Consider the following 56,499-nt stretch of genomic DNA (forward strand, 5'->3'; position numbering starts at 1 on the left):
ACGCGGCCGGCTGCGGCCCCGGCGTCGGCGAGCCCGGCAAGGTCGAACAGGGTACGGACGTGGTCCCGGTAAGCCGCGACCATGGGCGCGAACTTCTCTTCCCGGTAGTAAGACTCATCCGGCAGCCCCAAACCGCCCTGGCCGGTGTAGAGCAGGATGCGGTCCGGGTTGCCCGCGTCCGGTGCCGGGTAGATGGAAAACAGTCCGGAGACGTCGGCGCGGAACAGCCGCCCGGCCAGCTCGACCAGTTCGGCAGCGGAACCGGTGGCGAATACCTCGGCCAGCCGGGACCGGATCGGCTCGGCGCCCTTGGCTTCCACCGCGGCTTTGTCCATGAAGCTGTTGTACAGGTCGCCGATTTTGCGCTCGATGCCGGTCGCCGCCTCACCGCGGCCGGCGGCCTCGAGGATGATCTCCTGGACCGCCAACTCGGAAGCGTCGCGCAGTGCCGTGAAGGTACCCTCGAGCGGCCTGTCATCAGGGATGGCGGTGGTCTTCAGCCAGCCGCCGTTGAAGTGCCGGTACAGGTCATCCTGCGGTCGGACGGCGTCGTCGATGGTGGACTGGTCGATCCCGGAAAGCGGCACTGCTGCTCCTTCGAAGGTGCGCTGTATCCGGCCTGGCACCGGTACAGCGTCTGCATGGTGGACGTTGTCAGAGGTATGGCTCCTTCATCTTACGCACCCGTGTTACTGTGAAAATGTGCGCGCAGAACTGCTTCTTCTTAGCTGCCGCGGCGAGGCCTCAGACGCGATCTAGCGCATGGCCAACCCTCGCTGCGGAGTTTGTGTTGCCCGGCCACCCTTTCACCAAGAACCACAGAAAAGGCCCCGATAAGTAATGCGAAACGCACAGCAGCCCTCAGGAATGCCGGTCCACCGCTACGTCCCGTTCCAGGACCTGATCACGGTTGAACTGCCCGACCGCACCTGGCCGGACAAGGTCATCACCAAGGCCCCGCGCTGGTGCGCCGTGGACCTGCGCGACGGCAACCAGGCCCTGATCGATCCGATGAGCCCGGCGCGCAAGATGAAAATGTTCGACCTGCTGGTCCGCATGGGCTACAAGGAAATCGAAGTCGGCTTCCCCTCGGCCTCGCAGACGGACTTCGACTTCGTCCGCCAGCTGGTCGAGGGCAACCACATTCCCGACGACGTCACGATCCAGGTCCTGACCCAGGCCCGGGAACACCTGATCGAGCGGACCTATGAGTCTCTGGTAGGCGCCAAACAGGCGATCGTGCACCTCTACAACTCGACGTCGGTGCTGCAGCGACGCGTCGTGTTCAACCAGGACGAGGACGGCATCCTGGACATCGCCCTGCAGGGTGCCCGGTTGTGCAAAAAGTACGAGGAAACCCTCCAGGACACCCACATCACCTACGAGTACTCGCCGGAGTCCTTCACCGGCACCGAACTGGCCTACGCCGTGCGGGTCTGCAACGCCGTCGCCGATGTCTTTGAAGCCTCCGCGGACCGCCAGGTGATCGTCAACCTGCCGGCCACCGTCGAGATGGCCACTCCCAACGTGTACGCCGATTCCATCGAATGGATGAGCCGGCCACCTGCACCCCCGTGAAGGCATCATCCTCTCGTTGCACCCGCACAACGACCGCGGCACCGGTGTCGCCGCCGCCGAGCTGGGCTACCTGGCCGGCGCCGACCGGATCGAAGGCTGCCTGTTCGGCAACGGCGAACGCACCGGCAACGTGGACCTGGTGACCCTGGGCCTGAACATGTTTGTTCAGGGCGTGGACCCGATGATCGACTTCTCCGACATCGACGACGTGCGCCGCACGGTCGAGTACTGCAACCAGCTGCCGGTCGCGGAGCGGTCGCCGTACGGCGGGGACCTGGTCTTCACGGCCTTCTCCGGTTCGCACCAGGACGCCATCAAGAAGGGCCTGGAAGCCCTGGAAAAGGACGCCGCCGCTGCTGGCAAGGACGTCGCCGACTACGAATGGCAGGTCCCGTACCTGCCGGTGGACCCCAAGGACCTCGGCCGCAGCTACGAAGCCGTGATCAGGGTCAACTCGCAGTCCGGCAAGGGCGGCGTGGCCTACCTGCTCAAGAACGAGCACAACCTGGACCTGCCGCGCCGTGCGCAGATCGAATTCTCCGGCGTCATCCAGCGCCGCACCGACACGGTGGGCGGTGAAGTCAGCGGCGACCAGCTGTGGCAGCAGTTCCAGGACGAATACCTGCCTTCCCCCGCGGCGGAGGGCCAGTGGGGCCGGTACGCGCTGGGCGCCGTCAGCACCGAGTCCGACGAGGACGGCACCATGACGCTGACTGCCGCCCTGAAGGTGGACGGCAAGCAGCTGCGCCGCACCGGGACCGGAAACGGTCCGATCGCGGCCCTGCTGACCATCCTGGGGGAGGACGGCGTCGACGTCCGGGTGCTGGACTACAGCGAGCACGCCCTGTCCGAGGGCGGCAACGCCCAGGCCGCGGCCTACGTCGAATGTGCCGTGGGAGAGCGGGTGCTGTGGGGCGTGGGCATCGACGCCAACACCTCCATGGCCTCGCTCAAGGCCGTCATCTCCGCCGTCAACCGCGCCATCCGCGACGCCCGCGCGTAGGTGCAGGCGACACCACGTCCTCTTCAGCGCTGCGCCGCCGGGCACCCCGGCGGCGCAGCGCTGTTCCCGGCGGTTGCTCTCCAGGAACCGGCCGGGGCAATGGCAAACTTCCCCGGCACTGAGTGCGAAGATTAACTGTGGCCCAACCATCCTCCTTTGCTGCGCGCGCCTACCGCGACGACGCCGTGGTCCTGCGCACCCACAAGCTTGGCGAGGCCGACCGGATCATTACCCTGCTGACCAAACACCACGGCCAGGTCCGGGCCGTCGCCAAGGGCGTCCGCCGCACCAGCAGCCGCTTCGGTGCACGGCTTGAGCCGTTCATGGTCGCGGACCTCCAGCTCATCTCCGGACGTACCCTCGACGTCGTCACCCAGGCCGTCGCCAAGGGCGCGTACGGCTCCAGCATCGCCGCCGACTACGGCCGCTACACTGTCGCCGCCGCGATGACTGAGACAGCGGAGAAGCTCACCGACGTCGACGGCGAAGCCGGCACCGCGCAGTACAACCTGCTCGTCGGGGCACTGGCTTCGCTCAGCCGGGGCGACCACGCGCCGGAGCTCATCCTGGATTCCTATCTGCTCCGGGCTCTGTCCACCGGCGGCTGGGCGCCCAGCTTCACCGACTGCGCCCGCTGCGGCGCGGCGGGCCCGCACACCGCGTTCTCTGCGCCGTTGGGTGGCATGGTCTGCCGGGAATGCCGGCCGCCCGGGTCGCCCGCGCCCGCCGCGGAGACGGTGCTGCTGCTCGGTGCCCTGCTGACCGGCAACTGGGGCGCGGCCGACGCTTCCGCGCCGCTGCACCGCCGGGAAGCGGCCGGCTTGGTGGCAAGCTACCTGCAGTGGCACCTGGAACGGGTCCTGAAATCCCTCAAACATGTGGAGCGAACGTAACTGTGGCACTTGGTAACAGGGCATTGGGTAAGAAGAATGCGGTCCGTCAGCGCAGCGCCCCCGTGGCGGCGCCGTACCCGCACCCCTCCGGAGCGGTGCCGCCGGCCCTCCCGGCCGAATTTATTCCGCGGCACGTCGCCATCGTGATGGACGGCAACGGGCGCTGGGCCAACCAGCGCGGGCTGCCCCGGATCGAGGGCCACAAGGCCGGAGAACCGGCGCTGCTGGACGTCGTCGCCGGGGCCATCGAACTTGGCATCGAGTACGTCAGCGTTTATGCGTTTTCCACCGAGAATTGGCGGCGATCACCCGAGGAAGTGCGCTTCCTGATGGGTTTTAACAAGGATGTGCTGCGACGCCAGCGGAACCAGCTGGATGAGTGGGGCGTGCGGATCCGCTGGTCCGGGCGCCGGCCGCGGCTCTGGGGCTCGGTGATCCGGGAACTTGAGGACGCGGAGGAGTACACGAGAGGCAACAGCACCTGCACGTTGAACATGTGTGTTAATTACGGCGGCCGCGCGGAGATCGCCGACGCCGTGACCGCCATCGCCGAGGAGGTGGCGGCGGGCCGGCTCAAGCCCGGTGCGATCACCGAACGGACGATTCAAAAGTACCTGGACGAACCCGACCTGCCCGACGTCGACCTGTTCCTGCGTAGCTCCGGTGAACAGCGGCTCTCCAACTTCCTGCTGTGGCAGTCCGCGTACGCCGAATTCGTTTTCCTCGACACTCTCTGGCCCGACGTCGACCGCCGGACGCTGTGGGACGCCGTCGAAATCTACGCCCAGCGGGACCGCCGCTACGGCGGCGCAGTCGATGCGGCCGCTGCGGCCGCTGAGCCCGGTGCGCCCGCACCGGCCTGACCTGCTTCGGAACCCGACTAACCGGCCCGGGGACCGGCCCCGGTACCGGGCTGGGAACCCGCCTGCCGCCCCGACCCCTCGCCGGGGTACAGGGTGAGCCAAAGCAATAAATCGTCGTAGGCTTCCTCCCGCACCGCCTGGCGGGAGAGGAAGACGTCGTGGAGCGCCCCAGGGTAGCGGAACACGGCGGCCCGGCGGCCCAGGCCGAGCGCCCGCCGCGCCGTTTCATCAACGTCGATCACGGCGTCGAGATCCATCAGCTCCTCGGACCACTCGGCCTGGATCCGGGTGCGGCCGGACAGCATCACCAGCACCGGCGAGGCGATGTTAAGCCGCCGCTGCACGGCCGCGTGGCCAGCGAGGACCGCCTTTGTCCATCCCGGCCGGATCGGAAATGACGCCCGGGGCCGCCACTGCGGGTTCAAATCCCACTCGCCGTGGGCCGTGCCGCTGACACTGTCCCAGTAGCCGGGCATGCTGGGCAGCAGCAACGGCCGCCGCGGGTCGGCGCGTGCCAGCGGTTCAACCAGCTGCATGGCCACGTGGCGGATCAGGCTGCTGCCCTGCAGCTCCAGCCACGGCGCATTGAGGACCAAGGTGCTAATGGCGCCGGGGTTCCGGTCCGCCCACAGTGCCGCGACGAGGCCGCCAAAGGAGTGCGCGAGCAGGTGCACCGTCGGGATTTCCGGACTGGCCGTCCGCTCCGCGACGTCGGCCCGGACGGCGGCAAGCGCTGCTGCGAGGTCCTCGTCATAGTCCGCGAGATCGGTGGTGTAGCCGGGAGTCTGCCAGCTCCGCAGGCTCCGCCCGAACTTCCTCAGGTCCAGGGCGTAGAAATGGAACCCGCCGGCGACGAGGCGGCCAGCCAGTTCCGCCTGCAGGAAGTAGTCGGCCCAGCCGTGCAGGTACAGCACCACTTTCCCCGGCGCCGGTACGTTCGCGCCGGCATGGCGGACCAGGGTGGCGACGACCGGTCCTTCATCGTCGGGCAGCAGTGGCAGCTCCAGGGACTCAAAGCTGCCGCCCAGGACATCGGGCTGCCATCCCCGCGCCGCGGAACCGGTCACGCGGTGCCGCCGGCGTCCGGCACGTACGCCCGGATCCACCGGGCCATCCGCGCATAGGCGTCGGCCCGGACCCGCGGCGCGGAGAGGAAGACGTCGTGCAACGCGCCGTCGATGCGTTCGAGCGTGACGGAACGGCCCAGGCTCAGGGCGCGCAGCGCAATAGTGTTCACGTCCAGCACCGCGTCCGTGCGCCGCATGGATTCCTTCCAGAACATGCCGTTGGCGCTTGCTCCGGAGATCAGCACCAGGATGGGCACGTCGATGTTGAGTCCCCGGGCCACCCGGGACTGGCCGGCAAGCACGGCGCTGAGCCAGCCGGCCCGCACCGGAAAGGCGCGCGGCGGCCGGTAGCTGTCATCCAGCACCCACTCGCCCTCCGCCGCGCTGCTGATGCTGCGCCAGTAAAAGGCGCGCTCGGGCAGCCGGATCACGGACTCGGGACGGAAACGTGCCAGCGGTTCCACCATGGTCCTGGCGGCCCGGCGGACGGCAGGACTGCCATGCATCTCAAGCCAGGGGCTGTCGAGGACCAGCTGGGCGGCGCCGCCGGGATGCCGGCTGGCCCACAGCGCTGCGATCAGGCCGCCGGTGGAATGTCCCATCAGGGTCACCGGCGGAGCGGGCGCGTCCTTCGGGCCGAGCGATCCGATGATGCCGATCGCGGCCGTAATCTCGGCGTCGTAATCGGCGAGATCGGCCACGTAGCCGCCGTGCGTGCCGGGCCGCAGGCTCCGGCCGTGGTTGTGCATGTCAAGGGCGAAAAACCCGAAGCCCTGGCCGGTCCAGAACTCCGCGAGCTCCTCGTTGAAGAAGTAGTCGCTCCAGCCGTGCAGGAACAGCACCGCACGCCGCGGGGCCGGACCGGCCCCGGCCGACGGCAGGTGCCGGATCAGGGTGGCGGTGCGTTCGACGCCGTCCCGGCCGGCGGCCTGGAAGGTGCAGGCCGCGAAGTCGTCGCCCAGGATGTCCGTCTGCCATTGCATCTGCATCACAGACCCCGCTAGATGGCTGCCGCGGCGGCGCGGCCCGCGGAACGGCCGGAGAACAGGCACCCGCCCAGGAAGGTTCCTTCCAGGGCGCGGTAGCCGTGGATGCCGCCGCCGCCGAACCCGGCGGCCTCACCGGCGGCGTACAGCCCGGCTACCGGACTTCCCGCGCTGTCCAGAACCCGGGACTGCAGGTCGGTCCGGATCCCGCCCAGGCTCTTGCGGGTGAGGACGGAGAGCCGAACGGCCAGCAGCGGCCCGTGCCGGGGGTCCAGCATGGCGTGCGGGGGAGCCATCCGCATGATCTTGTCGGTGGTGAAACGGCGGGCGGCCCGGATCGCTGCGAGCTGCGGGTCCTTGCCCAGGCCGCTGGCGAACTGACGGTCCCGGGAGCGGACCAGCCGGTCCAGCTCCGCGGCATCGATGAGCGGTGAACCTGTGAGCTGGTTCATCCTGGCGGCAAGTTCGCGAGGGCTGCCGGCCTGCAGGAAGTCGACGCCCCGGTCCAGGAAGCGTTGCAGCGGGCTGTCACCGGAGGGTTTGAGCCGGGAGGCGAGCAGGCGGATGTCCTTGCCGGTCAGGTCGGGGTTCTGTTCTGAGCCCGAGAGCGCGAACTCTTTGAGCGCGATGGTTTTGTTCAGCACGAACCAGGAGTGGGAGTGCCCGGTGCCCAGGATGTGCCGCAGTGCGCCGAGCGAGTCGAAGCCCGGGAATAACGGCGCGGGGAGCATCCGGCCGGTGGCGTCGAGCCATAGCGCGGAGGGTCCGGGCAGGATCCGGATGCCGTGCCGGGGCCAGACGGGGGAGTGGTTGTGGATGCCTTCCGGGTAGTGCCACATCCGGTCCGCGTTGACCAGGTGGCCGCCGGCGCGGTCCACTGCGGCCAGGAATTCGCCGTCCACCGAGGCCGGCACCCCGCTGAGCATCGATTCCGGGGCGCTCCCGCCGGGCCACTGCCGCCGGACCGCCTCGTGGTTGCCGCCGATACCGCCGCTGGTCACGATGACGGTACCTGCCGTCGCCTCAAACGCCGCGGTAACGTTCCGGGAGGACCGTTCCCCGCGCGCGGCACCGCTGGGTTCCAGCACTTCGCCGTGCACCCCGCTAAGCCGGCCCGCCGTCGTCGTTAGTTCCGTGGCCCGGTGCCGGAAGTAAAACTTCACCCTCCCGGCGGCCTCGCCCTCGCGGAGTTTGGCGAGGAACGGCGCGACGAGAGCCGGGCCGGTGCCCCAGACGACGTGGAAGCGCGGCGCGGTGTTGCCGTGCCCGTCCGGGCCGTAGCCGCCGCGTTCGGCCCACTGCACGAGCGGAAACAGTTTCACGCCCAGGGAAGTCAGCCAGGCGCGTTTCTCACCCGCGGCGAAGTCCACATACGCCTCCGCCCACTGGCGGGGCAAGGCATCCTCTGGGCGGTCGAACGCGGCGGAGGAGAGCCAGTCGGCGAGGGCCAGTTCGGCGCTGTCCCGGACGCCGAGCCGGCGCTGCTCCGGGGTGTTGACCAGGAAGAGGCCGCCGAAGGACCAGTGGGCCTGGCCGCCGGCTGACGCGTGCGGCTCCTGGTCCAGGACCGCCACCGTCCGGCCGGCCGCATAGGCTTCTGCCGCGGCCACCAGCCCGGCGAGTCCTGCGCCGACCACGACGACATCAGCTTCGATCCGTGGTCCGGTTGCCGCCGCCGGGGCGCTGCTGTGAACTGCATCCTCGCTGGTCATGGCTTCATGCTAGCGCCCGGCGGCGAGTGCTCCGGCGAGTGCTGCGGCGAGGGATCCGGGTTCATGGACTGGAGGTGTTTTGGTTTGCGCGGCCGGAACCGGAAAACTAGGGGCATGCGCGTATATCCCACCTTCTTCCGGCTCGCCTTCTCGTGGATGGACGCCGAACGTGCCCACCGGATCGGCTTCCTGGGGATCCGGCTGGCCCACCGCTCCGGCGCCGGCCGGGTGCTGCAGCGGTTGACCGGCCCGGCCGCGTCGCTGCGGACCGAGGCGTTCGGGCTGACCTTCCCCTCGCCGTTCGGGCTCGCCGCCGGGTTCGACAAGGAGGGCCACGGCATCGAGGCGCTCACCGACCTGGGCTTCGGCCACATCGAGGTCGGCACCATCACCGGCCAGGCCCAGCCCGGCAACCCCGCGCCGCGGCTCTTCCGCCTCATCGAGGACCGTGCGGTGATCAACCGGATGGGTTTCAACAACGACGGCGCCGCGGCCGTCGCGCCGCGGCTCCGCGCCGCCCGAGCCTCGCTGCAGCGCCGGTTCCCCGGCGTCCGCCCGGTGATCGGCGTCAACATCGGCAAGAGCAAGGTGGTGGAACTCGAAGACGCCGTGGCGGACTACCTGGTGAGCGCCCGCAGCCTGGCCCCGGCCGCCGACTACCTGGTGGTCAACGTCAGTTCGCCGAACACCCCCGGGCTGCGCCTGCTGCAGGACGTCCAGACGCTGCGCCCGCTGCTGACCGCAGTGGGGGAGGCTGCGGACGCAGCGGCCGGGCGACACGTCCCGCTGCTGGTCAAAATCGCCCCGGACCTCAGCGACGAGGACATCGACGACGTCGCCCGGCTCGCCCTAGACCTGAAGCTGGACGGCATCATTGCCACCAACACCACGATCGGCCGCACCGGGCTGCGCTCCAGCCCGGACCAGGTAGCGGCGTGCGGAGCCGGCGGCCTGTCCGGCGCGCCGCTGCGGACGCGGTCGCTGGAAGTGCTGACCAGGCTCAAGGCGGCGACCGGCGGGGCATTGACCCTGGTCTCGGTCGGCGGGATCGAGTCCGGCCAGGACGTGCGGGAACGGCTGGAGGCCGGGGCCACCCTGGTGCAGGGCTACACCGCGTTCCTTTATGAGGGGCCGTTCTGGGCGGCGCGTATCAACCGCGAGCTGGCCAAACGCCCGCCCCGCCGCTAGCGCGCCAGGCAAAAAAGAACCCCCGGCAGTCGAGACTGCCGGGGGTTTGCGCGTGAAACTACGCGGTGGAACTGTGGGGGGCTAGGCCGGGAACTCGCCGCGCTTGACCTGGGGCTTGGGCAGGCGGAGGCGGCGGAACTGCAGGGAGCGCATGGAGCCGTACCAGACGGTACCCCGCTCCACCTCGCCGAACTTCTCCGCAAGACGCTTCTTGAGCTTCCGGGACAGGATGAAGACGTCCACGAACACGGCCAGGAACATCACCCAGAAACCGCCGAGGACGTAAATCATCTGTTCGCTGCTCGCCGGCACCAGCAGGGAGATGACCACAAAGACGAGGGCGCCGAACATCAGGTATTCACCAAGGCTGAAGCGGGCATCCACATAGTCGCGGGCGAAGCGCTTCTGCAGTCCCTTGTCCCGCAGCGGCAGGAACTTCTCATCCCCGGTGTCCATGGCCTGGCGCATCTTCAGGCGCTGATCCGCGACCGCCGTGCGCTCGGCTGCCTTGGAAGCCTTCCGGTCCTCCGGAACCAGCGGCCGCTTCCGGGCAGCCACCTGCGCGCTCCGCTTGGGCGTCGGGGCGCCCTTGCCGACGGCGGCGTTCCGGGCTGCCGTCTCGGCTACCTGCTGGTCAACGATGTCCTGCGCCGAGGGCGCTTCCTTTTTACGTCCAAACACCCCTACAGAATACCCTGCGGGGGCGGCCGGAACGCCCAGCCCGCGCCCGCCAGGCCACGCCGGCCCACGGCAGCGTGCCGCTGGCGTGGGCTGTTTGTGGTGATCCGGGACACGGGTAGTGTTTTGGCCATGACTTCATCACCCGCGGGGATCCCGCAGCCCTCAGCCGGCGGTACGAACCCCATTGACACTGCCGCCCTCCGCCAGGCCGTCACCGAAGCCTTCGACGCCACAGTCGAACAGTTAAAGGAACTGGTGGCCATCCCGGGCATCGCCTGGCCCAGCTTCGACCCGGCTCCGCTGAACGCCAGCGCCGAGGCCGTCGCCGGTCTGGTCCGCGCCAGCGGGTTCGAGGATGTCCGGATCCTGCGCTGCGACAAGGAAGACGGCACCGCCGGCGGGCCCGCCGTCGTCGCGCGCCGTCCTGCGGCGGCCGGTAAGCCGACCATCCTGCTGTACGCCCACCACGACGTCCAGCCCACCGGCGACCTCTCGCTGTGGGAGACCGAACCCTTCACCGCCGTTGAACGCGACGGCCGGCTGTACGGCCGGGGCGCCGCGGACGACAAGGCAGGCATCCTCGCCCACGTCGCGGCCTACACCGCTGTGAGCCGCGTTCTTGGGGATGACCTTGGCCTGGGCGTCACCTTCTTCTTCGAGGGCGAGGAGGAAGCGGGATCACCGACGTTCCGCGCCTTCCTGGAAGCCCACCAGGAGCTGCTGCGCTCCGACGTGATCGTCGTCGCCGACTCGTCCAACTGGAAGGTCGGCATCCCCGCCCTCACCACCAGCCTGCGCGGCCTGGTGGACGGCACCATCGAGGTCAAGGTCCTCGACCACGCCGTGCACTCGGGCATGTTCGGCGGCCCCGTCCTCGACGCCCCGACGCTGCTGTCGCGCCTGATCGCCACGCTGCACGACGACGAGGGCAGCGTGGCGGTCGAAGGGCTCGTCAGCCGCGACGACGCCACCGTCGACCTGACCGAGGAGGAGTACCGGGCCGACGCGTCCGTGCTCGACGGCGTTCGGCTCGCCGGCACGGGAAGCATCGCTTCGCGGATGTGGACCAAGCCGGCGCTCTCGATAATCGGCTTCGACGCACCCGCCGTCGACGTCGCTTCCAACACCCTGCTCCCGCGCGCCCGGGCCAAATTCAGTCTCCGGCTCGCCCCGGGCCAGGACCCGGCCGAGGCCATGGAAGCAGTCCGCCGGCACGTCGAACGCCACGCGCCCTTTGGCGCCCAGGTGGTGTTCACCCCGGGGGAGAGCGGCAACGCTTTCAGCACCGACACCAGTTCCGCGGCGGCGCGGACGATGATGTGGGCGCTTGGCGAGGCCTGGGGCGTGCCGGCAGTGGAGACCGGCATCGGCGGATCGATTCCCTTCATAGCCGACCTGACGGAGCTGTACCCGGACGTGCAGATCCTGGTCACCGGGGTGGAGGACCCCGACTCCCGGGCCCACAGTGCCAACGAGTCCCTGCACCTGGCTGACTTCCGCAACGCGATCATCGCCGAGGCGCTCCTGCTGGCCCGGCTGAACGCCGAGGGCCTGGCCTGACCGGAAGGCGCCGGCGCGGGGGAGCCGGCAACGGGAGCGCGGCGCCGCGTCGCGGGGAACATCCGGCGGATGCCGGCGGTTACCCAAGGAGTTAGAGCTACACGGCTGCTCGACGTAGCATGTAGCTATAGCCCGTACCGTATAAGTAGGGGCGGGTGCCGCGCAGGCGGTGCCGCCACCACCGTCGTAAGAAGGTAGGCCATGAGCACTACAACCAACGAAAACAGCGCCGACACCACCGTCCAGACGGACCAGGAGCTGGCCAGCCACGAGGTTCAGCTGACCGATGTCGCCGCCGGCAAAGTCCGCAGCCTGCTGGAACAGGAAGGCCGCACGGACCTCCGCCTCCGCGTTGCGGTGCAGCCGGGCGGTTGCTCCGGTCTGATCTACCAGCTGTACTTCGACGAGCGGCTGCTCGAAGGCGACGCCGTCCGGGACTACGACGGTGTTGAGGTCGTCGTCGACAAGATGAGCGTGCCGTACCTCAGCGGAGCAAGCATCGACTTCGAAGACACGATCTCGAAGCAGGGTTTCACCATCGACAACCCCAACGCCGGCGGCTCCTGCGCTTGCGGAGACTCCTTCCACTAAGGTCTAAGGCCGGGCATTTTGCCCGGCCTTAGTGCCGTCCGGGGCAGGGCTGACCGGACCCGTTAAATTGGCCACGGGCCACGGCGCGGACATGTGGGCGAAAACTCCCGGGGAGCGGTAAGCTCTACACCGAGTAGTAAAACTTTTAGTGTGCCCGGACCGCCAGCGGCGGCCGGGTGGCAGCAACAAGTAGGAAGGCCCGTCTGTGAGTTCGCAGAACCAAACCGGCAGCCGACGCAAACAGATCACTACGATCACCGGCTTGGCACTAGCCGGCGCGTTGGCTTTGACTGGATGTTCACCAGAGGTGCAGAAAGGGTGGATGCCGACGGAACGCGGCACCACCAACCACACCGACCGCATCATGGACCTCTGGGTCAACTCATGGATTGCCGCGCTGGCTGTCGGCATCATTACCTGGGGTCTGATGATCTGGTGCATCGTCGCCTACCGGCGTCGCAAGAACACCAAGGGGTTCCCGGCGCAGACCAGCTACAACCTGCCGCTTGAGGTCTTTTACCTCGCGATCCCGCTGTTCATGGTCCTGGTGTTCTTCTACTTCACCGACAACGACCAGCAGGCGATCGACAACCGCAGCCAGCCGGCCGACGTCGTCGTTGACGTCCGCGGCAAGCAGTGGGCCTGGGACTTCAACTACAAGCAGGGTGACGTGATCAGCGCCGACGTCCACGAAGCCGGCGTGCAGGCGCACCTCACCGGCAACAGCGTGGACAAGGAAAAGCTGCCCACGCTCTACCTGCCGGTCAACAAGTCGGTTGACCTCGAGCTGAACGCCCGCGACGTCATCCACTCCTTCTGGGTTCCCGCCTTCCTGCAGAAGCGCGACATGATCCCGGGCAAGACCAACTACATCAGGTTCACCCCCACCAAAGAGGGCACCTACGACGGCAAGTGCGCCGAATTCTGCGGCGAGTACCACTCCGAAATGCTGTTCCGCGTCAAGGTTGTCTCCGAGTCTGACTTCAAGGCTCACATGGACCAGCTGCGCCAGAGCGGCAACACCGGACTGCTCGGCGAAGAGTACGACCGCCTCCCGGCCAAGACCGAGAACAAGTAAGGGGAGCGCGAAGTGGCAACGACCTACTCTCAGCCCTCCGGGATCCTTGAGGCTCCCGTAGTACCAAAATCCAAGGGACGCATCGTCGTCAACTGGATCACCTCCACCGACCACAAGACCATCGGGTACATGTACCTGATCGCGTCCTTCGTGTTCTTCTGCTTCGGCGGCGTCATGGCGCTGCTGATCCGCGCCGAGCTGTTCGAGCCCGGCATGCAGATCCTGCAGACCAAAGAGCAGTACAACCAGCTCTTCACCATGCACGGCACCGTCATGCTGCTGATGTTCGCGACGCCGCTCTTCGCCGGCTTCGCCAACGTCATCATGCCGCTGCAGATCGGTGCCCCCGACGTCGCCTTCCCGCGGTTGAACGCGCTGGCCTTCTGGTTCTTCCTGTTCGGCTCCACGATCGCCGTCTCCGGCTTCATCACCCCGCAGGGCGCCGCCTCGTTCGGCTGGTTCGCTTACGCGCCGCTGTCCAACACGACCTTCACCCCCGGCGTCGGTGGTGACCTCTGGGTCTTCGGCCTGGCGCTTTCCGGCTTCGGCACCATCCTCGGCGCGGTCAACTTCATCACCACCGTTATCTGCATGCGCGCCCCGGGCATGACGATGTGGCGCATGCCGATCTTCACCTGGAACATCCTGGTCACCGCCATCCTGGTGCTCATGGCGTTCCCGCCGCTGGCTGCCGCCCTGTTCGCTCTCGGAGCGGACCGCAAGTTCGGCGCCCACATCTTCGACCCGGAAAACGGCGGAGCCGTCCTCTGGCAGCACCTGTTCTGGTTCTTCGGCCACCCCGAGGTGTACATCATCGCGCTGCCGTTCTTCGGCATCGTCTCCGAAATCTTCCCGGTCTTCAGCCGCAAGCCGATCTTCGGTTACAAGGGCCTGGTCTACGCAACGATCTCCATCGCCGCGTTGTCGGTGACTGTGTGGGCCCACCACATGTACGTCACCGGCTCGGTCCTGCTGCCGTTCTTCTCCTTCATGACGATGCTGATCGCCGTACCCACCGGCGTGAAGTTCTTCAACTGGATCGGCACCATGTGGCGGGGGTCGCTTACCTTTGAGACCCCCATGCTGTGGAGCATCGGCTTCCTGGCAACCTTCCTCTTCGGCGGCCTGACCGGCATCATTCTGGCCTCGCCCCCGCTGGACTTCCATGTTTCGGACACCTACTTCGTGGTGGCGCACTTCCACTACGTGGTGTTTGGCACCGTCGTGTTCGCCATGTTCGCGGGCTTCTACTTCTGGTGGCCGAAGTTCACCGGCAAGATGCTCAACGAACGCCTCGGCAAGATCCACTTCTGGATGCTCTTCCTGGGCTTCCACGGCACCTTCCTGATCCAGCACTGGCTCGGCGTCCTGGGTATGCCGCGCCGCTACGCGGACTACATGCCGGAGGACAACTTCACCTGGATGAACCAGTTCTCCACCTACGCGTCCTTCCTCCTGGGCGCTTCGCTGATCCCGTTCTTCTGGAACGTCTACATCACCTGGCGCAGCAACCAGAAGGTTCTGGTCGACGACCCGTGGGGCTTCGGCGCCTCGCTGGAATGGGCCACCTCGTGCCCGCCGCCGCGGCACAACTTCACGTCGCTGCCGCGGATCCGGTCCGAGCGTCCCGCCCTGGACCTGCACCACCCGGAGCTCTCCCAGCGTGAGACCATCGACTCCCCGGCGCCGGCAGCTGCGGCGCTTGGCAACGCCGACCAGAAGGACACCGCACAGTGAAGATCGAATCACGCATTTTTGGACTCGGAGTATTCTTCTTCGTCCCCGTCTCCGTGATTTACGGGTTCCTCACCGGCTGGTCCGAGTGGGTCGGCATCCTCGGCGTTCTGCTGCTCGGGGGCCTGGCCGGCATGATCGGCGCGTACCTCGGGTTCACCGGCAAGCGTGTAGGTCTGCGCCCCGAGGACCGTACCGATGCTGAGATCCACGAAGGTGCCGGCGAGCAGGGCCACTTCAGCCCCTGGAGCTGGTGGCCGCTGGTTCTGGGCCTGGCCTGCGCCGGAGGCTTCCTCGGCCTCGCCGTGGGCTTCTGGATCACGTTCATCGCCGGCGGCCTGGCCATCGTGGCGCTGATCGGCTGGGTTTACGAATACAGCCGCGGTGACCACGCGCACTAGCGCCGGTTCCTGACGACGACGGCGGGCCCCACCGAAAAGGTGGGGCCCGCCGTCGTTCTGCTGCTTAACTGCCCTGCGACTCCAGCAGGGCACAAAGCTCCCCGAGGGCCCGTTCCGCGTCCCCGGCGCTGGTGCCCGGCGGGAGCCGGTCTGTGCGGACCTCAAGCCGGACTTCGCAGCCGCAGCCGAAGTCCGCACTCATCACCTCAAGCAGCGACCGGGCGTCCACAGCCGGTCCGCCGTCCTTGCTGATGGTGACCGGAAGACCGGTGTCCGTCACGGCGCGGACGAAGACCGCGGCCGGACGGGCGTGCAGTCCGATGGAGGCCTGGACGACGGCCGTTCGTGCTGGCAAAGGTGGCTCCTCTGGGTGGTGGCTGTTTCGTTTCAGCCTAGCCGGGGGAGCGGCCGCGATCGAAACCGTGGTTGGTCTAGACCTGTCGGGAAGGTGACCTACGCTTAAGGCATGCACGTTTCCAACAGGGGCCTTCGTGGGTTCTAACGCCGCGACGATGGCCGGCGAGATTGACCGGCACAGCGGGGTCCCCATCTACGTCCAGCTGCGGGAGATTCTCCGCGCCCACATCACCAGCTCCTGCCCGCCCGGTTCAGCGTTGCCGTCGGAGCGGGACCTCTCCGAGCGCTTTGGCCTGGCCCGGATGACGGTGCGCCAGGCCATCGACGCCTTGGTCGGCGAAGAGGTGATCGAACGGGTCGTTGGACTGGGCACCTTCGTCCGCAAACCGAAACTGGACCTGCAGGTCAAACTCACCTCCTACAGCGAGGAGATGCAGCGCCGTGGCATGGTCCCGGCGGCCAAGGTGCTCAGCTTCGAGCAAATCAACGCCAGCGCGTTCCTGGCCCGGGAGCTGCAGCTCGAGGAAGGCACGCCGCTGGTGCGGTTCCGGCGGCTCCTGCTCGCCGACAACGAGCCCATGAGCGTTGACGAGAACTTCATTCCCGCGCACCGCGCCCCGGGACTGCTCGACGGGGAGCCTCCGACGTCGCTCTACAACGTCCTGAGCGAGCGGTACGGCCTCGTGATGGAGTGGGGCGAGGACATGATTGAGGCGACGGCTGCGTCACCGTCCACGGCCCGCCTGCTCAATGTTGAGGTGGGGTCCCCGCTGTTAAAGATCCAGCGGCATGCGTTTGTGGCCAGGGCGATGGTCGACTACTCGGTTTCCTACTACCGAGCCGACCGGTACAAGCTCTGGGTGCCCCTGCAGCGGCCCGGCGTCCGTCCCACCCGGAACTACGCCACTGGCTACCGCCCGTGACCGCCTGGGGCTGAGCCGCAGCCTGTCTAGGTGGCCGCCAGGCAAGCAGCAGTTCGGTCTAGGTAGTAGGTCGGGCTAGGCAGTAATCCCGGAAACGCTCCGGCGGGCCGCCGGGCGTGCTGCCGGGCGGGACCCCGCGTTTGGGGGAGAGTACAGAAAAGGCCCGGTCCAAAGGGACCGGGCCTTTTCTGCTCACTGGAGCCGGAGGCTAGTGGCTGAGCGTTTTCTGCCCTGCCGCTGCTTCAACCGCCTCGTGCTCGCCGTGGTGGCTGTGGGCCGCCGCGAGCTCGGCCGGGGTCGCCGGGGCGACGCGGTCCTCGAAGAACCAGCGGGAAAGGCGCGCACGGCGCTTTTCCTTGCGGTCCACGACACCGCGGAGGTTCGGCTGTGCTGGCAGCGGCGTCGGGGATTCGAAGCCCACCAGCTTGTAACGCTTGTACTCGTCCAGCGGGGCGTGAACCTCGATGAACTCACCGTGCGGCAGGCGCACAATACGGCCGGTCTCGCGGCCGTGGAGGGCAATCTCGCGGTCCTTGCGCTGCAGGGCGAGTGCGACGCGCTTAGTGACGATGAACGCGATGACCGGGCCAATAAAGAACAGGGCCCGGAGCCAGTACGTGACGTCATTGAGGGACACGTGGAAGTGCGTGGCGATGAGGTCGGAACCTGCCGCCGCCCACATGACGCAGTACCAGACAAACCCTGCCATGCCGATCGCGGTGCGCGTCGGTGCGTTGCGGGGCCGGTCCAGGACGTGGTGCTCGCGGTCGTCCTTCGTGATCCAGCGTTCAATCCACGGGTAGGCGAACATCACGGTGAACAGGATGCCTGCGGGGACCAGGGCCGGCAGCAGCACGTTGAAGGTGAAGACATGTCCGAACCAGACCTGCTCCACGTGCCAGTTGCCCAGGGTGCCGGGCATCAGGCGCAGCGCGCCGTCGACAAAGCCGATGTACCAGTCAGGCTGGGTGCCGGCCGAGACGGGGGAGGGGTCGTACGGCCCGTAGTTCCAGATCGGGTTGATGGTGAAGAAACCGGCCATCAGCGCGATGACACCGAACACGATGAAGAAGAAGCCGCCGGCCTTAGCCGCGTAGACCGGGCCGAGCGGGTAGCCGACGACGTTGCCGTCATTGCGTCCCGGGCCGGGGTACTGGGTGTGCTTGTGCACGACCACCATGAACAGGTGGATGGCGATCATCAGCAGGATGAGCGCCGGAACCAGCAGGATGTGAAGCATGTACAGCCGGCCGATAATGGCGGTGCCGGGGAACTCCCCGCCGAACAGGAAGAACGAGATGTAGGTGCCGATCACCGGGATGGACTTGATCACGCCGTCGATAATGCGCAGGCCGTTGCCGGAGAGCAGGTCATCGGGGAGCGAGTAGCCGGTGAAGCCGGCGGCCATGGCCAGGATGAGCAGCACGCTGCCCACCACCCAGTTCATTTCGCGTGGCTTGCGGAACGCGCCGGTGAAGAACACGCGGAGCATGTGCACGGCGATCGAGGCGACGAAGAGCAGCGCCGACCAGTGGTGCACCTGGCGCATAAAGAGCCCGCCGCGGACGTCGAAGGAGATGTTCAGCGACGAGTTATACGCCACCGACATTTCGACGTTCTTGAGCGGCAGGTACGAACCCGCGTAGTGGGTTTCCGCCATGGACGGGTCGAAGAAGAACGTGAGGAAGGTGCCCGAGAGCAGCAGGATCACGAAGGAGTACAGCGCCACTTCACCGAACATGAAGGACCAGTGGTCGGGGAAGACCTTCCGGCCGAATTCACGCAGGATCCCTGATCCGCCGACGCGCTGGTCAACGAAATCGGTAATGCGGCCGCCCTTGGTCTTGGCGACAAAGGTGGGGGTGTCAGCTGTTGATGTTGCGCTCATGCTCAGCACGCTCCCAGTAGCTAGGTCCAACAGGTTCTTTGAAGTCGCTCGTGGCGTAGAGGTAACCCTCGTCGTCCACGGCGATGGGCAGCTGCGGGAGCGGCCGGCTGGCCGGGCCAAAGATAACCTTGCATTCCTGGGTCAGGTCGAAGGTTGACTGGTGGCACGGGCAGAGCAGGTGGTGGGTCTGCTGCTCGTACAGGGCAACAGGGCAACCAACGTGGGTGCAGATCTTGGAGTAGGCAACGATGCCGTTGTAGCTCCAGTCCTCACGGCCCGGGGAGGGCTTGAGGGATTCCGGGTTCAGGCGCATGAGCAGAACAACGGCCTTGGCCTTTTCGTTCAGCTTGCCTTCCTCCAGCTCGTTGAGGCCTTCCGGAATAACGTGGAAGGCCGACCCGGTGGTGACGTCCGAAGCCTTGATGGGGGTGCCATCAGGGTCACGGGTGAGGCGCTTGGTCTTGCCGTCGACCGGGGCCCACATCGTGTGTGCCAGCGCCTTGTCCGGGCGGGGTCCCAGGTCACCGAAAATGGCCAGGGCCGGGAGCGGCGCCAGAGCGACAGCGCCGAGCAGGCTGTTGCGGATCAGCGGGCGGCGCTTGATGCCGGTCTCCTCGACGATGTCGTCGACGATGCGGACAGCGGCCCGGCGGTCTTCCTCGGTGCGGATCGCGTGGCGTTCCTCCGACACTTCGTGGTCGGGCATAAGGGCCTTGGCCCAGTGCACGATGCCGGTACCGATGCCGAGCATGGCGAAGGCGGTGCCGATGCCGAGCAGCATGTTCTGCAGCCGGATCGTCGAGATCGCGGAGTCATGGCCAAGATCGATGGCGAAGTACGCCACCAGGAATATCAGGGTGCCAACGACAGAGACGCCGAACAGAAGGGCCACCTGCCGTTCCGCTCGCTTTGCGGCCCTCGGGTCCGTGTCGGCCAGGCGCAAACGATGCGGGGGAATTCCAGGATCCTGGAACTTCTCCACCTCATTCTGACCAGCCGTAGCTACGGTGCCCGAGTGGTTCGGACTGCCGTCACTATGGTTGCCCATAATTCGCCTCATCCTTCTCTCGTCTCGACCTGTGTCGAGTTAGTTTTTCAATTCAAACTGCTGACGGATCAGCAGAAAATTCTTACAGGTGCCGCGGGGGCGCCTAGGACGTCCGCGAAGTCAGCCAGATGGTGAAGGCGATGATGACGCCCAGTCCAGCGATCCAGACAAACAGGCCTTCGGAAACCGGGCCGAGGGCACCGAGGTCGTTGCCGCCCGGGGAGCCGTTGCTTTCGATCGTCTTCAGGAAGGTGATGATGTCGCGCTTGCCCTCGGGGGAAACGTTGGCGTCGGAGAAGACCGGCATGTTCTGCGGACCGGTGACCATGGCTTCGTAGATGTGCTTGCCCGAAACGTCGGCGAGAGCCGGTGCGAACTTGCCCCGGGTCAGTGCGCCGCCGGCGGCAGCAGCGTTGTGGCACATGGCGCAGTTGGTGCGGAACAGCTCGCCGCCCTTTGCGGCGTCGCCCTTCTCGTCGAGCACACCTGCTTCGGGAATGGACGGGCCGGGGCCGAGCGAGGCAACGTATGCCGACAGCTGGTGGGTCTGCTCATCGTTGAACTGGACGGGCTTCTTGTATGCCTGCGGGCCGTTCGCCTGCATGGGCATGCGGCCGGTGCCAACCTGGAAGTCAACAGCGGCAGCGCCGACGCCCACGAGGGACGGTCCGGACGCCGATCCGCTGGCACCCATGCCGTGGCAGGTGGCGCAGTTGGCGGCGAACAACTTGCCGCCTTCTTCTGCGTCGCTTGCGCTGAAGCTCGTGGTGTCGGCCTTGGCCTGGTTGACGGTGGTGGCGACGGCGTACAGCCCACCAGTGATGAGGAGGCCCATCAGCAACAGTGCAACTGCTGCCAGTGGGTGACGTCGCTTCTGCGAGAGTGCCTTCACGTGGTGGTTCCTTTATTCGATCCTGCGTTGGCTCGGAGAGCCGCTTCTTGGAATTCTATCCCTTGTAGAAACAGAGACAAGTGGGGCTACTTGAGGACGTAGATGACCAGGAAGAGGCCGATCCACACCACGTCCACGAAGTGCCAGTAGTACGAAGTGACAATCGCGGAGGTTGCTTCAAAGTGTCCGAACTTCTTCGCTGCGAAGGAGCGTCCGATGATGAGCAGGAAGGCAACCAGGCCGCCGATGACATGCAGGCCGTGGAACCCGGTGGTCATGTAGAAGGCCGACCCGTAGGCGTTGGAGGAAAGCGAGACGTGCTCGGAGACGAGCATGGCGTACTCGGTCGCCTGGCCGGCCACGAAGAACGCACCCATGATGAATGTGAGTGTGAACCACTCGTTCATTCCCCAGCGGGTGATGCTCAGGGGACCGCCAAGCCGGCGCGGCTGGAGCCGTTCGGCGGCGAAGACGCCCATCTGGCAAGTAAAGGAACTGGCCACGAGGACGATCGTGTTAACGAGCGCAAAGGGGAAGTTGAGCTTGGCTGTCTCTTCGGCCCACATCTGTCCGGAAGTCGAACGGAGCGTGAAGTACATGGCAAAGAGACCGGCGAAGAACATCAACTCACTGGACAGCCAGACGACGGTTCCAACGGAAACCATATTCGGGCGATTCAGCGTCGGGTGCGCCGGGGTACTGGGGGCATGGGTCGCAGATGTCACATAGACATTATGTCTGCAAAAGTCGGTCCTGCCCAACGCAAACCGCCTTTTAGGAGGACTTTTTCTACAAAGACGCGAAATCGCGCGGAAAAGTTCCCGGGCCCCTTCGCATTGGGCATTGCAGCCACCGGCTCGATAGCATCGGATCGTGACTTCTCAGGCATCCTTCCCGGCGGCAGGCAAGACCTGGCCGCGCCTTATTGGCGCTCTCATCGCCGGCGTTGACCTCAGCTCCGCCGACACCGGGTGGGCGATGGCTTCGATTATGTCCGGTGAAGCCACCCCGGCACAGGTGGCCGGCTTCCTCGTGGCGCTGCGCGCCAAGGGGGAAACGGTTGCCGAGCTCACGGGTCTGGTCGAAGCGATGATCAACTCCGCCAACCCGCTCGAGATCGCCGGGGAGAAGCTGGACATCGTCGGTACCGGCGGGGACCAGCTCAACACCGTGAACATCTCCACCATGGCCGCGCTTGTTTCCGCCGGCGCCGGCGCGAAGGTCGTCAAGCACGGCGGCCGGGCTGCGTCATCGACGTCGGGCTCGGCCGATGTCCTGGAGGCCCTCGGTGTGCGGCTGGACCTGCCGATTCCGCGCGTCGCCCGCAATGCCGAAGAAGCCGGCATCACGTTCTGCTTTGCCCAGGTCTTTCACCCCTCGATGCGGTACGCCGCCGTGGCGCGCCGCGAACTTGGCGTCCCCACCGCGTTTAACTTCCTGGGTCCGATGACGAACCCCGCCCATGTGCAGGCATCTGCCGTCGGCGTGGCGAATGAACGCATGGCGCCGCTGGTTGCCGGCGTACTCGCCCAACGCGGCAGCCGGGGCCTGGTCTTCCGAGGAAACGACGGGCTCGATGAACTCACCACCACGGGCCCCTCCCGGATTTGGGAGATCCGCGGCGGGCAGGTGACGGAGGAAACCTTCGACCCGCGCGAGCTGGGCATCCGGCAGGCCACGGTGGCTGAGCTGCGTGGAGGCGACGCCGCGGCCAACGCCGCCGTCGTGCGTTCGGTGCTGGCCGGAGAGCCAAGTCCCGCCCGTGACGCCGCGCTGCTCAACGCCGCCGCCGGCCTGGTTTCCTTTGACCTTGACGCAACGGGCCCGTTGACGGAGCGGATGGCGGCCGCCATGAAGCGGGCGGAAGAATCCGTCGGATCCGGTGCTGCTGCTGCGGTCTTGGACCGCTGGGTCGCGCTGTCTCGCGACTAGGATTCCGTTACTGCTCGAAGCCCAGCGCGAAGGCCGCATCGAGGTCGTGCTGGGAGTAAGCCCGGAACGCGATGTGGGTGGTGGTGTGCACCACGGCGGGGACCTTGGAAAGCTTGTCCGCGATGACGTCAGCGAGATCCTCGTGCTTGGCCACGCGTGCGATGGCGATGAGGTCCCACTCTCCGGTCACGGAGTAAACCTCGCTGATGCCGGGGATCGCGGAGATTTTTTCTGCCGTTTCCGGGATGGCCGAAGCGTCTGTCTTGATCAGGACGAAAGCGGTGATCACGTGGGGACCTTTCGGATCTGTTGCGCCGTTGCCGGCACCCTGTTCGGCCCTGGAAGGGATGGTGCCGTCTGCTTGCAAGCCTAGTGCATCAGGCACGGCGGCGGCGGGTGCGCAGCCGCTGCACTGCCAGGGCGAGGAGGCGCCAGCCGAGGAGGAAAGCCCCGACGGCAAGCAGGGCAACAATCACGAACGGCAGGACGACAACCTGCCCGGTGAAAGCGCGCAGCAGCATGCCGAGCGCCACTGTTCCAATCCAGACCGCGACGCCGGCCGGCCACAAAGCAAGCGGGCCACGCCATAGCCGCAGGGCGAGCCAGGAGACGGCGGCGCCGGCCAAGAACGGCCACGCAGTGGACAGCACCCCGGTGATGATGTCGCCGCGCTGGTGGGCATCCCGGCCGATCGCGGCAAAGAGCAGGATCAGCCCCGTATCGGCGGCGGCCGCCAGGATGACTGTTTGCGGCGCCGACGTGCGGGGCGTTGCGGTGGCGGTGATAGGCATGAATCCAGTTTAACCGTGGCGTTCGGCTGCCTGCGCGGTCTAGGATGTCGCCGATGCCGCCGACAGGAGGAGACCGTCATGACCACGCTGAGCAGCCGTCCCGCCACCGCGTTGATGGTGATCGACGTGCAGAACGGCGTCGTGCAGGGAGCGCACCGGCGTGAGGAGGTCATCGCCAACATCGCGGCCCTGGTTGACAAGGCACGGCAGGCAGGCGTTCCGGTGATCTGGATCCAGCATTCCGACGGGCAGCTGGAACGGGGGAGCGAGGCGTGGAAATACGTCCCGGAGCTTCCCCGGCGGGAATCGGAACCGCTGGTGCACAAGTCCTACGGTGATTCCTTCGAGGCGACCGAGCTTGAGGACGTGCTGGCCGCAGCCGGTGTGGGGCGCCTGCTGGTGGCGGGTGCGCAAACGGACGAGTGCATCCGGTCCACCATTCACGGCGCGTTCGTCCGCGGCTACGATGTGACCCTCGTCGCTGACACCCACACCACCGAGGACCAGTCTGCCTGGGGCGCGCCGCCGCCCGAGCTCGTCATCGCGCACACCAACCTTTACTGGCAGTCCCAGTCGGCGCCCGGCCGGACGGCGGGGGTCGTGCCGGCGGACGAGGTAACGTTCGACGGCGGAGAGGCGGCGGCCGGAGTGCCGACGGACGTCCGACCCGCGGGGGAGCGGTTCACGGAGTGAGCATTTCGCCGCTGCTCGCGAGACGCTCGGCGATATCCCGGAGCTTGACGTTGGACCTGGTGCTGGCCCGGCTGAGGAGGATGAAGGCCTGCTCTGCAGTGATCTTGTACCGCTCCATCAGGATGCCTTCCGCCTGACCGATCGTCTGGCGGGCTATCAGTGCCTCGCCGAGCTGACTGATCTTCTTCGTGTCCGCGAAAGCCACCGCGGCGTGGGCAGCGACCAGCAATCCGACCTGCTCGGACTCTGCGTCGAACGCGTTCGGGCCGCTCCCGTAAAGATTCAGTGCGCCCATCCGGTCACCGGCGACGAACAACTGGATGGAGAGCATGCTGCGGGCACCAAGTTCCAACGCGCCGGGGGAGAAGTTCGGCCACCGTTCCTCGCTGCTGAGATCCGGAACGCGGACCAACCGGTGCTCGTAGGCGGCATCGAGGCAGGGGCCTTGCCCGGAGGAATTCTGCAGCGCATCAACGAGCCGCGGCAATTCTCCCGAGGCGACCTCGGAGTCGATCTTCTTTCGGCCGGTAATCAGGCTGATGGAGGCGTGGGCGGTTCCGGGTATCAGGCTAAGCGCGGCATCGACAATCCCGGAGAGGACGGAGTTGACGTCTTCTTCCTGCTGCAGTTCCCTAGCGAGATCCCCAAGCTGGGCGGCCAGCTCAGCACTGATCGGGTTTGGGGCGGTCCCGCTGCTGCTAAGCACCGCTGATGGGTCCGGCACCATGAGTGGCCTCCGCTGCTCTTAGGATGTCTCATTCTACGGCGATCCCGCACGTTTATGCAGCGCGGATATGGCCCCCCCAACCGTTCCGGGCCACATCCGCGCTGCAAGCTTTAAGGGACGGCCGGGGCCAGGTTCCAGGAGTTGAGGCGGTAGCGGAGTCCGGCGGGATCAGAGCTGACGTCACGCCGCGTGCCCCGGCCGCGGGGGACTGGGCGCTTAGCAAGACTCATGCTGCGAACCTCGTCCGCCGTTCGGACCGGCGCGAGTCCCGCCGCCTGTCGGGCAAGGGGAGAATGAGGGCGCCGGCGACTCGAAGGTCTTCAAAGGCGTCCCCGGACGCAGCCGACACGTGGCCCGGGTCCACGTGAACCGCAAATCCCGGCAGCGTGCGCTCGGCGCGGTGCACTACCGCGAGGAGGCCACGCACATTCTCGTGAGTTAGTGTGCCGGCGGGTCGGATGGCGACGGACCTGCTGTCCAGGTCAACGGCAACTGTGACGGTGAGTTTGGCGCTCATGGAAATTCCTCCGGAAAAAATTCCGTAAGGCCGCGCCCTGACCTTCTTAAAGCATACGTCAGGTCCGGTTTATATGTGATATTCATTACGTCCTAACCTCAGGACGGCCATGGATCCGTGCCCACCCGCCGGAGGGCCCGCCAGTTGAACCAAGAAGCGGAGATGTGATGGCTAATGGAGGAAACCGGGGTCCGGCCCGGGGTGATGGCCGCGTCGCCCGCTGGATGGAGGCGCTGAGGTCGCAATTGTGGCCCCTTCCTGTGGCGGCCGTGGTCGCGGCCGTCGCCGTCGGGACGGCGCTGCCTGCTCTCGACGCTGCCGTTGACGATCAGGTGCCGGACACTTTCGCCGTCCTTCTTTTCACCGGTGGCCCGGAGGCGGCCAGGGCAGTCCTCCAGGCGATCTCCGGGTCGTTGATCACCGTGACTTCCCTGACGTTCTCCCTCACTGTGGTAACCCTGCAACTGGCCAGCAGCCAGTTCTCGCCGCGTTTGCTCCGGACCTTCTCCTCCGACCGATTTGTGCACGCCACGCTGGCCCTCTTTCTGGCGGCATTCGCCTTCGCGTTGACGGTTCTGCGGAGTGTCCGTGCCGAGAGTGCTGGCGGCACGCAGTTTGTTCCCGCGATCTCCGTGACGGTTGCGTTCGCGCTGGCGATGGCCAGCGTGATCGGGCTGGTCCTCTTCCTCGCTCACCTCACCCGCGAGATCCGGGTGGAAACCATGATGCGCCTGGTCAACCAGGAAACCCAGCAAACCATGGAGCGGGTTTTCCCGCTCGACCGGCCGGTTCGCGCACCGCTGCCGCCGCCGGGACCCGGTGCGTTTCGGATCAGGTCTGCCCGCTCCGGGTTCCTTACCTCGCTGGATCGGGCGTCGCTGCTGGACGCGGCGGTCACAGCCCGGATGGTCGTGCGGCTGGACTACGGGCCGGGCAGTTCACTGGTCAGGGGAGTGCCGTTCGCGACGGCATGGCCGGATGCACCTGGAACAGCCGTGCGGCCGGATGACCGGGAAAAGCTGGGGGAGGCTGTCGCTGCCTCAATCGTGACCGGGTTTGAACGCACCAATGTCCAGGACGTCGGCTTTGGTTTCCGTCAGCTGGTGGACGTGGCGGTACGTGCGCTCTCGCCGGGCATTAACGACCCGACCACCGCGGTTCATGTCATTGGACACCTCTCCGTGCTTCTCTGCTCGCTGGTTGAAAGAGACCCTGGGCCGGAACTCCTGACCGACGACGACGGCAGGGTCAGGGCGGTTATCGCGTTCCCTGGGTTCGAGGAGCTTCTGGACGCAGCTGTGGACCAGCCGACGCACTACGGGATGGCGGATGCGGCAGTAGCTGCGCGTCTTCTTACTTTGCTCCAGGAAATCAGTTGGTGCGACCAGTCCGGTCGGTACCGCGGCGCAATCCTGGAGCACCGTGAACGAATGTGTGCGGCGATACGGGCCGGTGACTATTTCCCGGCGGAACGTCGGCGGCTTCTGAAACTGGCTGAGGCGGTTGGATCCATCCAGGCCGGGAACTGATGTTCTCGGAAAGCCATTTCAGCCGGCTTCCCGACGTAGCGAAGGTAAATTATGGCGACGGACAAGCCAAGCAGGACGACCACCCCGGTGCGCACTCCGAGGCACTTCAGCCTGGAAAATGAGCACTCGGCCACCTTGGGCAGCCAGCTGGTCCTCTACCTGGTGTCGCTGGTGTTGGCTCTGGGCGGCGCGGCCTCGTTCTTCATAACCCTCGGCAGCGTGCTGCACGACGAGGGGATCGCCGGACTGGATGAACCGCTGGGGGACTGGTTCGTAGGCCATCGCACCGTCTGGCTTACCGCCGTCATGACCGTGTTGGCCAGGCTGTTCGGCCCGGTGGCAATGCCGGTGATCGTCCTGGTCGTTACCGCCGGGTGGAGCCTGCTGACCCGCCGGCTGTGGCGTCCGCTGCTGCTTGCCGGAGCGATGATCAGCGGTGTGATTCTCACCGAGATCGCCGCCCACCTGGTGGGCCGTTCGCGTCCCGCGTCGTCGCTCATGATGCTTGGTCCCGACGGCACGTCGTCTTTTCCCTCCGGCCATGTGGTGGGTACTGCGAATTTCCTTTTGGTCGGGGCGTACCTCGTGGCGTCCCGCTTTTCCAAAGCCTGGGCATCAATCGTTGCCTTTGGTGCTGCTTTGGCGGTTATCGTGGCGGAGGCGGCGAGCCGCTTGTACCTGGGGTACCACTGGTTCACCGACACAGTAGGTTCAGTGTGTTTATCGCTGGTCCTGCTTGCGGTCGTCATCTTCCTGGACGTCAGCCGTGCCCGGGTCCCAACCAGGCCGGGCGCCCGCGGGTGAAGCGCTGGGAGCTGCCTTTGCCAGACCGGGAGCAGGGGGGTGAATGTAGGGTCTGGCTTCGGCGGGCCGCCCATTGTGTCTGGGCCCCTGCATCCCGGGTGAATTACTTCTACTTTACATAATGTTGATTATCGGCGTTCAGGCGGTGCGGGTTGGAGTACCTGCATCACGCCCGATATGACGATGCAAAACCTCGGATCGACGCCGTGATCAACGATCACAGCGCAGCCAGTCCGGCCGCCGGTCCTAGAGCCGTCGTCGTGCCAGCGGCCTGTCGCCGCCGCGGCGCAGCGTCAGCATCACAAGACCCGCAGCCAACAGACAGCATGCTAAGAAGATGGATGTGGCCAGGAAGCTCCCGTGCGTCACGTCCTGCAGGTACCCGCCGACATACGGACCGACGAATCCGCCCAGGTTGCCCACCGCATTGATCAGCCCCATGGCGGTGCCGGCGACGGCCACCGGCATGGCACGGGACGCAGACGCCCAGAAAGGTCCGTCGTAGGCCAGGGCGCCAGCGACGGCGATGCTGATGAGGGTGACCGCAAGGAACGGGAAGTTGTCCCCCGTCGCCACGGAAATCACGAGGGCCACGGCGCCGACTGCCATCGACAGGAGCACGTGCGTGGAATAACGGCCGGAGCGGTCGGCCGCCTTCGCGTTGTACCAAAGGCCGAACATCGCCAGAACGTACGGAATGGCAGTGATCAGCCCCACCTCGACGGACGAACCGGACGTGATCGTCTTGATCACGTGGGGCAGCCAGATGTTGATCCCGTAGAAGCCGATCTGGATGAGGAAGTACACCAGGGTCAGCCGCCACACCACCGTGTTTGACATAACGTGGCGGAGGCCCAGTTTCTCCTGCTGGGGATGCGCTGCGGCGTCAGCAGCAAGTCCCTTCTCGATGTACTCACGCTCCTGAACGGAACACCACTTCGCGTCGCGTGGATGGTCTGCGATCAGGGCCCACCACAGCGGCGCAGCGATAATGAACGGGAAAATGCCCTCGATAATGAACAGCCACCGCCAGTCGGAGAAGGAGAGAATCCACCCGGAAAGCGGCGCGGTGATGATGGAAGCGATGGCAATATTCATCATCCAGAACGCGTAGGCCCGGGCACGCTCGGCGGCCGGGAACCAGTGGCTGATCAGGACAAGGATTGCCGGCCAGATCCCGGCCTCGGCCACGCCGAGGAAGAAACGCACCACGAGCAACTGGGTGAAGTCCTGGATGAAGCCGGACAGGATGGCCAGCACACCCCAGATCAGGACCATGATGCCCACGAACTTTTTCGCGCTCCAGTGTTCGGCGAGGTAACCGCCGGGTATCTGCAGGACGAGGTAGCCGATGAAGAAGATGCCGGCGGCCAGGCCCTGCTGGGCGGCGTCAATACCCAGGTCCTGGTGGAGCCCGTTGAGGGCGAACCCGATGTTGGTTCGGTCCATGAACGAGATGATGTAGACGACGATTGCGACCGGAATCAGCCGCTTCCACCTGGCGTTCCCCACCGCCGGTGCGGATAACAGGTTCTGTGCCATCGGAATTGCTCCTATGCGATTCGTCCGATCAGACCGCGCCCCAGCACGCAAACGCTCCCCCGCGACCCCGGCGGGCCGCTTTCCGCCACAGCGGAACGAGCAGGATGGCCGGGTGGGCAGGCCCGGCCGCGCACCCGGCACCTAGGCTGACTCTCCCCCACCCCTCGGTGCTATATTCATCTTCACGCAATTGTTGCGGTTACGCAATAACATGTCTGGCGATTTCTCTTTGAGCCGCCCGGGTCCTCCCCTACGTCCCCGGCTACCCCGGCTGGCCTGGTCAACGCGCGGCCGCGAGGTTTCCCAGGGTGACACGCAGGCTCTGCGATGACTGGCCCCGCTGCACAGTGACGTCGACCTGCTGCCCCGGGTCCTGCTTCCTGAGGGCCGCGAGCAGATCCGTCACATTCTTAACTTCCGACTGGCCGAACTTGGTGACGATGTCGCCCGCCTGCATCCCGGCTTGCTCCGCCGGGCTCCCTGCGGCCACGCTGACGACCAGCGCTCCGGACGCAGCCGGCAGGGAAAACCGCTGGGCGAGTTGCGGCGTGATGTCGGTGGGGACCACCCCAAGGGCAGCATGCTTGACCGAGCCGTTGGCCAGCAGTTGATCGGCCACGTCCATAACGGTCCGCGAGGGTGTAACAAAGCCGATCGCGACGGCTCCCGAGCTTGGCGGCAAATACGCCTCGGAGAGTCCGATTACCTGCCCGCTCGAATCGGCCACGGCACCGCCGGAGTTTCCCGGAGAGATGGGTGCGTCGGTCTGCAGCAGGTCGATGGCGCCGTGCGGAGATTCCTGGGAGGGTGGCATATTCCGGTGAAGGCTGGATACGATTCCGGCGGTGACGGTCTCCTCCAAGCCCAGCGGACTGCCTATGACGACGGTCATTGAGCCAACCTCCGGGTCCGATGCGGCAAACCTCGCAGCGGGAAGGCCGGAACGGTCAACTTTGACCACTGCAACGTCGGTAACGTCGTCGACGCCCGCAATCGTGCCCTGGGCCTCAGAACCATCTGCGAACCGGACCTGAACGTTGTTGTAGGGCTGCTTTTGCTGATTCTCCACGACATGGGCGTCCGTAACGATCGCGCCGTCGCTGTGGTAGATGACTCCGCTGCCGAGGCCGACAGCCGTCCGGATGGTAACCACGGACGGCTCCACTTCCTTCACCACGCCCGGGACTGCAGGCAGGCCTGAGCCGGCAGCCACGGTAGCCGCTGGGGTTGAAACGCTCGACGACGGTGCTGACGACCCGGTTCCAGACGCTGGATTACCGGTGCATGCGGTGAGGGTGATCATCGCTGCCGCGACTCCGGCAGCCGCATTGGTTCGCAAGGAATTCATGGTCTTCCCTCTTTGTAGTGGGCCGCGAGGCCGAAACGGCTGGTGCAGCAAGCAAACGCGAGGCGCTCTCGTCCGGCGGGAAAAGCTTCTAATCGACGCCTTCCGTGATGCCGGGGTAGGGCGCAGTCTCATCCTCAAGGGCCTGTACTCCCCCGGGCACGTAACGCACGTGCACGCCGTGCTCCTGTTGTGCGGCCGACTGTTCCAGAACCGGCAGAACAGCGCGCGTAAACGCCTGGTCCTTGTCCGCGAGGTAGCGCGTGTAGGATCCGGGCAGCCGTGACAGCGGCCCCCTTCGCGGCTCGGACCGTGAGGCGTCCTTGGCCGCCCTGCCGGCGGGCCCGGCGTCGGCCGTGGAAGTGGTAAGGCTTTCGAAGGTCTTTCCCAGCGTGGCGCCGTAGAGCAGATGTGCGGCCAGCATGGTCCAGGCCCGGCCCGGTTTGTCCCGGTGGGCAGGCGGAAGGACGCCCAGTGCCGGCAACCATCCCTCGTAGCCTGCGGCCCAGAGAACCGCCCCGTAGGCCAGGCCGGTGGCGGGAGTGGACTTCTTTTTCCCGAGCATGGCGTAAAGGGCCCCGGCCGCCATCCCGTAGCCCAGGTGGGCGCCGACAGCCGCGCTTTTTGTGAGTGGCAATGGAAGGCGGGGGAAGAACGCGTCAATGATCCGCTTGGGAGGCTCATTGTTCATCACGCCGGAGGCGTCGGCGGTCAGGAGCAGTGTACTCATGGCGGCAGTAGCGGCGAGGCCCGCTAAGCCGCCTCGGGCGAGGGTCGGAAGGGGGCTGTCGCGGCGATCGATATCCATCTCTTTATGGAACGCCTATATTTGCAGATCCGCAAGCAATGTCGGGTGGCTGCGGCTCAGTCAGCTGCGATCAGTGCCTGTGGTGCGGCTTGTTTCATCCGCGTCTGGAGCCATTTCAGGTGCGTGCTGGTCTGGGCGTCACACTTGCCCACAACCGCCAGGAGTTCGGTGTCGCGCAGCCCCTGGCCGGCCTGTTTCACAAGGGTCCACGTGATATCGACCAGGGTGGCAATCAGGTAGAGGTCTTGAAGGTCCCGGAGAAGTCCTACCGGTCCGGACCGGGTCTCTGAGAGTCCGTCGGCGTGGAGACGCTCGGGCTCATCGTCCTCGGTCACTTCTCCATACCGCTCAATGACCGGCGCCAGGGCCTTTTGATGTTCATCGCACTGTTGCGCGAGACTGTGGCACAGGAAGTGGACGTCGGGTTCTTCCCCGTGCCCGTCCGCGACCTGCCGGAAGGATTCGGCGAGGATCCCCTCGGACTTGTGCAGCAAACCAAGATAGACGGGAAGTTTCATGCCCTCTCCTCCTGCGTTGCAACAGCCGGTGGTGCCACCGGTGCGGTAGTTTCCTGTGCCTGAGCCGCCGGCCCGCCCGCTGTTGGGAGGATGGCCCGCACGCCGCGGCGGCCCTTGGCCGGGCGGGACGCCGTGGTGGTGGGCGCTAGGGAGGGTCCTGCACCGTCCGCGATTTTCTGGACCTTGACTGCAGCGTTTTTGAGGACCGGCTGTTTGGAAACGGGGTCCCACTCGGTAATCGTGAGTTCGTTCGCAGCCCGGTGGGTGGCACCGGGCTCCCCGGCCTGGTCCCAGTATCCGTAGTGGAACGGAGCGAAGACGGTGCCGTCACGGATGTCGCTGACCCGGACCGGCGCCGTGACGTACCCGCGTCGGGACTCGACCCTGGCGATGTCGCCTTCCTCCAGCCCCAGGCTGGCGGCGTCGGCTACAGATAATTCCACCCACACGTCCGGGGCAGCCCCGTTCAGTTGCGGAGAACGTCCGGTCTTGGTGCGCGTGTGGAAATGGTAGACAGTCCGCCCCGTGGTGTACCGGTAGGGGTACCCATCATCCGGGGTTTCGTGGGCGGGCTGGTAGGTCGCCGTTTTGAAAATTGCCCGGCCCTTCGGGTTGTTTGCCTTGTAAGTCTCCGGCCCGACGGAGGCTCCGGTGAGCAGGTCGTGCCCGTAGGTTTCGCAATAGTCCGGATCGGTGGCGAACACCCCGTCCCGGTACATCCGCACCGTACCGTCCGGGTGCTCCTCGTTGCAGGGCCACGGGACGCCGCTGCCGCCGCGGAGCTTGTCGTAGCTGAGGCCCGTGTAGTCACAGGGACGGCCGCGGGTGCACTCACGCCACGCGTTGAAAGCTTCCTCGGGCTCCTGCCACGTGAGCAGCGGTGTCCCGTCCTGCTGGGTGAACCCCATCCGGCGGGAGTAGTCGAGGAAGGTGTCCAGATCGCTGCGCGCCTCCCCCGGCGGTTCTACTGCCTTTTCGGAGAGGTGAACGGTGCGGTTCACGTTGGTAAAGGTGCCCGTCTTCTCCCCCCACCCCGCGGCCGGGAGGACGACGTCGGCGTACTGGGCCGTCTCCGTCAGGTACATGTCCTGGACCACAAGGAAGAGGCTGTCGCTGTCGAGGATGTCCCGGATGCGTGGCAGCTGCGGCATCGAAACGGCAGGGTTTGTCGCCGAGATCCACAGGAACTCGATGGACCCCTGCTCCACGTAGCGGAAGATCTGCATCGCGTGGGTTGGGGGCGCCCAGTGCGGAATGATGGCCGGGTCAACGTTCCAAAGCTCCGCCAGTTCCTTGACATGTTCCGGGTTTTCCCAATTCCGGAAGCCCGACAAGTCGCCGTCGGCACCGCATTCGCGATTGTTCTGCGCGGTTGGCTGCCCGTTCATCTGCAGTATTCCGCAGCCGGGTTTGCCGATGAGGCCACGCAGCAGGTGCAGGTTGTTCACGGCGCACGAGGCGGCCGTGGCCTGGGAGGATTGGTAAAAGCCTTGAAGGACTGTGGAAAGGACGCGTTCGGAGGTGCCGAAAATTTCAGCTGCACGCCGTACATCGGCAGGGTCCACACCGCAGGTTTCGGCGACGGCTTCCGGTGTCCATGGCTCGACGGTGGCCCGCAGCTCCTCGACGTTGACGGTGTGCCGGTCGATGTAGTCCTGGTCGATCCATTCGTTGGCGAACAGCTCCCGAACCAGCCCGTGCATGAGTGCCAGGTTCGTTCCCGGCCGGACAGCCAGGTGCACGTCGGCGTGCCGGGCGACTTCGGTTTCGCGGGGATCCACGCAGACCAATCTCGGCCGGTCCGGACCCGCGAGGCGGTCGAGGACGCGCATCCACAAAACAGTCTGCGTTTCAGCCATGTTGTGCCCGAAGAGGAACATGGCGTCGCACTCGTCGATATCGACGTAGCTGCCGGGCTGGCCGTCGGAGCCGAAAGACTCCTTCATGGCTGCGGCTGCTGTGGCGGTGCAGAGACGGGTGTTGCCGTCCATGTGCGGAGTGCCGATGCCGGCCTTGCCAACAATGGCCTGGGCGTAATACTCCTCCAGGAACAATTGGCCGCTGGTGTAGAACCCGTGGGACAAGGGACCTTTCGTCTCCAGGAGCCCGCGGCTGCGTGAGACGATCCGTTCCATCGCGGTGTCCCAGTCCGTTTCAACCAGTTTCCCGTTCTCCCGCACCAGCGGGCGGGTCAGCCGATCCTTGTTCTGAACTCCCTGCCAGCTCGCGAACAAACCTTTGGGTCCCAGCCGGCCGTGGTTGACGATGTCCGTGGCCCGGCCGCGGACCCCTACCATGGCTCCGCCCCTGACTCCGATGTCGATGCCGCACCCGTTGCTGCAGAGGACGCACGCGGACTGGACCCACTTTTCCACATCAGCTTCAACGACCCCCTGGGCGAGTACCTGATCAACCCGCACCGGCCATCGCTCGCCGCGGGCAAACGGCGTCCGGGTCCCCCAGATCTCGGCAATACGATCAACCACGACCGACCAACTCCTCCATCGCAGGAGCCCGGGCAGGAACGTTCCGGCGGATCAGCATGGAGCCGCTGACGCGCCGGTGATGACGAGTCCTTCCCGGACAGGCAGCCGATTTGACCGCCTCCACTGACGCTACGCTAGACCCGATACTTGCAAGGGCGCAACCGCCGCTTGTCTCCTGGCGTGATACCGCAAAGTAAGCGAACCGTTGCGCTTATGCAAATAGTGCGGGAAGCTTGGCAGTGAATGCCCTTCTTAAAGGAGAGACGATGAAGGCGTTGGCTGTTACCCCCGGCAAAGAGAATTCCCTGCGGCTGCTTGACGTCCCCGAGCCGGTTCCCGACGAAGGTCCCGTTCTTGTGCAAGCACTGGCCGTCGGTCTCTGCGGAACTGACAAGGAGATCATCGCCGCAGAATACGGAGAGGCCCCGTCCGGCCGCGAGAACCTGGTTCTCGGCCACGAGAACCTGGGGCGGGTTCTCGAAGCGCCGACCGATTCCGGGTTGGCGGAAGGTGACCTGGTGGTGGGAATTGTGCGCCGCCCCGATCCCGAGCCCTGCGCCGCGTGCGCGGCCGGCGAATGGGACATGTGCCTGAACGGGAAATACACCGAACACGGCATCAAGGGCCTGGACGGGTTCGCCCGCGAACGGTGGCGGGGTGACCCGGAAGACATGGTCAAGCTCGATGCCAGGCTGGACGAGGTGGGGGTGCTGCTGGAACCGACTACCATCGTGGCTAAAGCCTGGGAACAGATCGGCCGGATCGGACGGCGGGCGTACTTCAACCCGCACACTGTCGTGGTGACCGGCGCTGGCCCCGTTGGCCTGCTGGCGGCCTTGCTTGGTGTTCAGCAGGGCCTGGACGTGCACGTCTTCGACATCGTGAAGGATGGTCCGAAACCTGGCCTGGTCCGCGATCTTGGCGCGACCTACCACAGCGAACCGCTGCCGGAATCCGGGATCATTGCGGACGTCCTGGTCGAATGCACCGGGGTGACGCCTGTGGTTCTTGACGTTCTCACGACCCACGCCCGGGACGCCATCACCTGCCTTACCGGCGTCTCCAGTACCGGTAAGCAAACGCGGGTGGACGTCGGCGCCCTTAACCGCGAGACGGTATTGACCAACGGGGTGGTATTCGGCAGCGTCAACGCCAACCGCCGTCATTACGATGCTGCGGCGAAGGCATTAAGCGAGGCCAATGAGAGCGTGTTGCGCCGCTTGATAACGCGCAGGCTGCCGTTGGCAGAATTTGCCGACGCTTTCGAAGCCCATCCCGACGACGTAAAAGTCGTCCTCGACATCCCGACTGGCGGCGGCGTTGGCGGGACGCACTAGCTATGACGACACCACCGGCGCACCGCCCCGCGGACAGGGGGCACCGGCTTTCCTCCGGCCGGCAATACGAGCTCCGTTCGGGCCGGCAGCACGTGGCGTTGACCGAGGTCGGCGGAGCCTTGCGGGACTACCTCGTGGACGGGCGTCCCCTGCTGGACGGGTACGGCCCGGATGAGATGTGTACCGGTGCCAGGGGACAGTCCCTCATCCCCTGGCCCAACCGGGTCAAAGACGGACGCTACGAATGGGACGGCCGGCCGTTGCAGCTTGACCTCAGCGAGCCGGACAAGGGAGGGGCAATCCATGGGCTCACCCGGTGGCGGAACTGGGAGCTCCTGGAACAAGCAGAGGACAGCATCTCGTTCACCTACATGCTGCACGCCTGCCAGGGCTGGCCCTGGGTGCTCGAGTGCCGCCTCGACTACCACCTCGGCGATGACGGCCTAAGCGTGCGGACCACTGCCGTGAACCGCAGCGCCGCACCATGCCCCTACGGGACAGGGGCCCACCCCTATCTGAGTCTGGGCGGGCCGGCCATTGACTCCGGGTTGGTCCGGGTTCCCGGGCGGACCTACCTGCCGGTGGACAGTGCAGGCATCCCCACCGGCCGCCGGCCGGTCGAGGGTACGGTGTACGACCTGCGGGAACTTCAGCAAATCGGGGACCGCCCCGTCGATGTCGCCTACACAGACCTGATCAGAGGGGCGGACGGCCGGGCCCGGGTCACATTTGCCAAACCGGACCGTTCCGCCGGGGTGGAGTTATGGGTCGACGAGGCCTACCCCTATCTGGAGATCTTTACCGGTGACACACTCCCCCAGCAGGACCGGCGGCGGACCGGGCTGGGAGTCGAGCCGATGACCTGCGCCCCCGACGCCTTCAACTCGGGCGAAGGCCTGGTCACCCTGCGCCCGGGCGAATCGCACACGGGCCAATGGGGCATCAGCCCCAGCCCTGTGCTCTGATCCGCGTTCCGGCCCCATCCACGCCGCAGGTTCCTCAATGAAACCATTGCGTTTGTGCAATTACTGCGGTTCAATTAAGTCATGTGCTGCCATTGCTGGCGTCGGCCGCCTTACTTCGTCGCTCCCAAGGTGAAGCGGCCGTCAGAGGTCCCCTGGCCCCCGGCTGCGGATGCGAAGGCCTCCAGTGCCGAAGCCAGCGCAGGCCGCTTTCCGGCCGGCATTCGTGAAATGACCTCGGCGATGGCTTGTCGCCGGTGCTCCAGCACAGTCTGGACGAGGTCCTGGCCTTTCCCGCTCAGTTCCAGCCGGACGTACCGACGGTCCACCGGATCGTCCCGTCGTTCCAGCAGACCAGCCACCACCAGGCGGTCGCAGATGCGGGTGGCGTTTGAGGCGTGGACACCCAGCTCGGCAGCTACTCCACCCAGGTTCTGCGCCCCGCGCGAATGGATGAGCACCAGCACCCGCAGTTGTGGAGTGTTCACTGTGTCTTCGACTTCGGCAACTGATTTCGCCACCACGCGCAGCAGCACGTCGGCGGCTTTCATCACGGCATCCACTTCGCGGCCGGCGAAACCCGGCATCCCGTTCAAAGCGTCAGATGTATCCATGAGGACTAGTTTCCACTGATATTTGCCAGCCTGCAAAAGTTGCGGGTTTGGGAGCCGGCAGCCCCGCCAACCAGCCAGCACGGCAGGGAAGGACAGCAATGAAACTGCACCACACAGCGGAGCCGGTGGCCGGCCCGCTCACCGGAATCGACCGGCTCATCAGGAACGTGCAGACGGGCCGGTTCGAACGGTCCCTGTCCGCGCTGACCGCAGCCGGCGCCCTGGTTACAGCGGCGGAGATTTTCCTGGAACACGACAAGGCCAGTTTCGGCAACAAGTGGATGTGGGTGCCGGTTGCGCTCGGCCCCGTGGGTGCGGCAGCAGGAGTCGCCGGTGTCTTCAGCCGCCGGATGGCCAAGACGGCCCTTCCGGTCGCCAGCGCAGCCATCGTCGCCAACGGCCTGCAGGGCACCTGGCTGCACCTGCGGGGCGTGAGGCAAAAGCCCGGCGGACTGTCCAACCTGCGCTACAACCTGGAAATGGGTCCCCCGCTGTTCGCGCCGCTGCTGGTCACGCTCGTCGGCGGCATGGGTCTGCTGGCCTCCGTGCTCCGGAGGGAACCGTGACCGGGCTGCCGCTTGAGGACGCCGACGGCGGAGGCCGGTACCCGGGTTTCAGCGCGCTCGCCCAGGCAAAACACTGGGACCGCGCCACGGCCGCCGTCGTACAGTCCCGCCTGGGGCTCCCTCCGGATGTCCGTTTTTTCAGCCCCGCCGAGGAAGCCGCGGCGCGTGCCCTTTTCGACCTGCTGCTGGACCAGCACGCTGAACCCCGGGTGCCGGTGGTGAACCTGGTGGACGCGCGCCTGGCCGAGGAAGAAACCGACGGCTGGCATTACGACAACATGCCGCGTGACGGCGAGGCGTGGCGTGCCTCCCTGGCCGGATTGGACCAGGAGGCGCGGGTCCGTGAAGGTTGCGCCTTTGCCCTGCTTAGCCGGGACGGGCAGGCCCGGCTGCTGCAGGACATCTGCGACCTGGACCGCGAGCTCTGGCAGGGCATGCCTGCCGACCGCGTCTGGGGGTTGTGGACCCGGTACGCCTGCACCGCTTTTTACTCCCACCCCCTGGCCTGGGACGAAATCGGTTTCGCCGGCCCGGCCTATCCCCGCGGTTACAAGAACCTGGGCGTGGACCGGCTGGAACCGTTCGAGGTGCGCGACGTCCGTCCCGGTGCGGACCCGACCCACGGAGACAACCGGTGAACCGCGTCCGCGAACGCAACCAATCGGCCTGGCTGTTGCCCGCCGGGCCCGGCAGCAACCTCCGGCTGCGGGAAAACATGCGCAGGTACGGCGAGGACGATGAAGTGGACATCGTGATCGTCGGCTGCGGGGCCGGGGGCGCGACACTGCTGCAGCGGCTCACACGCGCGGGATGGCGCGCCGTGGCCCTGGACGCAGGACCCTTCTGGGAACCGGAGCAGGACTGGGTCAGCGACGAAGCCGGCTCGCACCACCTGTACTGGACGGAACCGCGGGTGATCACCGGTACGGACCCGGTGCCGCTGGGTTCGAATAATTCCGGCCGGGGCGTCGGCGGCTCGATGGTCCATTTCGCCGGCTACACGCCAAGGTTCCACCCAAGCGACTTCCGCACGCTCAGTGCGGACGGCGTAGGAGCTGACTGGCCGCTGGAGTACGGGGATCTGCGTCCCTTCTACGAAGACATCGAGGCAGAACTGCCCGTCGCGGGTGAACACTGGCCGTGGGGCGAGGCGCACAGCTACCCGCACCGCCCGCACCCGGTGTCCGGTAACGGCGAGCTGTTCCTGCGCGGCGCCCGCGCCTGCGGCATCACGGCGAGGGTGGGGCCCGTCGCCATTGCCAACGGCCGTTTCGGCAACCGCCCGCACTGCATCTACCGCGGGTTCTGCCTGCAGGGGTGCAAAGTCAACGCCAAAGCTTCCCCGCTGATCACCCACGTCCCGGATGCCCTGGCACACGGCGCCGAGATCCGGCCGGACTCGATGGCCACCAGGATCGGCTTCGACGAGCGCACCGGCATGGCAACCGGCGTCGAGTACCTTCACGGCGGTATCCGGCGGTTCCAACGCGCCCGGCTGGTCGCGGTAGCGGGCTACTCGATCGAGACGCCGCGACTGCTGTTGAATTCCACGTCACCGCGGTTTCCGGACGGCATGTGCAACGACTTCGACCAGGTGGGCCGGTATCTGATGGTGCAGGGGGCACCGCAGACTGCGGGACGGTTCCATGCGGAAGTGCGGATGTGGAAGGCCCCTCCCCCGGAAGCCAGCACCGAGGACTTCTACGAAACCGATCCGGAAAAACCCTACAAACGCGGGTTCTCCATCCAGTGTGTGTCCCCGCTGCCCATCACCTGGGCCGAGCACGTGGCCGCCCAGGGACACTGGGGCCCGGCGCTGCGAAGGTACATGAGCGACTATCCGCATTGGGCCTGCCTCGGCGCCTTGTGCGAGTTCCTTCCCCTCGAGGGGAACAGGGTGACGCTGGCGGACGAAACGGACCGCAACGGCATTCCGGTGGCCCGCTTCAGCTATAGCCAGTGCGATAACGACCGGCAGCTGATGACCGCAGCGCAGCAGGTCATGGAGCGGATCCTGGCCGCTGCCGGCGCGGAGGAAGTGATCACCATCGACCGCTACGCCCACCTGGTGGGCGGCGCCCGGATGGCGGCCACGGAACAGACGGGCGTGGTGGACGCCAACTCCCGCAGTTTCGCCGTACCCAACCTGTTGATCACCGACGGCAGCGTCCTGCCCACCCAAGGCAGCGCCAACCCGGCCCTGACCATTATGGCGTTGGCGGCACGGGCCGCCCGTGTCCTGATAGAAGGCGCCCGCACGGGCGCCCCGATGAGCACGAAGGAAGACTGATCATGGCAACTACAGTGGCTGACTACCTGCTTTCCCGCCTGGGCGAGTGGGGCATTGACAAGGTCTTTGGTTTCCCCGGCGACGGCATCAACGGCATCCTCGCCGCCTTCGAAAAAGCGGGCAACAAACCCAAGTTCATCCAGGCCAGACACGAAGAGATGGCCGCGTTCGAGGCGGTGGGCTACGCCAAATTCGGTGGCCGGGTGGGCATCTGCATGGCGACCTCCGGTCCCGGGGCAATCCACCTGCTCAACGGGCTGTACGACGCCAAGCTGGACCATGTACCGGTGGTGGCCATCGTGGGGCAAACCGCGAGGAGTGCCATGGGCGGCTCCTACCAGCAGGAAGTTGACCTGGTGTCCCTGTTCAAGGACGTGGCCTCCGATTACGTCCAGATGGTCACGGTTCCGCAGCAGCTGCCCAACGTCATCGACCGCGCCATCCGGATAGCGGAGGCGCAGCGGGCCCCCACCGCCGTGATCATCCCGGCCGACGTCCAGGAACTCGACTACGCCGCCCCCACCCACGAGTTCAAAATGGTGCCCTCCAGCGTCGGCATCCGCTGGCCTGACATCCAGCCCGACAGTGACGCGATCCGCGGAGCCGCGCAGCTGCTGAACGAGGGCACCAAGGTGGCCATCCTGGTCGGACAGGGAGCCCGCGGGGCCGCTGCCGAGGTACGGCAGGTGGCCGAGCTCCTCGGCGCCGGCGTGGCCAAGGCACTGCTGGGCAAGGACTCGCTGCCCGATGACCTGCCCTACGTCACCGGGTCCATCGGACTGCTCGGCACCCGGCCCAGTTACGAGATGATGCGTGACTGCGACACCCTGCTCACGGTGGGCTCCAGCTTCCCCTACACCCAGTTCCTCCCCGAACCGGGGCAGGCCCGCGGGGTCCAGATCGACGTGGACCCGAAAATGATCGGGCTGCGTTACACCAACGAGTTCAACATCGTCGCCGACGCCGCCACCGCCCTGCGGGCACTGATCCCGCATCTGGACCGCAAGCAGGACCGGTCCTGGCAGGAGGACCTGGAGGCGTCCATCAGCCGCTGGTGGGAAACCATGCACGAGGAGGCCATGGTCAGCGCCGACCCCGTCAATCCGATGCGGCTCTTCGCCGAGCTCTCCACCCGGCTGCCGGAGGACGCGATGTTGAGCGCCGATTCGGGCTCGTCGGCCAACTGGTATGCGCGGCAGCTGAAGTTCCGGGGCGGGGTCCGCGGTTCACTGTCAGGGAACCTCGCCACCATGGGCCCCGGTGTTCCCTACGCCATCGGCGCCAAGTTCGCCCATCCCGGCCGCCCGGCCATCGCTTTCGCCGGTGACGGGGCGATGCAGATGAACGGTCTCGCCGAGTTGATAACCATTAAGCACTACTGGCGGGAGTGGGATGATCCGCGCCTGGTGGTGGCCGTCCTGCACAACAACGACCTTAACCAGGTCACCTGGGAAATGCGGGCCATGGGCGGGGTGCCCGCGTTCCGGGAGTCCCAGGCCCTCCCCGACGTCGACTACGCCGGATTCGCCGAGAGCCTGGGGCTGCAGGGCATCCACGTGGACCATCCCGACGACGTCGGGCCGGCCTGGGAAAAGGCACTCAGCGCCGACCGGCCCACGGTCCTGGACGTCCGCACCGACCCGGACATTCCGCCGATCCCGCCGCACGCCACGTTCGAGCAGGCCCGAAAGACGGGCGAGGCCATGATCAAGGGCGACGACAGTGCCTGGGGCGTGGTCAAGGAAGGGGTTAAGACCAAGATCCAGGAATTCCTGCCACACAAGGAGGGCTGACGCATGGCCGTGCCAGCCCTATCCGTTGCCGAGGCACCCATCACGGCCCTGCAGGCCACCGTCTACACCGTGCCCACCGACGGTCCCGAAGCTGACGGCACGTTCAGCTGGGACTCCACCACCATGGTGCTGGTCCACGCGGCCGCGGGCGGAAAGACCGGACTTGGCTGGACCTACGCCCCGGCGGCGGCGGCGCGGCTGGTTGAAGGGCTTTTGGGCCCCGCCGTCCAGGGCGTCGACGCACTTGACGTGCCCGCCGCAGCAGCGGCGATGGCGCGGGCGGTGCGCAACCCCGGCCGCACGGGCCTGGCGTCCTACGCCATCTCGGCCGTCGACTGCGCGCTCTGGGACCTGAAGGCCCGCCTGCTGGACCTGCCGCTGCACCGGCTCCTCGGAGGAGTCCGGGACAAAGTGGACGTCTACGGAAGCGGGGGGTTCACCACCTATTCGGACGATCAGCTCCGGGAGCAGCTTGAGGGCTGGGCGTCGGGCCAGCGCATTCCCCGGGTGAAGATCAAGATCGGTCAGGACGGCGGAACAGACGAGCCCCGGGACCTGGAGCGCATCCGGCAGGCACGCGCCGCCGTCGGGCCCGGGACGGAACTCTTCGTCGACGCCAACGGCGCCTACACCGCCAAGCAGGCGGTCCGTGTTCTCCGCAGGGCTGCCGAAGACCACGTCACGTGGTTTGAGGAGCCCGTCTCCAGCGACGACCTCGCGGGCCTCCGTGTTGTCCGCGGCGCGGTGGACGCCGACGTTGCCGCGGGTGAATACGGCACCGGGCTCCCCTATTACCAGCGCCTGTGCGCAGCGGACGCTGTGGACTGCGTGCAGGCCGATGTGAGCAGGTGCGGCGGCATCAGCGAATGGCTGCGCATCGCTGCCGTGGCCGCCGCCCACGGGCTGGAAGTTTCGGGGCACTGCGCTCCCCACCTCAGCGCCGCCGTCGCCGCCGCCACCCCCAACTTCCGCCACCTGGAATGGTTCCACGACCACGTCCGCATCGAGAACCTCTTCTTCGACGGCACCCTGGACCCGGATGGCGGGTGGGTGCGGTCCGGACCCGGGCCCGGCAACGGACTGACACTCCGAAGCGCCGCCGCCGAACCTTACCGGGTCCGCTGACAAACGAGAGACAGGACGAGGGAACAGATGGAAAACCGACGCACCGGCCAACACCGGCAGCCCGGGGGCTTCTGATGGCCATGTGGCTGCAGGCCTGGATGTGGGGCACCATCGCCGGGGCGGCACTGGTTGTGGGATGCGCGCTGGCGTGGAAATGGCAGATCCCGTCCAAGATGGTCTCCTCGGTGATGTCCTTTGGCGCCGGCGTGTTGATCTCGGCCCTCGCCTTCGGACTGGTGCAGGAAGCCGTCAACGGCGGCGGCCTCTGGCCGACGATCGGCGGGTTCGCCACCGGGGCCGTGGTCTACGTCGCCGCCAACGCCTTGCTCGCCCTCAGAGGCGCCAAACACCGCAAGCGCTCCGGCGGGAAGCAACCTTCGGAGCAGCAGAAGCCAGGCAGCGGCACCGCCATCGCAATCGGAGCCCTTTTGGACGGCATTCCGGAGTCGGTGGTGCTGGGCGTGGGGCTGGTGACGGCCGGCGCGGTCAGTCCGGCCATGCTGGCCGCGGTCTTCATTTCCAACGTCCCGGAAGGCCTTTCCAGCACCGCTGGGATGAAGAAGGCCGGACGCAGCGCAAAATATGTGTTCGGAGTGTGGGTCGGCATCGCCGTTCTGTCAGGACTTGCCGCCCTGGTCGGGTTCCTGGTCCTGCAGGGCGCGCCAGCTCAGGTCGTCGCCTTCATCACCGCCGTAGCCGCCGGAGCCATCCTGGCGATGCTCGCGGACACGATGATCCCGGAAGCTTTCGAAGAACACCATCTCCTTACCGGCCTTATCGCCGCTGTCGGTTTCCTGGCAGCCTTCACCGTCGACCAGGTGGGCGGCTGAACCATGAGCGAAAGGAACCCCATGAGCACCGATCCAAGCAACCGTGGACCCGCCAGCGCGGTCGTCGACCGCCACTCCGTCCTCCGGCGCTACTACGCGGTCCTGCGCGGTGGCGCGGACGCCTACCGCGACGGTCGCGACCTCCTGCCGCTGCTGGCCGATGACTTCGTGTTCGAAGGCCCCATCGCCGGCAGGATAGCCGGCGGCGCCAGGTTTCTTCACGGGGTACGGGGGTTCATCGAAACCGTCAAGGACCTCACTGTCCTGCAGACTGTCACCGCGGCGGACGGCGCGGCAGTGCTGTACGACGCCGAGCTGCCCGGGGGTGTGGTCCGGTTCTCCGAGTTCTTCGAGTTCGACGGCGGCAAGATCCGCGAACTTCGTATCCAGTACGACGCCGCAGACTACCTCGCCAAGGGCGGCCGCTAGCGCCCGGATCACACTCCGACGTACGCGGCCAGGTGTTCCCCGGTGAGGGTGGAGCGCGCCGCCACCAGTTCCGCGGGCGGGCCCTCGAAGACGACCCGGCCGCCGTCGTGCCCGGCCCCGGGCCCAAGGTCAATGATCCAGTCGGCGTGCGCCATCACCGCCTGGTGGTGCTCGATCACGATCACCGACTTGCCGGAATCGACCAGCCGGTCCAGCAGCCCCAGGAGGTTTTCGACGTCGGCCAGGTGCAGGCCCGTCGTTGGTTCATCGAGGATGTAAACGTCGCCCTTCTCGGCCATCTGGGTTGCCAGCTTCAGCCGCTGCCGCTCGCCGCCGGACAGCGTGGTGAGCGGCTGCCCCAGACTGAGGTAGCCGAGGCCGACGTCGGACAGCCGGTCAAGGACCTTGTGCGCCGCCGGTGTCTTCGCGTCCCCCGCGCTGAAGAATTCCACCGCCTCACTCACGGGCATCGCCAGGACCTGGGCGATGTTCCGCCCACCCAGGGTGAACTCCAGCACCGACGCCTGGAAGCGTTTGCCTTCACATTCCTCGCAGGTGGACTCCATCGTGGCCATGACGCCGAGGTCGGTATAAATCACTCCCGCACCGTTGCAGCCGGGGCAGGCTCCCTCGGAGTTGGAGCTAAAGAGCGCCGGTTTGACGCCGTTGGCCTTGGCAAACGCCTTCCGGATCGGCTCAAGCAGCCCACTGTACGTGGCGGGGTTGCTGCGCCGGGAGCCGCGGATCGCGCCCTGGTCGATGATGACGACGCCGTCCCGTCCCGCCACCGAGCCGTTGATCAGCGAGCTCTTGCCGGAACCGGCGACGCCGGTGAGCACGCACAGCACCCCAAGTGGAATGTCGACGTCGACGTTCCGCAGGTTGTTTGTCGATGCTCCCCGCACCGCCAGGTTCCGGGAGGAGGAACGCACGGAGGCCTTGAGCGCGGCGCGGTCATCCAGGTGCCGCCCGGTGATGGTGGCACTCCCCCGAAGCCCTGCCACGGTGCCCTCGAAGACCACCTCGCCGCCGGCGCTGCCGGCGGCCGGGCCGAGGTCGATCACGTGGTCGGCAATCGCGATGGTCTCGGGTTTGTGTTCGACGACGAGCACGGTGTTGCCCTTGTCCCGCAGCTGCAGCAGCAGCCGGTTCATCCGTTCGATGTCATGCGGATGCAGGCCGATGGTGGGCTCATCGAACACGTAGGTGACGTCGGTGAGCGAGGACCCCAGGTGCCGGATCATCTTGGTACGCTGCGCTTCCCCGCCGGACAGGGTGCCCGCCGGCCGGTCCAGGGAGAGGTAGCCCAGGCCGATTTCGGCGAAGGAATCCAGGAGGTGCTGCAGGCCGCCGACCAGCGGTGCCACCGACGGTTCGTCCAGGTCCCGCACCCAGTGCGCCAGGTCAGTGATCTGCATCGTGCAGACCTCGGCGATGTTCTTGCCCTTGATCCTGGCGGACCGAGCCTCCTTGCTGAGCCGGGTGCCGTCACACTCGGGACACCTGGCGAAGGTGATCGCCCGGTCCACGAACGCGCGGATGTGCGGCTGCATGGACTCCGGATCCTTGGACAGCATGGATTTTTGGATTTTCGGGATCAGGCCCTCGTAGGTGAGGTTGATGCCCTCGACCTTGATCTTGGTCGGTTCCTTGTACAACAGGTCGTGCAGCTGCTTCTTGGTGAACTTGCTGATCGGCTTGTCCATGTCGAAGAAACCGGAGCCGCTGAAGATCCGGCCATACCAGCCGTCCATGCTGTAGCCGGGGATGGTGAGGGCGCCCCCGGCCAGTGACTTGCTGTCGTCATAGAGGGCGGTCAAGTCGAAATCGGACACCGAACCCATGCCCTCGCAGCGCGGGCACATCCCGCCCAAGTAGACCACATCGTGGACCACGCTTTTCTCGACCCGGCCGGCTTTCTCGGTGCTCATCACCCCGCTGGCTTTCCGGGTCGGGACGTTGAAGGAGAACGCCGTGGGCGGTCCGATGTGCGGGCTGCCGAGCCGGCTGAAGAGGATCCGCAACATGGCGTGGGCGTCGGTGGCGGTGCCGACGGTGGACCGGGGGTTGGATCCCATCCGCTCCTGGTCGACGATGATCGCCGTCGTCAGTCCCTCGAGCAGGTCGACGTCGGGCCGGGACAGCGAGGGCATGAAACCCTGCACGAAGGCGCTGTAGGTTTCGTTGATCATCCGCTGCGACTCCGCGGCGATTGTGGCGAACACCAGCGAGCTCTTTCCTGACCCCGAAACGCCGGTAAAGACCGTCAGCCTGCGCTTGGGGATCTCGACGCTGACGTCCTTGAGGTTGTTCTCGCGGGCGCCCTGCACGCGGATCAGGTCGTGGGTGTCGGCTATGTGCAACCCCGGCGGCTGCGGGTCGGTGCTGGCGGGCATGCTCATAGCTTAGAACAGGGGGTCCCCTTCGGCCCGGACCGGCTGGCGGCACAACGGGACGCCGGGGCGGCAATTGTGATATTCCGCGGCCTCCCACAGAATGAACCATGACGGTCTACCTGAGGTCCCTTGAAACTGCTGTTCCGCCCACCGTGCTGATCCAGTCCGAAGCCCGGGACGTGTTCGCCGCCCAGCCGGGATTGAGCCGGCTGGGATCCCGGCTCATCAGTACGTGTTTCGACTCGGCAGCCATCGACACCCGCTACACCGCAGTGAGCGAGCTGACCACCGGCAGCAGGGCCGAGAATCCGCAGTTTTTTGACCCCGGCACCGGCCAGTTGCTGAGCCCGAGCACCAAGGTGCGGAACGACATCTTCGCCGTCGAGGCCACCAAACTCTTTATTGAGGCAGCGGAGAAGGCGGTCGCCGCGTCCCCGGGCATCGATCCCGGCGACATCACGCATCTGGTGACGGTTTCCTGCACCGGGTTTTTCAACCCCGGTCCCGACTACAAGATTGTCCGGGCGCTCGGGCTCAATCCGTCCGTCCAGCGCTACCATCTCGGTTTCATGGGCTGCTACGCCGCCTTCCCTGCCCTCCGGGCGGCAAAGTCCTTCTGCGACGCCGACCCGGAAGCAGTGGTGATGGTGGTCTGTGCCGAGCTGTGTTCCCTGCACGTGCGGACCTCCAACGATCCGGACACCATTATGGGTTCGGCCTTATTCGCCGACGGCGCTGCTGCCGCGATCATCAGCGCCCGAGACTTCCCGGGCCAGCCGGCGCTGATGACCCTGGACCACTTCGAGACGGTCCTGACGCCGGTCGGTGAGGAAGCGATGGCCTGGAACATCGGCGACGAAGGCTTTGAGATGGTCCTGGGGACCTACGTTCCGCACATCATCGACGACCATGTCGTCGGTGCCCTCGAACCGCTTTTGTCCCGGGACGACTCGCTGGCCGGACTTCCCTATCGTGACATCCAGCACTGGGCCATCCATCCCGGCGGCCGCAGCATCCTGGACAAGGTCCAGACCCGGCTGGATCTCAGCGACGACCAGCTGGTCCCGGCCCGCGAAACGCTGCGCAACTACGGCAACATGAGCAGCGCCACGGTGCTCTTCGTGATCCGGCACATCCTGGACCTCCCGGCAGGAACCGGCCCTGCGGCGGCCGGCGACGCCGGCGCGGAACGTATCTGCTCGATGGCGTTCGGGCCCGGGCTGACGGTGGAAACCGCGCTCTTCACCAGGCTTCCGGCGCCGCCGGCGGATCAGCCGGACCCGGATGCGGCACTGGCCGCTGCGCTCCGGCCCGCGTCGGCCCTGGCCTGAGCGCGTGCTCCTGCTGCCGGCCCGCGCCGTAGACGCCGTCGAGGAAATGGACCGGGAGGACTGTGAACCGGTCCGGCTGGACCGGACCTACGCCCAGTTCTCCCTGGTCAACCGGGCGGTCTCCGGCTGGCGTGGCATCTACCTGCGGCAGCTGCGACCGCTGCTCACCCGGGAGAGGGTGACCACCCTGCTGGACATCGGCTGCGGCGGCGGCGACGTCCCGGTGCAGTTGTCCCGCTGGGCGGAGCGGGACGGGCTGCGCCTGGAGATCACCGGCATCGACCCGGACCCGCGGGCCGCCGCGTTCGCCGCCCGGCGGAGCCGCTCCGGCGTGGTCTTCCGGCGGCAAACCTCCACGGAGTTGCTGGCCGCCGGTGAGCGCTACGACGTCGTGGTCTCCAACCATGTGTTGCACCACCTGAGCCCCGAGGTTCTCCCGCGTTTCCTGGCCGAATCGGCCGCGCTGAGCACCGGCGCCGTTCTCCACAACGACTTGCGGCGCAGCGCGGCCGCCTTTGCGCTGTTTTCCGTCGGCGCCCTGCCGTTCCGCGGCTCCTACATCCGGCAGGACGGCTTGACCTCCATCCGGCGCAGCTACACACCGGACGAATTACGGGCCGCCGCTCCCCCAGGCTGGGCTGTACTCCCCGGCTTTCCGTACCGCAACGTGCTGATCCACCGCGCAACCACTTCGGGGGAACCGAACAGTCGGGCCGGCGCGTGAGTGACGTCCTCATCCTCGGCGGCGGGCCCGTCGGGCTCTTCATGGCCGCGCTGCTGCTGGAGCAGGGAATCAGGGTGCGGGTGCTCGAACAGCGCCATGAACCGGAACAGCACTCCCGGGCCATCGGCATCCACCCGCCCGCCCTGGAGGCGCTTGCCCGGGTAGGCGTGGACCAGGAACTCGTCCGCCTGGGCGTTCCGATCCGCCGCGGCGTCGCGCTCAACGGCGGCAGTACGCTGGCCGGCATGTCCTTCGCGGGCGTCTCCAAGCGGTACCCGTTTGTGCTCTCACTGCCGCAGGGCTGCACGGAAGCGGTGCTCCGGCGGCGGGTGCAGCAGCTTGACCCGGAGGCCCTTGACCGCGGGGTGCGCGTGACCGGCCTTCAGAACGACGGCCGCCAGGTTTCCGTAGAGGCGCTACGGGACGGACGTGCGGCCGGATACTCCGCGCCGCTCGTGATCGCAGCCGACGGTGTCCGGTCAGCTGCCCGCGCCGCGCTCGGAGTCCCGCTGCGGGGCAAGGAGTACCCGGACCGGTATTTGATGGGCGACTTCGCCGACAGCACGGCGTTCGGCCCCGACGCGGCACTGTTCCTGGCCCGTGACGGCATCGTCGAATCGTTCCCCCTGCCGGGAAAGCTGCGCCGCTGGGTCGTCCGGCTGGGGCCACACGACGCGGACGCGGCCGGCGCCGGGACGAACGGCTCCCCAGCCGACGCCGGGTGGCTGGCCGGGGAGGTGGAGCGGCGGACCGGAATCGGGATTGATGCCGCCAGCAACAGCATGCTCAGCGGTTTCGGAGTGCGCTCGCGCGTGGTCCGCCGGATGGTCACCGGCCGCTGCGTGCTGATCGGCGACGCGGCGCACGAGATCAGCCCGATCGGGGGCCAGGGCATGAACCTGGGCCTGCTCGACGCCCTCGCACTGGCGCCGCTGGTGCCGGGGCTCATAGCCGGCGGCCGCAGCGGCGTCCCGGCGTTCGAACGGCGCCGGATGCGCCAGGCAGCCCGGGCAGCGCGGCAGTCCGAAATCAACATGGCGCTGGGACGGCCGCTGCCGGGAGGGCTGCTGGCCGCCCGCAACGGTGCGGTGGCAGCCGTTGGCGCCGTCCCGGCCGTCAACCGCTTTGCGGCCCGGCGCTTCACTATGCAGTGAACGCTTTAGATGCAGTGGGGGGCCGACGGCGGTTGGCGCCGGAACAGCCTAGGCCGGCTGGTAGTAGCAGTCGTAGCTGTGCTGGCTGGTGATCCGGCCGTTCAGGACCTCAAACACCGAGGCGGTGCGTGCCCGGATCTCATCCCCCCTGTCCCAATACGGCAGGTCCATTTCCGCCGTCGCGGACCACTCGGCCTCAACGACCACCCTGCCGCCCTCGCAGGTGCTCCGCAGGATCTCGAACCGCTGCCCGGAAACAACCTCACCGCTGCGCTCGGCACCGTCCAGCACTTCCGAACGGTTCCGGGTCGACCCCTGCGGCGCCAGCAGATGGGGTGCTTCCGTCAGCACGAAGTCGCCGGCCAAAAACGGACCCAGTGCCTCGGCGCCGCCCCCGGTTTCAATGGCCCGCAACAGGCCCAGGACGCATTCAAGGGGTGCGGGGAAGGTCATGAGCTTCAGACTAGCGGACGCGAGGAGGCGGCCTAGACTGGCCGCATGGGCAGCGTTCCCCAGCTCCTCCAGCGTGCCGCCACAGTCCTGGCCCTGCTGGCTGCTGCCTCCTGCAGCGCGGCACCCGCCGGCACGCCCTCCGCGCGTACGGCACCCGCCGGCGCACCCTCGGCGTCCGCCACCCCCGCCGGGCCGTTGACGGCGGCGATCAACCAGTTCCGCGACAACTACAGCAAACAGATCATCGAGATCCAGTTGACCAACACGACGGACAAGACGGTCACGGTGCGGGCAGCGGTGGTCCAAAGCCCGCTGTTCCAGGCCGGGATCAGCTGGACCTCAGCGGGAGCGGGAACCGAACTGCCGCCGGGCCAGACAAAGAGCCTCCCGGCACTGCTTCCGCCGGCCTCGTGCCCGGGCCCGCGGCCTGACGCCAGTGAGCCGGCAACCGCAGCTGGGGCAACCGTCAGGATCCAGGTCGCCCCGGAGAGCGGGGCGGAAGAACCCGTCACGGCAGCGGCCGACCCGTTCGGCGTCCTCGCCCGCAACCAGGCCGAGCTGTGCCTCGCGCAGGCTGCCGCCGCGGTTGCGGTCTTCCGGTTCAGCCCAGACCTGGAGGTGGCAGCGGACGGCCGCACCGGCGTCCTCCGCCTGGAAATCATGCCGCGCAACCACGCTGGCGCTGCCGGTGATGGACCCGGTGATGGCAGTGGAAGCCTGACCATCGACAGCATCGCCGGAACGACCCTGCTCGAAGAGGACCCCGGCGCGCCCTGGCCCGCCGGCCTCTGGGTGCACTCGACCGGCCCGGCCAGCACCGTGCGGCTGGGCATCAGGCCTGCGCGCTGCGATCCGCATGCCGTCGCGGAGGACAAGGTCGGCACCCTGATTCCGGTGCGGGTCACGGTCGGCGGAAGGGAAGGAGTCCTGAAGGTGGACGCCGGGACGCAACTGCGGGGACGTCTTTACAGTTTTGTCACGAGCGCGTGCGGCCGGCAGTAGTCTGTTCCCATGTCTGTTCCGATGTCCGCAGAGACCAGAAACACCGCCCCCCACACCACGTACAGCACCGAGCGCATCCGGGAAACGGTGCACCAGGTCCTGGACTCCGAGGTGCTGCCGCCCATCGTCCAGGCCGGGCACCCGGTGCTCCGGCACCAGGCGGCGCCGTTCACCGGCCAGCTCGACGACGCCGAACTCGTGCGCTTGATCGACCTGATGCGCCGGGTCATGCACAAGGCTCCCGGGGTCGGCCTCGCCGCGCCGCAGCTCGGTATCCCGCTGCAGATCGCCGTCCTTGAGGACACGTTCGACGTCGGCCCCGAGGTTGCCGCGGCCCGCGGCCGCGAACCGCTTCCGTTCTTCGCCATGTTGAATCCGGTATACGAGCCGCTGGGGCCGGGGTATAAGGCGTTCTACGAAGGCTGCCTCTCGGTGAACGGACTGCAGGCAGTGGTCAGGCGGCCGGAGTCGGTGCGGCTGGAGTACACCGCACCGGACGGTTCGGCCCGGCAGCGGGACTTCACCGGCTGGCAGGCGCGCATTGTGCAGCACGAGACGGACCACCTGCGCGGCATCCTCTATGTGGACCGCGCGGAGCTGCGCTCGCTCAGCAACAACGCTGAATACGCGGCACGCTGGGCTCAGCCGGATATCAGCTACGCCCGGCAGGAACTGGGGTTCCTGCCGGGCGCAGCTGCTGATGATTCGGAGCCTGGTACCCCGAACGCGGGTTAGTCCCGCGGAGCCGGGTTGGCCGCCGTCGGGATGTGCCGGGACCACCACTGCAGGATCTGATCGAAGCGCTGCTTGCGGTGGTGCGGGGTGCCGGAGCGCGACAGCTCGTGGTTCTCACCCGGGAAAACCAGGAACGCGGCCTCCACGCCCAGCTGCTTGAGGGCAGTGAAATAGCGCTGGCCCTGCTCCACCGGGCAGCGCAGGTCCTCCTCGCTGTGGATCACGAGGGTGGGTGTGCGCACCTGGTCCACCCGGGCCATCGGGCTTTGCGCCGCCATCTGTTCGGCCGACCGTCCGGTGTACTCGCCGCCGAAGAACCAGCCGATGTCCGCGGATCCGGTGAAGCTCACCGGGTCCAGGAAACCCCGTTCGACGATCGCTGCCTTGAACCGGTGGTCCTGGCTGATGGTCCAGGCCGTCAGATAACCGCCGTAGGATCCGCCCATGATGCCCAGGGAGCCGCCGTCGAGTTCCTCGAACTTCTCCAGCGCCCCGTCGAGGAAGGCCAGGACGTCCTGCATGTCGACGGTGCCCATCCGCTCTTTGATGGTGCGGCCGTGCGCCTGCCCGTAGCCGGCGGACCCGCGGGGGTTGCACATGAGCACCGCATAACCTGCCGCGGCGTACACCTGCGCCTCGTCGAACAGCGCGCCGGTGAACTGGGCGAATGGGCCCCCGTGGATGTTGAGCAGCACCGGGTGCGGTCCCTCGCCCTCCGGCTTGACCAGCCAGCCGTGGACCGGGTAACCGTCCCCTGAAGCGAAGGTGAGTTCCTGCGGGAGGAGGATCCCGGCCTCGTTCCGCAGCGGCGCTGAGAAGTCGCTCAGCACCCGGAGGCCGCCGCCGGCTTCGAGTACCGCCACGTCGCCCGCGGTTTCCGCGTCGCTGACGCTCAGCAGCACCGTGCCGTTGCCTTCGGCGGCGCCGGTGACGACCCGCTCCCCTTCGACCAGCAGGCTGCGTTGCCCGTCGGGGCCGAATTCGAGCAGTTGCACGGCCCCGCGATGGTTGTTCAGCACCAGCGCCCCGTCGTCGCCGCGCAGTTCGATTCCGCCGGTGATGTCGGCAGTTTCGACGTCACTGAGCAGGAGGGCGTCGCCGCCTTCGGCCGGCAGAACGTAAAGTGCCGTGTTGCGGGCCACGAAGTCCAGGCCCGAGGCGCCCATGTCCTGGGCCGTGAAATACAGCCACCGGCCGTCGCGGCTTTGGCGCACGCTGGACACCGACTGCCGGCCGGCGTTGCCTGGCGTGACCGGTTCCGGTTCCGCTCCCCCGTCCTCCGGATCGAGGCGGAGCCGGTAGATGCCGCTGGCAAGGTCGCTATCGCTGCCCTCATGCAGGGCGGCAGTGAAGTACACGGCCCGGCCGTCGGTGCTGTACGTGGCACCGTCGTGGTCGGTGGTGCCCGCTGTGAGCTGCCGGGCCGTCGGCAGGCTCCCGGAGTCCTTGCCCGCGCCGCCCTTGCCCGCGCCGCCGGCGCTCTCCGCCGAGGCGGCCTCCGCCGAGGCGGCCTTCGCCCGGCCGGCCGGGGCGACCGGGGGCTCATCGTCGAGTGCGGGGACCTGGACGACGAACAGCTGGAGCGGCTTGTCCGCCGTGTAGCCCACACCGTTCATCCGGTACTTGTAATCGGTGATCAGGCGGGCGTCCTCCCCGCCGGCGGAGACGCCGTCGACCGTTCCGTAGCGGCCCTCTTCCGGTGTCCTGGCACTGAAGACGATGCTTCGGGAGTCCGGCGACCAGGTGAAAGCGCTGACGCCGAGCGGAGCGTCCGTTAACGGGACGGGCTCACCGCCGGAGGCCTCGACAAGGTGCAGTTGCGGTTTGCCGCCGGCCTTGGCGCGGAGGAAGGCCAGCACCTGGCCGTCGGGGGAAAACCCGGGCGAGGTGTCGCGGAATCCCCGGGTCAGCCGGCGCGGCCGCAGCGCCGGATCGGTCGGCACGCTCCACAACTGGCCCACGTAGGCGTCGGCGTCGAAATCAGGCCGGACCACGGACACGACGGCGAGGGAGCCGTCCGGGTGCACAGCGGGGGCTGAAACGGACTTGAGCAGGGGCAAATGTTCAGATTTCACGATTGCGAGCCTAGCCCCCGCCGCCCAAGAGGTGAAACACATCACACCGGCGTTGCGCGCCGGGCCGCACCGCCGCCGGTGCCCCGGCGTGCCGGCCCTACGATGGAGACCATGGTCCCCGCTTCGCTCGCCGCCCTCGTGTGCCCCGTCTGCCGGAGCCCGTTCGCGGCAGATAGTACGGGGCGCTCACTTCTCTGCCCGGACGGGCATAGTTTCGACGCCGCCAAACAGGGCTACTTCAACTTCCTCACCGGAAAAGGAACGGTCTTCGAGGCGGACTCCCCGGACATGGTCGCCGCCCGCTTCGACTTCCTGTCCGCCGGGCACTACCGGGGACTCGCGGAATCCGTTGCCGACCTCGCCGCCCCGCTTCTGGCAAGACCGGGGGCCGCCGTGCTGGATGCCGGAACCGGTACCGGACATTACCTCCGCGCCGTGCTGGACCGCGCCCCGGCAGCAGCGGTCGGACTCGACATTTCAAAGTTCGCACTGCGCCGGGCCGCCCGACTGAACCCGGAGGCGCTCAACGTTGTCAGCGACGTGTGGCAGCGGCTCCCCCTTCCGAATGACGCTGTGGACGTGATCATGGTGGTTTTCGCGCCGCGCAACGCCGCCGAGTTCGCCCGGGTGCTGCGTCCCTCCGGCCGGCTCATCGTGGTGACGCCAAGAGAGGGCCACCTGGCTGAGGTCGCCGGACGCACCGGCATGCTCGGCATCGAACCGGCCAAGGATGAGCGGCTCTCGGCTTCACTGGCCGGGCGGTTCGGGGCGCGGCCGGCGCAGGATGTGGACCTGGCCCTGGACCTGTCGCCTGCCGACGTCGCCAACCTCGCACTGATGGGACCCGCCGGCCACCACGTGGACCGCGGCGCCCTGGCCGCCCTTGTGGCTTCCCTGCCCGCCCGCACCGCCGTTGCGGCCCGCTTCCGGATCAGCGTCTTCGAACCGCTCCCGGAGCCGGCCCAGCCGGAATAGGAGCACCTGGCCTAGGTAACGACTTGGCCACTTTCCCCGCCGGGCGTTCCCGGCCCGCCCTTTGCGGGGCGGTCCGGCCTAGGATGGAACCACGTTACGACGGCGCGCCGCTGCACGCCGGGCAAAACATCCAGGGGGCAAAGATGTTTGAATGGCTGGCTGACAACTGGTGGGCATTGTGGCTCACCGTGTTCCTCGTCTTTGCCGTGGTCGAGATGCTCACCCTGGACCTGTTCTTCATCATGCTCGGCGGCGGTGCCCTGGCCGGGCTGATCTCAGCCTTCGCGGGTGCGGACTTCTGGCTCCAAATCGTGATCTTCAGCGTCGTTTCCCTGCTAATGATCGGCTTCGTCCGGCCCGTGGCGCTGAAGCATCTGCGCAGCAGCCCCGCCGACCAGCGCAGCAACGTCGAGCGCCTCATTGGCGAACCGGCCCTCGTGATGGAGTCGGTCACCGAAAGCAGCGGCCTGGTCAAGATCGGCGGCGACATTTGGACGGCCCGGTCCAAGGGCGGCGTCCTGGCACCCGGCCAGCACGCTGTGGTCAGCGCCATCGACGGCGCCACCGCCGTCGTGGTCCCGCAGCCGAACCCGGCCGTGCAGTAACCAGGCCATGCAGTAAACCGCGGCCTGCGCTAACCCGCCGGACAGTAAACCAACAAGTTCAGACCCTGCGGCAGGACCGCCGCACCACACACAAAACCAAATATTTGGGGAAAAGGTGATGTATGGATATCGCAGTCGCAATCGTGCTGCTGGTACTCGTTGCGTTCGTAATAATCGTTCTGGTGCGGTCGGTGCGGATCATTCCGCAGGCCCGCGCCGGCGTCGTTGAACGTCTCGGCAAGTACCAGCGGACGCTGAATCCCGGCCTGACCATCCTGATTCCCTTCGTGGACCGGCTGCTGCCGCTGCTGGACCTGCGCGAACAAGTGGTTTCCTTCCCGCCGCAGCCGGTGATTACCGAGGACAACCTGGTGGTCTCCATCGATACCGTGGTCTACTTCCAGGTCACGGACGCGCGGGCCGCCACCTACGAGATCGCCAATTACATCCAGGCCGTTGAACAGCTCACCACGACTACGCTGCGCAACGTGGTGGGCGGGCTCAACCTTGAGGAGGCCCTCACCTCCCGCGACCAGATCAACGGCCAGCTGCGCGGGGTGCTGGATGAAGCCACCGGCCGTTGGGGCATCCGGGTCTCCCGGGTGGAGCTTAAGGCCATTGATCCGCCCCACTCCATCCAGGACTCGATGGAGAAGCAGATGCGCGCCGAGCGTGACCGGCGCGCGGCCATCCTCACCGCCGAAGGCACCAAGCAGTCGGCCATCCTCACCGCGGAAGGCCAGCGGCAATCCTCCATCCTGAAAGCCGAGGGCGATGCCCAGGCGGCAATCCTCCGGGCCGACGGCGAGGCGCAAGCCATCCAGAAGGTCTTCGACGCCATCCATAAAGGCAACCCGGACCAGAAGCTGCTCGCCTACCAGTACCTGCAGACGTTGCCGAAGCTGGCCGAAGGCAGCTCCAACAAATTGTGGATCATCCCCAGCGAAGTGGGCGAGGCACTCAAGGGC

At 66.9% G+C, this 56,499-nt stretch carries 52 protein-coding genes and 1 pseudogene (2 of these 53 cut by a window edge); 31 read left to right on the forward strand and 22 right to left on the reverse strand.

The features are described from left to right. Nucleotides 1-587 carry the 5' end (the start) of a M13 family metallopeptidase gene (locus QFZ61_RS11870; RefSeq protein ID WP_307036256.1) on the reverse strand. Its footprint begins 1,366 nt before the window's first position, so the window shows 587 of its 1,953 coding nt (coding positions 1-587); its start codon is at nt 585-587; its stop codon lies beyond the left edge, outside the window. Between the two features lie 253 nt (nt 588-840). On the opposite strand from QFZ61_RS11870, the pseudogene leuA reads away from it, so the two are divergent. The 3 genes and pseudogenes from leuA (at nt 841) to QFZ61_RS11885 (ending at nt 4,337) form a co-directional block, all read left to right on the forward strand. Then, nucleotides 841-2,581, forward strand: a pseudogene (leuA, locus tag QFZ61_RS11875) (2-isopropylmalate synthase). 137 nt (nt 2,582-2,718) lie between these two features. Next, nucleotides 2,719-3,474 (forward strand): DNA repair protein RecO, encoded by a 756-nt coding sequence (gene recO / locus QFZ61_RS11880; RefSeq protein WP_307036258.1) that lies wholly within the window; start codon nt 2,719-2,721, stop codon nt 3,472-3,474. Nucleotides 3,475-3,497: 23 nt separating this feature from the next. Next, a complete protein-coding gene (locus QFZ61_RS11885; RefSeq protein ID WP_307036260.1) occupies nt 3,498-4,337 on the forward strand; it encodes an isoprenyl transferase in 840 nt (279 codons plus the stop codon). 17 nt (nt 4,338-4,354) lie between these two features. Here the strand turns inward: QFZ61_RS11885 and QFZ61_RS11890 are convergent, their stop codons facing one another. Genes QFZ61_RS11890 through QFZ61_RS11900 form a run of 3 tightly spaced genes read right to left on the reverse strand, consistent with a single transcriptional unit; the run spans nt 4,355 to nt 8,102 of the window. Continuing rightward, nucleotides 4,355-5,404: an alpha/beta hydrolase gene (locus QFZ61_RS11890; protein ID WP_307036262.1), complete on the reverse strand. Its 1,050-nt coding sequence runs from the start codon at nt 5,402-5,404 to the stop codon at nt 4,355-4,357. Continuing rightward, entirely contained in the window at nt 5,401-6,387 is a 987-nt protein-coding gene (locus tag QFZ61_RS11895; protein WP_307038162.1) for an alpha/beta hydrolase, read from the reverse strand. The genes QFZ61_RS11890 and QFZ61_RS11895 overlap by 4 nt, the downstream gene beginning before the upstream one ends. A 17-nt stretch (nt 6,388-6,404) precedes the next feature. Further along, entirely contained in the window at nt 6,405-8,102 is a 1,698-nt protein-coding gene (locus QFZ61_RS11900) for an FAD-binding dehydrogenase (protein WP_307036264.1), read from the reverse strand. A 114-nt stretch (nt 8,103-8,216) separates the two neighbouring features. Between QFZ61_RS11900 and QFZ61_RS11905 the strand changes: the two genes are divergently transcribed. Then, a complete protein-coding gene (locus tag QFZ61_RS11905) occupies nt 8,217-9,290 on the forward strand; it encodes a quinone-dependent dihydroorotate dehydrogenase (protein ID WP_307036267.1) in 1,074 nt (357 codons plus the stop codon). Nucleotides 9,291-9,371: 81 nt separating this feature from the next. Here the strand turns inward: QFZ61_RS11905 and QFZ61_RS11910 are convergent, their stop codons facing one another. Then, nucleotides 9,372-9,971: a DUF3043 domain-containing protein gene (locus QFZ61_RS11910; protein WP_307036269.1), complete on the reverse strand. Its 600-nt coding sequence runs from the start codon at nt 9,969-9,971 to the stop codon at nt 9,372-9,374. A 129-nt stretch (nt 9,972-10,100) separates the two neighbouring features. Between QFZ61_RS11910 and QFZ61_RS11915 the strand changes: the two genes are divergently transcribed. The 5 genes from QFZ61_RS11915 (at nt 10,101) to QFZ61_RS11935 (ending at nt 15,335) form a co-directional block, all read left to right on the forward strand. Next, a complete protein-coding gene (locus QFZ61_RS11915; RefSeq protein WP_307036272.1) occupies nt 10,101-11,531 on the forward strand; it encodes a dipeptidase in 1,431 nt (476 codons plus the stop codon). A gap of 201 nt (nt 11,532-11,732) precedes the next feature. Then, nucleotides 11,733-12,122 carry an iron-sulfur cluster assembly accessory protein gene (locus tag QFZ61_RS11920; protein WP_307036274.1) on the forward strand — a complete coding sequence of 130 codons (390 nt, stop codon included), beginning with the start codon at nt 11,733-11,735 and terminating at the stop codon, nt 12,120-12,122. Nucleotides 12,123-12,327: 205 nt separating this feature from the next. Beyond that, complete coding sequence (coxB, locus tag QFZ61_RS11925) at nt 12,328-13,200, forward strand: cytochrome c oxidase subunit II (RefSeq protein WP_307036276.1); 873 nt, start codon at nt 12,328-12,330, stop codon at nt 13,198-13,200. 12 nt (nt 13,201-13,212) lie between these two features. Next, nucleotides 13,213-14,937, forward strand: a complete 1,725-nt coding sequence (ctaD, locus tag QFZ61_RS11930; RefSeq protein ID WP_307036278.1) for a cytochrome c oxidase subunit I — start codon at nt 13,213-13,215, stop codon at nt 14,935-14,937. Further along, entirely contained in the window at nt 14,934-15,335 is a 402-nt protein-coding gene (locus tag QFZ61_RS11935; RefSeq protein WP_307036280.1) for a cytochrome c oxidase subunit 4, read from the forward strand. The genes ctaD and QFZ61_RS11935 overlap by 4 nt, the downstream gene beginning before the upstream one ends. Before the next feature lie 64 nt (nt 15,336-15,399). Here the strand turns inward: QFZ61_RS11935 and QFZ61_RS11940 are convergent, their stop codons facing one another. Continuing rightward, the gene (locus tag QFZ61_RS11940; protein WP_307036282.1) at nt 15,400-15,690 is read right to left on the reverse strand and encodes an HPr family phosphocarrier protein; all 291 of its coding nucleotides are present in this window, start codon (nt 15,688-15,690) and stop codon (nt 15,400-15,402) included. 157 nt (nt 15,691-15,847) lie between these two features. On the opposite strand from QFZ61_RS11940, the gene QFZ61_RS11945 reads away from it, so the two are divergent. Further along, nucleotides 15,848-16,615 (forward strand): GntR family transcriptional regulator, encoded by a 768-nt coding sequence (locus QFZ61_RS11945; RefSeq protein ID WP_307038164.1) that lies wholly within the window; start codon nt 15,848-15,850, stop codon nt 16,613-16,615. 208 nt (nt 16,616-16,823) lie between these two features. Here the strand turns inward: QFZ61_RS11945 and QFZ61_RS11950 are convergent, their stop codons facing one another. From QFZ61_RS11950 to QFZ61_RS11965, 4 genes are all read right to left on the reverse strand, one after another. After that, on the reverse strand, nt 16,824-18,503 hold the full coding sequence (locus QFZ61_RS11950) for a ubiquinol-cytochrome c reductase cytochrome b subunit (RefSeq protein WP_307036284.1): 1,680 nt from the start codon (nt 18,501-18,503) through the stop codon (nt 16,824-16,826). Next, nucleotides 18,481-19,551: a ubiquinol-cytochrome c reductase iron-sulfur subunit gene (locus tag QFZ61_RS11955; RefSeq protein WP_307036286.1), complete on the reverse strand. Its 1,071-nt coding sequence runs from the start codon at nt 19,549-19,551 to the stop codon at nt 18,481-18,483. Before QFZ61_RS11955 ends, QFZ61_RS11950 begins: the two co-directional genes overlap by 23 nt. Nucleotides 19,552-19,654: 103 nt before the next feature. Beyond that, nucleotides 19,655-20,443: a cytochrome c gene (locus QFZ61_RS11960; protein WP_307036288.1), complete on the reverse strand. Its 789-nt coding sequence runs from the start codon at nt 20,441-20,443 to the stop codon at nt 19,655-19,657. 86 nt (nt 20,444-20,529) lie between these two features. Next, complete coding sequence (locus QFZ61_RS11965) at nt 20,530-21,108, reverse strand: heme-copper oxidase subunit III (RefSeq protein WP_307036290.1); 579 nt, start codon at nt 21,106-21,108, stop codon at nt 20,530-20,532. Between the two features lie 208 nt (nt 21,109-21,316). On the opposite strand from QFZ61_RS11965, the gene trpD reads away from it, so the two are divergent. Continuing rightward, nucleotides 21,317-22,375, forward strand: coding sequence for an anthranilate phosphoribosyltransferase (gene trpD / locus QFZ61_RS11970; protein ID WP_307036292.1), 1,059 nt, complete (start codon nt 21,317-21,319; stop codon nt 22,373-22,375). 7 nt (nt 22,376-22,382) lie between these two features. Here trpD and QFZ61_RS11975 read toward each other — a convergent pair whose 3' ends face one another. Continuing rightward, nucleotides 22,383-22,664 carry an Lrp/AsnC family transcriptional regulator gene (locus QFZ61_RS11975; RefSeq protein WP_138769293.1) on the reverse strand — a complete coding sequence of 94 codons (282 nt, stop codon included), beginning with the start codon at nt 22,662-22,664 and terminating at the stop codon, nt 22,383-22,385. Between the two features lie 88 nt (nt 22,665-22,752). Beyond that, the gene (locus QFZ61_RS11980) at nt 22,753-23,166 is read right to left on the reverse strand and encodes a DUF3054 domain-containing protein (RefSeq protein ID WP_307036294.1); all 414 of its coding nucleotides are present in this window, start codon (nt 23,164-23,166) and stop codon (nt 22,753-22,755) included. 78 nt (nt 23,167-23,244) lie between these two features. On the opposite strand from QFZ61_RS11980, the gene QFZ61_RS11985 reads away from it, so the two are divergent. After that, nucleotides 23,245-23,859: a cysteine hydrolase family protein gene (locus QFZ61_RS11985; RefSeq protein ID WP_307036297.1), complete on the forward strand. Its 615-nt coding sequence runs from the start codon at nt 23,245-23,247 to the stop codon at nt 23,857-23,859. Here QFZ61_RS11985 and QFZ61_RS11990 read toward each other — a convergent pair. Then, nucleotides 23,849-24,586, reverse strand: coding sequence for a GAF and ANTAR domain-containing protein (locus QFZ61_RS11990; RefSeq protein ID WP_307036299.1), 738 nt, complete (start codon nt 24,584-24,586; stop codon nt 23,849-23,851). The genes QFZ61_RS11985 and QFZ61_RS11990 overlap by 11 nt on opposite strands. Before the next feature lie 684 nt (nt 24,587-25,270). On the opposite strand from QFZ61_RS11990, the gene QFZ61_RS11995 reads away from it, so the two are divergent. Continuing rightward, nucleotides 25,271-26,632, forward strand: a complete 1,362-nt coding sequence (locus QFZ61_RS11995; RefSeq protein WP_307036301.1) for a DUF2254 domain-containing protein — start codon at nt 25,271-25,273, stop codon at nt 26,630-26,632. A gap of 51 nt (nt 26,633-26,683) precedes the next feature. Next, entirely contained in the window at nt 26,684-27,436 is a 753-nt protein-coding gene (locus tag QFZ61_RS12000) for a phosphatase PAP2 family protein (RefSeq protein ID WP_307036303.1), read from the forward strand. A 246-nt stretch (nt 27,437-27,682) separates the two neighbouring features. Here QFZ61_RS12000 and QFZ61_RS12005 read toward each other — a convergent pair whose 3' ends face one another. The 5 genes from QFZ61_RS12005 to QFZ61_RS12025 all read right to left on the reverse strand — a co-directional run bounded on the left by QFZ61_RS12005 (nt 27,683) and on the right by QFZ61_RS12025 (nt 34,135). After that, on the reverse strand, nt 27,683-28,978 hold the full coding sequence (locus QFZ61_RS12005) for an MFS transporter (RefSeq protein WP_307036305.1): 1,296 nt from the start codon (nt 28,976-28,978) through the stop codon (nt 27,683-27,685). Between the two features lie 280 nt (nt 28,979-29,258). Next, a complete protein-coding gene (locus QFZ61_RS12010) occupies nt 29,259-30,131 on the reverse strand; it encodes a S1C family serine protease (protein ID WP_307036307.1) in 873 nt (290 codons plus the stop codon). A gap of 283 nt (nt 30,132-30,414) precedes the next feature. After that, nucleotides 30,415-31,131 carry a DUF6789 family protein gene (locus QFZ61_RS12015; protein ID WP_307036309.1) on the reverse strand — a complete coding sequence of 239 codons (717 nt, stop codon included), beginning with the start codon at nt 31,129-31,131 and terminating at the stop codon, nt 30,415-30,417. A gap of 56 nt (nt 31,132-31,187) precedes the next feature. Then, on the reverse strand, nt 31,188-31,649 hold the full coding sequence (locus QFZ61_RS12020) for a hypothetical protein (RefSeq protein WP_307036311.1): 462 nt from the start codon (nt 31,647-31,649) through the stop codon (nt 31,188-31,190). Next, nucleotides 31,646-34,135, reverse strand: a complete 2,490-nt coding sequence (locus QFZ61_RS12025) for a molybdopterin oxidoreductase family protein (protein ID WP_307036312.1) — start codon at nt 34,133-34,135, stop codon at nt 31,646-31,648. Before QFZ61_RS12025 ends, QFZ61_RS12020 begins: the two co-directional genes overlap by 4 nt. A 266-nt stretch (nt 34,136-34,401) precedes the next feature. Here QFZ61_RS12025 and QFZ61_RS12030 point away from each other — a divergent pair, with 266 nt between their 5' ends. After that, a complete protein-coding gene (locus QFZ61_RS12030; RefSeq protein ID WP_307036315.1) occupies nt 34,402-35,472 on the forward strand; it encodes a glucose 1-dehydrogenase in 1,071 nt (356 codons plus the stop codon). 2 nt (nt 35,473-35,474) lie between these two features. Next, nucleotides 35,475-36,437, forward strand: a complete 963-nt coding sequence (locus QFZ61_RS12035; RefSeq protein ID WP_307036316.1) for an aldose 1-epimerase family protein — start codon at nt 35,475-35,477, stop codon at nt 36,435-36,437. A 110-nt stretch (nt 36,438-36,547) separates the two neighbouring features. Here the strand turns inward: QFZ61_RS12035 and QFZ61_RS12040 are convergent, their stop codons facing one another. Further along, a complete protein-coding gene (locus tag QFZ61_RS12040; RefSeq protein WP_307036318.1) occupies nt 36,548-37,048 on the reverse strand; it encodes a MarR family winged helix-turn-helix transcriptional regulator in 501 nt (166 codons plus the stop codon). A 98-nt stretch (nt 37,049-37,146) separates the two neighbouring features. Between QFZ61_RS12040 and QFZ61_RS12045 the strand changes: the two genes are divergently transcribed. From QFZ61_RS12045 to QFZ61_RS12075, 7 genes are all read left to right on the forward strand, one after another. Further along, nucleotides 37,147-37,614, forward strand: a complete 468-nt coding sequence (locus tag QFZ61_RS12045) for a hypothetical protein (RefSeq protein ID WP_307036320.1) — start codon at nt 37,147-37,149, stop codon at nt 37,612-37,614. After that, nucleotides 37,611-38,252: a gluconate 2-dehydrogenase subunit 3 family protein gene (locus tag QFZ61_RS12050; protein ID WP_307036323.1), complete on the forward strand. Its 642-nt coding sequence runs from the start codon at nt 37,611-37,613 to the stop codon at nt 38,250-38,252. The genes QFZ61_RS12045 and QFZ61_RS12050 overlap by 4 nt, the downstream gene beginning before the upstream one ends. Next, nucleotides 38,249-39,904 carry a GMC family oxidoreductase gene (locus tag QFZ61_RS12055; protein ID WP_307036325.1) on the forward strand — a complete coding sequence of 552 codons (1,656 nt, stop codon included), beginning with the start codon at nt 38,249-38,251 and terminating at the stop codon, nt 39,902-39,904. The genes QFZ61_RS12050 and QFZ61_RS12055 overlap by 4 nt, the downstream gene beginning before the upstream one ends. 2 nt (nt 39,905-39,906) lie before the next feature. Next, entirely contained in the window at nt 39,907-41,697 is a 1,791-nt protein-coding gene (locus QFZ61_RS12060) for a thiamine pyrophosphate-requiring protein (protein ID WP_307036327.1), read from the forward strand. 3 nt (nt 41,698-41,700) lie between these two features. Then, nucleotides 41,701-42,822: an enolase C-terminal domain-like protein gene (locus tag QFZ61_RS12065; protein ID WP_307036329.1), complete on the forward strand. Its 1,122-nt coding sequence runs from the start codon at nt 41,701-41,703 to the stop codon at nt 42,820-42,822. Nucleotides 42,823-42,896: 74 nt separating this feature from the next. Then, nucleotides 42,897-43,652, forward strand: a complete 756-nt coding sequence (locus QFZ61_RS12070) for a ZIP family metal transporter (protein ID WP_307036331.1) — start codon at nt 42,897-42,899, stop codon at nt 43,650-43,652. A gap of 21 nt (nt 43,653-43,673) precedes the next feature. After that, complete coding sequence (locus tag QFZ61_RS12075) at nt 43,674-44,081, forward strand: nuclear transport factor 2 family protein (RefSeq protein ID WP_307036333.1); 408 nt, start codon at nt 43,674-43,676, stop codon at nt 44,079-44,081. 8 nt (nt 44,082-44,089) lie between these two features. Here the strand turns inward: QFZ61_RS12075 and QFZ61_RS12080 are convergent, their stop codons facing one another. Then, nucleotides 44,090-46,483: an excinuclease ABC subunit UvrA gene (locus QFZ61_RS12080; RefSeq protein WP_307036334.1), complete on the reverse strand. Its 2,394-nt coding sequence runs from the start codon at nt 46,481-46,483 to the stop codon at nt 44,090-44,092. 101 nt (nt 46,484-46,584) lie between these two features. On the opposite strand from QFZ61_RS12080, the gene QFZ61_RS12085 reads away from it, so the two are divergent. The 3 genes from QFZ61_RS12085 to QFZ61_RS12095 are packed head-to-tail and all read left to right on the forward strand — an operon-like array spanning nt 46,585 to nt 49,686. Next, the gene (locus QFZ61_RS12085) at nt 46,585-47,808 is read left to right on the forward strand and encodes a type III polyketide synthase (protein WP_307036336.1); all 1,224 of its coding nucleotides are present in this window, start codon (nt 46,585-46,587) and stop codon (nt 47,806-47,808) included. A 4-nt stretch (nt 47,809-47,812) separates the two neighbouring features. Then, nucleotides 47,813-48,532, forward strand: a complete 720-nt coding sequence (locus QFZ61_RS12090; protein ID WP_373427155.1) for a class I SAM-dependent methyltransferase — start codon at nt 47,813-47,815, stop codon at nt 48,530-48,532. Then, the gene (locus tag QFZ61_RS12095) at nt 48,529-49,686 is read left to right on the forward strand and encodes an NAD(P)/FAD-dependent oxidoreductase (protein WP_307036338.1); all 1,158 of its coding nucleotides are present in this window, start codon (nt 48,529-48,531) and stop codon (nt 49,684-49,686) included. The genes QFZ61_RS12090 and QFZ61_RS12095 overlap by 4 nt, the downstream gene beginning before the upstream one ends. 48 nt (nt 49,687-49,734) lie before the next feature. Here QFZ61_RS12095 and QFZ61_RS12100 read toward each other — a convergent pair whose 3' ends face one another. Continuing rightward, entirely contained in the window at nt 49,735-50,139 is a 405-nt protein-coding gene (locus QFZ61_RS12100; RefSeq protein WP_307036340.1) for a nuclear transport factor 2 family protein, read from the reverse strand. Nucleotides 50,140-50,184: 45 nt separating this feature from the next. On the opposite strand from QFZ61_RS12100, the gene QFZ61_RS12105 reads away from it, so the two are divergent. Further along, nucleotides 50,185-51,141, forward strand: coding sequence for a hypothetical protein (locus QFZ61_RS12105; RefSeq protein ID WP_307036342.1), 957 nt, complete (start codon nt 50,185-50,187; stop codon nt 51,139-51,141). A gap of 9 nt (nt 51,142-51,150) precedes the next feature. Next, nucleotides 51,151-51,876 carry a peptide deformylase gene (locus QFZ61_RS12110; RefSeq protein WP_307036343.1) on the forward strand — a complete coding sequence of 242 codons (726 nt, stop codon included), beginning with the start codon at nt 51,151-51,153 and terminating at the stop codon, nt 51,874-51,876. Here QFZ61_RS12110 and QFZ61_RS12115 read toward each other — a convergent pair. Then, entirely contained in the window at nt 51,873-53,951 is a 2,079-nt protein-coding gene (locus QFZ61_RS12115; protein WP_307036345.1) for a S9 family peptidase, read from the reverse strand. The two genes, QFZ61_RS12110 and QFZ61_RS12115, sit on opposite strands and share 4 nt — an antisense overlap. A gap of 111 nt (nt 53,952-54,062) precedes the next feature. On the opposite strand from QFZ61_RS12115, the gene QFZ61_RS12120 reads away from it, so the two are divergent. From QFZ61_RS12120 to QFZ61_RS12130, 3 genes are all read left to right on the forward strand, one after another. Next, the gene (locus tag QFZ61_RS12120) at nt 54,063-54,926 is read left to right on the forward strand and encodes a methyltransferase domain-containing protein (RefSeq protein WP_307036348.1); all 864 of its coding nucleotides are present in this window, start codon (nt 54,063-54,065) and stop codon (nt 54,924-54,926) included. A gap of 143 nt (nt 54,927-55,069) precedes the next feature. Beyond that, nucleotides 55,070-55,531: an NfeD family protein gene (locus QFZ61_RS12125; protein WP_307038168.1), complete on the forward strand. Its 462-nt coding sequence runs from the start codon at nt 55,070-55,072 to the stop codon at nt 55,529-55,531. A 122-nt stretch (nt 55,532-55,653) separates the two neighbouring features. Then, on the forward strand, nt 55,654-56,499 hold the 5' portion of the coding sequence (locus QFZ61_RS12130; RefSeq protein WP_307036350.1) for an SPFH domain-containing protein. The gene runs 102 nt beyond the window's last position; 846 of the gene's 948 nt are visible here — the first part of the coding sequence; its start codon is at nt 55,654-55,656; its stop codon lies off the right edge, out of view.

This window comes from Arthrobacter sp. B3I4 (assembly GCF_030816855.1).
Classification (GTDB): domain Bacteria; phylum Actinomycetota; class Actinomycetes; order Actinomycetales; family Micrococcaceae; genus Arthrobacter.

What these genes read in the sequence shown, in the direction of transcription:
- QFZ61_RS11895 (WP_307038162.1), bottom strand. Translation starts at nt 6,387, where the DNA reads ATGCAATGGCAGACGGACATCCTGGGCGACGACTTCGCGGCCTGCACC.
- QFZ61_RS11900 (WP_307036264.1), bottom strand. Translation starts at nt 8,102, where the DNA reads ATGACCAGCGAGGATGCAGTTCACAGCAGCGCCCCGGCGGCGGCAACC.
- QFZ61_RS11905 (WP_307036267.1), top strand. Translation starts at nt 8,217, where the DNA reads ATGCGCGTATATCCCACCTTCTTCCGGCTCGCCTTCTCGTGGATGGAC.
- QFZ61_RS11915 (WP_307036272.1), top strand. Translation starts at nt 10,101, where the DNA reads ATGACTTCATCACCCGCGGGGATCCCGCAGCCCTCAGCCGGCGGTACG.
- QFZ61_RS11920 (WP_307036274.1), top strand. Translation starts at nt 11,733, where the DNA reads ATGAGCACTACAACCAACGAAAACAGCGCCGACACCACCGTCCAGACG.
- QFZ61_RS11945 (WP_307038164.1), top strand. Translation starts at nt 15,848, where the DNA reads ATGGCCGGCGAGATTGACCGGCACAGCGGGGTCCCCATCTACGTCCAG.
- QFZ61_RS11950 (WP_307036284.1), bottom strand. Translation starts at nt 18,503, where the DNA reads ATGAGCGCAACATCAACAGCTGACACCCCCACCTTTGTCGCCAAGACC.
- QFZ61_RS11955 (WP_307036286.1), bottom strand. Translation starts at nt 19,551, where the DNA reads ATGGGCAACCATAGTGACGGCAGTCCGAACCACTCGGGCACCGTAGCT.
- QFZ61_RS11965 (WP_307036290.1), bottom strand. Translation starts at nt 21,108, where the DNA reads ATGGTTTCCGTTGGAACCGTCGTCTGGCTGTCCAGTGAGTTGATGTTC.
- QFZ61_RS11980 (WP_307036294.1), bottom strand. Translation starts at nt 23,166, where the DNA reads ATGCCTATCACCGCCACCGCAACGCCCCGCACGTCGGCGCCGCAAACA.
- QFZ61_RS11985 (WP_307036297.1), top strand. Translation starts at nt 23,245, where the DNA reads ATGACCACGCTGAGCAGCCGTCCCGCCACCGCGTTGATGGTGATCGAC.
- QFZ61_RS11990 (WP_307036299.1), bottom strand. Translation starts at nt 24,586, where the DNA reads ATGGTGCCGGACCCATCAGCGGTGCTTAGCAGCAGCGGGACCGCCCCA.
- QFZ61_RS11995 (WP_307036301.1), top strand. Translation starts at nt 25,271, where the DNA reads ATGGCTAATGGAGGAAACCGGGGTCCGGCCCGGGGTGATGGCCGCGTC.
- QFZ61_RS12000 (WP_307036303.1), top strand. Translation starts at nt 26,684, where the DNA reads ATGGCGACGGACAAGCCAAGCAGGACGACCACCCCGGTGCGCACTCCG.
- QFZ61_RS12005 (WP_307036305.1), bottom strand. Translation starts at nt 28,978, where the DNA reads ATGGCACAGAACCTGTTATCCGCACCGGCGGTGGGGAACGCCAGGTGG.
- QFZ61_RS12015 (WP_307036309.1), bottom strand. Translation starts at nt 31,131, where the DNA reads ATGGATATCGATCGCCGCGACAGCCCCCTTCCGACCCTCGCCCGAGGC.
- QFZ61_RS12020 (WP_307036311.1), bottom strand. Translation starts at nt 31,649, where the DNA reads ATGAAACTTCCCGTCTATCTTGGTTTGCTGCACAAGTCCGAGGGGATC.
- QFZ61_RS12030 (WP_307036315.1), top strand. Translation starts at nt 34,402, where the DNA reads ATGAAGGCGTTGGCTGTTACCCCCGGCAAAGAGAATTCCCTGCGGCTG.
- QFZ61_RS12035 (WP_307036316.1), top strand. Translation starts at nt 35,475, where the DNA reads ATGACGACACCACCGGCGCACCGCCCCGCGGACAGGGGGCACCGGCTT.
- QFZ61_RS12040 (WP_307036318.1), bottom strand. Translation starts at nt 37,048, where the DNA reads ATGGATACATCTGACGCTTTGAACGGGATGCCGGGTTTCGCCGGCCGC.
- QFZ61_RS12045 (WP_307036320.1), top strand. Translation starts at nt 37,147, where the DNA reads ATGAAACTGCACCACACAGCGGAGCCGGTGGCCGGCCCGCTCACCGGA.
- QFZ61_RS12060 (WP_307036327.1), top strand. Translation starts at nt 39,907, where the DNA reads ATGGCAACTACAGTGGCTGACTACCTGCTTTCCCGCCTGGGCGAGTGG.
- QFZ61_RS12065 (WP_307036329.1), top strand. Translation starts at nt 41,701, where the DNA reads ATGGCCGTGCCAGCCCTATCCGTTGCCGAGGCACCCATCACGGCCCTG.
- QFZ61_RS12070 (WP_307036331.1), top strand. Translation starts at nt 42,897, where the DNA reads ATGGCCATGTGGCTGCAGGCCTGGATGTGGGGCACCATCGCCGGGGCG.
- QFZ61_RS12075 (WP_307036333.1), top strand. Translation starts at nt 43,674, where the DNA reads ATGAGCACCGATCCAAGCAACCGTGGACCCGCCAGCGCGGTCGTCGAC.
- QFZ61_RS12080 (WP_307036334.1), bottom strand. Translation starts at nt 46,483, where the DNA reads ATGAGCATGCCCGCCAGCACCGACCCGCAGCCGCCGGGGTTGCACATA.
- QFZ61_RS12085 (WP_307036336.1), top strand. Translation starts at nt 46,585, where the DNA reads ATGACGGTCTACCTGAGGTCCCTTGAAACTGCTGTTCCGCCCACCGTG.
- QFZ61_RS12100 (WP_307036340.1), bottom strand. Translation starts at nt 50,139, where the DNA reads ATGACCTTCCCCGCACCCCTTGAATGCGTCCTGGGCCTGTTGCGGGCC.
- QFZ61_RS12105 (WP_307036342.1), top strand. Translation starts at nt 50,185, where the DNA reads ATGGGCAGCGTTCCCCAGCTCCTCCAGCGTGCCGCCACAGTCCTGGCC.
- QFZ61_RS12110 (WP_307036343.1), top strand. Translation starts at nt 51,151, where the DNA reads ATGTCTGTTCCGATGTCCGCAGAGACCAGAAACACCGCCCCCCACACC.
- QFZ61_RS12120 (WP_307036348.1), top strand. Translation starts at nt 54,063, where the DNA reads ATGGTCCCCGCTTCGCTCGCCGCCCTCGTGTGCCCCGTCTGCCGGAGC.
- QFZ61_RS12125 (WP_307038168.1), top strand. Translation starts at nt 55,070, where the DNA reads ATGTTTGAATGGCTGGCTGACAACTGGTGGGCATTGTGGCTCACCGTG.